The sequence below is a fragment of the Croceibacterium aestuarii genome (assembly GCF_030657335.1).
In the GTDB taxonomy this organism is placed as follows: Bacteria; Pseudomonadota; Alphaproteobacteria; order Sphingomonadales; family Sphingomonadaceae; genus Croceibacterium_B; species Croceibacterium_B aestuarii.
Window position 1 is genome coordinate 1,442,501 of record NZ_CP131039.1, and the last position, 56,214, is coordinate 1,498,714.

Annotated in this window: 49 protein-coding genes, 1 tRNA gene, 2 rRNA genes and 1 pseudogene (2 of these 53 only partly in view); 25 read left to right on the forward strand and 28 right to left on the reverse strand. The window is 65.3% G+C overall.

Translation table 11 applies throughout. The features are described 5' to 3' along the window. The 3 genes from Q7I88_RS07020 to Q7I88_RS07030 all read left to right on the forward strand — a co-directional run. Positions 1–2,291 (forward strand): 23S ribosomal RNA (locus Q7I88_RS07020); it begins 501 nt to the left of the window's first position. 114 nt (positions 2,292–2,405) lie between these two features. After that, positions 2,406–2,520, forward strand: a 5S ribosomal RNA gene (rrf, locus tag Q7I88_RS07025). A 114-nt stretch (positions 2,521–2,634) separates the two neighbouring features. After that, positions 2,635–2,711: transfer RNA gene (locus Q7I88_RS07030), tRNA-Met, on the forward strand. 79 nt (positions 2,712–2,790) lie between these two features. Here the strand turns inward: Q7I88_RS07030 and Q7I88_RS07035 are convergent. From Q7I88_RS07035 to Q7I88_RS07065, 7 genes are all read right to left on the reverse strand, one after another. After that, on the reverse strand, positions 2,791–3,963 hold the full coding sequence (locus Q7I88_RS07035) for an LptF/LptG family permease (protein WP_305098330.1): 1,173 nt from the start codon (positions 3,961–3,963) through the stop codon (positions 2,791–2,793). A 9-nt stretch (positions 3,964–3,972) separates the two neighbouring features. Continuing rightward, positions 3,973–5,133 carry a glycosyltransferase gene (locus Q7I88_RS07040; RefSeq protein WP_305098331.1) on the reverse strand — a complete coding sequence of 387 codons (1,161 nt, stop codon included), beginning with the start codon at positions 5,131–5,133 and terminating at the stop codon, positions 3,973–3,975. A 7-nt stretch (positions 5,134–5,140) separates the two neighbouring features. Next, positions 5,141–5,668, reverse strand: a complete 528-nt coding sequence (locus Q7I88_RS07045) for a DUF2141 domain-containing protein (protein WP_305098332.1) — start codon at positions 5,666–5,668, stop codon at positions 5,141–5,143. Continuing rightward, positions 5,649–6,584 (reverse strand): hypothetical protein, encoded by a 936-nt coding sequence (locus Q7I88_RS07050; RefSeq protein ID WP_305098333.1) that lies wholly within the window; start codon positions 6,582–6,584, stop codon positions 5,649–5,651. Before Q7I88_RS07050 ends, Q7I88_RS07045 begins: the two co-directional genes overlap by 20 nt. Positions 6,585–6,611: 27 nt before the next feature. After that, a complete protein-coding gene (locus Q7I88_RS07055) occupies positions 6,612–7,781 on the reverse strand; it encodes a glycosyltransferase (protein WP_305098334.1) in 1,170 nt (389 codons plus the stop codon). Between the two features lie 46 nt (positions 7,782–7,827). Next, positions 7,828–8,577, reverse strand: a complete 750-nt coding sequence (locus Q7I88_RS07060) for a polysaccharide deacetylase family protein (RefSeq protein ID WP_305098335.1) — start codon at positions 8,575–8,577, stop codon at positions 7,828–7,830. 83 nt (positions 8,578–8,660) lie between these two features. Next, positions 8,661–9,494, reverse strand: coding sequence for a hypothetical protein (locus Q7I88_RS07065; RefSeq protein WP_305098336.1), 834 nt, complete (start codon positions 9,492–9,494; stop codon positions 8,661–8,663). Here Q7I88_RS07065 and Q7I88_RS07070 point away from each other — a divergent pair. From Q7I88_RS07070 to ligD, 8 genes and pseudogenes are all read left to right on the forward strand, one after another. Beyond that, complete coding sequence (locus Q7I88_RS07070; RefSeq protein WP_305098337.1) at positions 9,493–10,512, forward strand: endonuclease/exonuclease/phosphatase family protein; 1,020 nt, start codon at positions 9,493–9,495, stop codon at positions 10,510–10,512. The genes Q7I88_RS07065 and Q7I88_RS07070 overlap by 2 nt on opposite strands. A gap of 26 nt (positions 10,513–10,538) precedes the next feature. Next, positions 10,539–10,996: pseudogene (locus tag Q7I88_RS07075) on the forward strand (YaiI/YqxD family protein). 200 nt (positions 10,997–11,196) lie between these two features. Beyond that, entirely contained in the window at positions 11,197–11,388 is a 192-nt protein-coding gene (locus Q7I88_RS07080; RefSeq protein WP_305098338.1) for a hypothetical protein, read from the forward strand. Next, a complete protein-coding gene (locus Q7I88_RS07085; RefSeq protein ID WP_305098339.1) occupies positions 11,385–11,522 on the forward strand; it encodes a hypothetical protein in 138 nt (45 codons plus the stop codon). The genes Q7I88_RS07080 and Q7I88_RS07085 overlap by 4 nt, the downstream gene beginning before the upstream one ends. 13 nt (positions 11,523–11,535) lie before the next feature. Further along, positions 11,536–11,745 carry a hypothetical protein gene (locus Q7I88_RS07090; protein ID WP_305098340.1) on the forward strand — a complete coding sequence of 70 codons (210 nt, stop codon included), beginning with the start codon at positions 11,536–11,538 and terminating at the stop codon, positions 11,743–11,745. A gap of 66 nt (positions 11,746–11,811) precedes the next feature. Next, a complete protein-coding gene (gene ku, locus Q7I88_RS07095) occupies positions 11,812–12,672 on the forward strand; it encodes a non-homologous end joining protein Ku (RefSeq protein ID WP_305098341.1) in 861 nt (286 codons plus the stop codon). Beyond that, positions 12,672–13,142 carry an MgtC/SapB family protein gene (locus tag Q7I88_RS07100; RefSeq protein WP_305098342.1) on the forward strand — a complete coding sequence of 157 codons (471 nt, stop codon included), beginning with the start codon at positions 12,672–12,674 and terminating at the stop codon, positions 13,140–13,142. The genes ku and Q7I88_RS07100 overlap by 1 nt, the downstream gene beginning before the upstream one ends. After that, positions 13,142–15,658, forward strand: coding sequence for a DNA ligase D (gene ligD, locus Q7I88_RS07105; protein ID WP_305098343.1), 2,517 nt, complete (start codon positions 13,142–13,144; stop codon positions 15,656–15,658). The genes Q7I88_RS07100 and ligD overlap by 1 nt, the downstream gene beginning before the upstream one ends. A gap of 16 nt (positions 15,659–15,674) precedes the next feature. Here the strand turns inward: ligD and Q7I88_RS07110 are convergent, their stop codons facing one another. Then, on the reverse strand, positions 15,675–15,875 hold the full coding sequence (locus Q7I88_RS07110; RefSeq protein ID WP_305098344.1) for a hypothetical protein: 201 nt from the start codon (positions 15,873–15,875) through the stop codon (positions 15,675–15,677). 221 nt (positions 15,876–16,096) lie between these two features. On the opposite strand from Q7I88_RS07110, the gene Q7I88_RS07115 reads away from it, so the two are divergent. Further along, a complete protein-coding gene (locus Q7I88_RS07115) occupies positions 16,097–16,870 on the forward strand; it encodes a Crp/Fnr family transcriptional regulator (RefSeq protein ID WP_305098345.1) in 774 nt (257 codons plus the stop codon). 4 nt (positions 16,871–16,874) lie between these two features. Here the strand turns inward: Q7I88_RS07115 and Q7I88_RS07120 are convergent, their stop codons facing one another. From Q7I88_RS07120 to Q7I88_RS07145, 6 genes are all read right to left on the reverse strand, one after another. After that, positions 16,875–19,103 carry a beta-glucosidase gene (locus Q7I88_RS07120; RefSeq protein ID WP_305098346.1) on the reverse strand — a complete coding sequence of 743 codons (2,229 nt, stop codon included), beginning with the start codon at positions 19,101–19,103 and terminating at the stop codon, positions 16,875–16,877. Between the two features lie 186 nt (positions 19,104–19,289). Continuing rightward, a complete protein-coding gene (locus tag Q7I88_RS07125; protein ID WP_305098347.1) occupies positions 19,290–20,354 on the reverse strand; it encodes an enoyl-CoA hydratase/isomerase family protein in 1,065 nt (354 codons plus the stop codon). Further along, entirely contained in the window at positions 20,351–21,496 is a 1,146-nt protein-coding gene (locus Q7I88_RS07130; RefSeq protein WP_305098348.1) for an acyl-CoA dehydrogenase family protein, read from the reverse strand. The genes Q7I88_RS07125 and Q7I88_RS07130 overlap by 4 nt, the downstream gene beginning before the upstream one ends. A 52-nt stretch (positions 21,497–21,548) precedes the next feature. Beyond that, positions 21,549–21,833, reverse strand: a complete 285-nt coding sequence (locus Q7I88_RS07135) for an I78 family peptidase inhibitor (protein WP_305098349.1) — start codon at positions 21,831–21,833, stop codon at positions 21,549–21,551. After that, complete coding sequence (locus Q7I88_RS07140) at positions 21,833–22,222, reverse strand: Rid family hydrolase (RefSeq protein ID WP_305098350.1); 390 nt, start codon at positions 22,220–22,222, stop codon at positions 21,833–21,835. Before Q7I88_RS07140 ends, Q7I88_RS07135 begins: the two co-directional genes overlap by 1 nt. After that, entirely contained in the window at positions 22,219–22,653 is a 435-nt protein-coding gene (locus Q7I88_RS07145; protein WP_305098351.1) for a hypothetical protein, read from the reverse strand. Before Q7I88_RS07145 ends, Q7I88_RS07140 begins: the two co-directional genes overlap by 4 nt. Positions 22,654–22,728: 75 nt before the next feature. Between Q7I88_RS07145 and Q7I88_RS07150 the strand changes: the two genes are divergently transcribed. Both Q7I88_RS07150 and Q7I88_RS07155 read left to right on the forward strand, forming a co-directional pair. After that, positions 22,729–23,217 carry a MaoC family dehydratase gene (locus Q7I88_RS07150; protein ID WP_439648370.1) on the forward strand — a complete coding sequence of 163 codons (489 nt, stop codon included), beginning with the start codon at positions 22,729–22,731 and terminating at the stop codon, positions 23,215–23,217. A gap of 30 nt (positions 23,218–23,247) precedes the next feature. Then, the gene (locus Q7I88_RS07155) at positions 23,248–24,195 is read left to right on the forward strand and encodes a TauD/TfdA dioxygenase family protein (RefSeq protein ID WP_305098353.1); all 948 of its coding nucleotides are present in this window, start codon (positions 23,248–23,250) and stop codon (positions 24,193–24,195) included. Between the two features lie 122 nt (positions 24,196–24,317). On the opposite strand, the gene Q7I88_RS07160 is transcribed toward Q7I88_RS07155, so the two are convergent. Genes Q7I88_RS07160 through Q7I88_RS07170 form a run of 3 tightly spaced genes read right to left on the reverse strand, consistent with a single transcriptional unit; the run spans position 24,318 to position 29,591 of the window. Further along, positions 24,318–26,108: an acyl-CoA dehydrogenase C-terminal domain-containing protein gene (locus Q7I88_RS07160; protein WP_305098354.1), complete on the reverse strand. Its 1,791-nt coding sequence runs from the start codon at positions 26,106–26,108 to the stop codon at positions 24,318–24,320. A 22-nt stretch (positions 26,109–26,130) separates the two neighbouring features. Further along, positions 26,131–28,458, reverse strand: a complete 2,328-nt coding sequence (locus Q7I88_RS07165; protein ID WP_305098355.1) for a 3-hydroxyacyl-CoA dehydrogenase/enoyl-CoA hydratase family protein — start codon at positions 28,456–28,458, stop codon at positions 26,131–26,133. Next, positions 28,458–29,591 (reverse strand): thiolase family protein, encoded by a 1,134-nt coding sequence (locus Q7I88_RS07170; protein WP_305098356.1) that lies wholly within the window; start codon positions 29,589–29,591, stop codon positions 28,458–28,460. Before Q7I88_RS07170 ends, Q7I88_RS07165 begins: the two co-directional genes overlap by 1 nt. A 154-nt stretch (positions 29,592–29,745) precedes the next feature. Here Q7I88_RS07170 and Q7I88_RS07175 point away from each other — a divergent pair, with 154 nt between their 5' ends. Next, positions 29,746–31,434, forward strand: a complete 1,689-nt coding sequence (locus Q7I88_RS07175) for a long-chain-fatty-acid--CoA ligase (RefSeq protein ID WP_305098357.1) — start codon at positions 29,746–29,748, stop codon at positions 31,432–31,434. Continuing rightward, the gene (locus Q7I88_RS07180) at positions 31,431–31,844 is read left to right on the forward strand and encodes a MerR family transcriptional regulator (RefSeq protein WP_305098358.1); all 414 of its coding nucleotides are present in this window, start codon (positions 31,431–31,433) and stop codon (positions 31,842–31,844) included. The genes Q7I88_RS07175 and Q7I88_RS07180 overlap by 4 nt, the downstream gene beginning before the upstream one ends. Here Q7I88_RS07180 and Q7I88_RS07185 read toward each other — a convergent pair. The 4 genes from Q7I88_RS07185 to Q7I88_RS07200 all read right to left on the reverse strand — a co-directional run bounded on the left by Q7I88_RS07185 (position 31,841) and on the right by Q7I88_RS07200 (position 36,912). Next, entirely contained in the window at positions 31,841–32,296 is a 456-nt protein-coding gene (locus tag Q7I88_RS07185) for a DUF3237 domain-containing protein (protein ID WP_305098359.1), read from the reverse strand. The genes Q7I88_RS07180 and Q7I88_RS07185 overlap by 4 nt on opposite strands. Next, positions 32,293–33,582 (reverse strand): flavin-dependent oxidoreductase, encoded by a 1,290-nt coding sequence (locus Q7I88_RS07190; protein WP_305098360.1) that lies wholly within the window; start codon positions 33,580–33,582, stop codon positions 32,293–32,295. The genes Q7I88_RS07185 and Q7I88_RS07190 overlap by 4 nt, the downstream gene beginning before the upstream one ends. 109 nt (positions 33,583–33,691) lie before the next feature. After that, a complete protein-coding gene (locus Q7I88_RS07195) occupies positions 33,692–34,726 on the reverse strand; it encodes an ACP S-malonyltransferase (protein ID WP_305098361.1) in 1,035 nt (344 codons plus the stop codon). Continuing rightward, positions 34,726–36,912 carry a dehydrogenase E1 component subunit alpha/beta gene (locus Q7I88_RS07200; RefSeq protein ID WP_305098362.1) on the reverse strand — a complete coding sequence of 729 codons (2,187 nt, stop codon included), beginning with the start codon at positions 36,910–36,912 and terminating at the stop codon, positions 34,726–34,728. The genes Q7I88_RS07195 and Q7I88_RS07200 overlap by 1 nt, the downstream gene beginning before the upstream one ends. A 257-nt stretch (positions 36,913–37,169) precedes the next feature. Here Q7I88_RS07200 and Q7I88_RS07205 point away from each other — a divergent pair, with 257 nt between their 5' ends. The 4 genes from Q7I88_RS07205 to Q7I88_RS07220 all read left to right on the forward strand — a co-directional run bounded on the left by Q7I88_RS07205 (position 37,170) and on the right by Q7I88_RS07220 (position 42,050). Beyond that, a complete protein-coding gene (locus Q7I88_RS07205) occupies positions 37,170–38,033 on the forward strand; it encodes a dioxygenase family protein (protein ID WP_305098363.1) in 864 nt (287 codons plus the stop codon). Further along, positions 38,030–39,202 (forward strand): 4-hydroxybenzoate 3-monooxygenase, encoded by a 1,173-nt coding sequence (pobA, locus tag Q7I88_RS07210; protein ID WP_305098364.1) that lies wholly within the window; start codon positions 38,030–38,032, stop codon positions 39,200–39,202. The genes Q7I88_RS07205 and pobA overlap by 4 nt, the downstream gene beginning before the upstream one ends. A 137-nt stretch (positions 39,203–39,339) precedes the next feature. Next, on the forward strand, positions 39,340–40,491 hold the full coding sequence (locus Q7I88_RS07215) for an aldose epimerase family protein (protein WP_305098365.1): 1,152 nt from the start codon (positions 39,340–39,342) through the stop codon (positions 40,489–40,491). After that, positions 40,488–42,050: an alpha-N-arabinofuranosidase gene (locus Q7I88_RS07220; protein WP_305098366.1), complete on the forward strand. Its 1,563-nt coding sequence runs from the start codon at positions 40,488–40,490 to the stop codon at positions 42,048–42,050. The genes Q7I88_RS07215 and Q7I88_RS07220 overlap by 4 nt, the downstream gene beginning before the upstream one ends. A gap of 2 nt (positions 42,051–42,052) precedes the next feature. Here the strand turns inward: Q7I88_RS07220 and Q7I88_RS07225 are convergent, their stop codons facing one another. From Q7I88_RS07225 to Q7I88_RS07235, 3 genes are read right to left on the reverse strand one after another with little or no spacing between them, the layout of a single operon-like run. Beyond that, entirely contained in the window at positions 42,053–42,979 is a 927-nt protein-coding gene (locus Q7I88_RS07225; RefSeq protein ID WP_305098367.1) for a Gfo/Idh/MocA family protein, read from the reverse strand. Further along, positions 42,976–43,959 (reverse strand): AraD1 family protein, encoded by a 984-nt coding sequence (gene araD1 / locus Q7I88_RS07230; RefSeq protein ID WP_439648385.1) that lies wholly within the window; start codon positions 43,957–43,959, stop codon positions 42,976–42,978. Before araD1 ends, Q7I88_RS07225 begins: the two co-directional genes overlap by 4 nt. A gap of 23 nt (positions 43,960–43,982) precedes the next feature. Beyond that, on the reverse strand, positions 43,983–45,050 hold the full coding sequence (locus Q7I88_RS07235) for a glycoside hydrolase family 43 protein (RefSeq protein ID WP_305098369.1): 1,068 nt from the start codon (positions 45,048–45,050) through the stop codon (positions 43,983–43,985). A 107-nt stretch (positions 45,051–45,157) separates the two neighbouring features. Between Q7I88_RS07235 and Q7I88_RS07240 the strand changes: the two genes are divergently transcribed. Beyond that, positions 45,158–45,937, forward strand: a complete 780-nt coding sequence (locus Q7I88_RS07240; protein ID WP_305098370.1) for a FadR/GntR family transcriptional regulator — start codon at positions 45,158–45,160, stop codon at positions 45,935–45,937. Between the two features lie 11 nt (positions 45,938–45,948). Here the strand turns inward: Q7I88_RS07240 and Q7I88_RS07245 are convergent, their stop codons facing one another. Further along, positions 45,949–47,025, reverse strand: a complete 1,077-nt coding sequence (locus Q7I88_RS07245; RefSeq protein WP_305098371.1) for an alpha/beta hydrolase — start codon at positions 47,023–47,025, stop codon at positions 45,949–45,951. A gap of 22 nt (positions 47,026–47,047) precedes the next feature. Beyond that, the gene (locus tag Q7I88_RS07250; protein ID WP_305098372.1) at positions 47,048–48,832 is read right to left on the reverse strand and encodes an IlvD/Edd family dehydratase; all 1,785 of its coding nucleotides are present in this window, start codon (positions 48,830–48,832) and stop codon (positions 47,048–47,050) included. 106 nt (positions 48,833–48,938) lie between these two features. On the opposite strand from Q7I88_RS07250, the gene Q7I88_RS07255 reads away from it, so the two are divergent. The 4 genes from Q7I88_RS07255 to Q7I88_RS07270 all read left to right on the forward strand — a co-directional run bounded on the left by Q7I88_RS07255 (position 48,939) and on the right by Q7I88_RS07270 (position 54,818). Further along, positions 48,939–50,249 (forward strand): sugar MFS transporter, encoded by a 1,311-nt coding sequence (locus Q7I88_RS07255; protein ID WP_439648371.1) that lies wholly within the window; start codon positions 48,939–48,941, stop codon positions 50,247–50,249. A gap of 94 nt (positions 50,250–50,343) precedes the next feature. Continuing rightward, positions 50,344–51,798 (forward strand): sugar porter family MFS transporter, encoded by a 1,455-nt coding sequence (locus Q7I88_RS07260; protein ID WP_305098373.1) that lies wholly within the window; start codon positions 50,344–50,346, stop codon positions 51,796–51,798. A 51-nt stretch (positions 51,799–51,849) separates the two neighbouring features. Next, positions 51,850–53,373, forward strand: coding sequence for a tryptophan halogenase family protein (locus Q7I88_RS07265; RefSeq protein WP_305098374.1), 1,524 nt, complete (start codon positions 51,850–51,852; stop codon positions 53,371–53,373). After that, a complete protein-coding gene (locus Q7I88_RS07270) occupies positions 53,370–54,818 on the forward strand; it encodes a tryptophan 7-halogenase (protein WP_305098375.1) in 1,449 nt (482 codons plus the stop codon). Before Q7I88_RS07265 ends, Q7I88_RS07270 begins: the two co-directional genes overlap by 4 nt. A 314-nt stretch (positions 54,819–55,132) precedes the next feature. Here Q7I88_RS07270 and Q7I88_RS07275 read toward each other — a convergent pair whose 3' ends face one another. Both Q7I88_RS07275 and Q7I88_RS07280 read right to left on the reverse strand, forming a co-directional pair. Beyond that, positions 55,133–56,146: a cupin-like domain-containing protein gene (locus Q7I88_RS07275; protein WP_305098376.1), complete on the reverse strand. Its 1,014-nt coding sequence runs from the start codon at positions 56,144–56,146 to the stop codon at positions 55,133–55,135. Then, positions 56,143–56,214, reverse strand: partial view of a tryptophan halogenase family protein gene (locus Q7I88_RS07280; protein ID WP_305098377.1) — the 3' portion only. 1,464 nt of this gene lie beyond the right edge of the window; only the last 72 of its 1,536 coding nucleotides appear in the window; the start codon falls outside the window, past its right edge; it ends in the stop codon at positions 56,143–56,145. Before Q7I88_RS07280 ends, Q7I88_RS07275 begins: the two co-directional genes overlap by 4 nt.

The window sequence follows — 56,214 nt, forward strand, 5'->3', positions numbered from 1 at the left end:
AAGGTGAAAAGCACCCCGATTAGGGGAGTGAAACAGTACCTGAAACCGAATGCTTACAATCAGTTGGAGCCCCTTTGGGGGGTGACAGCGTACCTCTTGCATAATGGGTCAGTGACTTAATGTACCATGCAAGCTTAAGCCGTTAGGTGTAGGCGCAGCGAAAGCGAGTCTGAATAGGGCGACTGAGTATGATGCATTAGACCCGAACCCCGGCGATCTAGGCATGGCCAGGTTGAAGGTGCGGTAACACGCACTGGAGGACCGAACCGGTGAATGTTGAAAAATTCTCGGATGAGCTGTGTTTAGGGGTGAAAGGCCAATCAAGCCGGGAAATAGCTGGTTCTCCGCGAAAACTATTGAGGTAGTGCGTCGGACGTATGCCGATGGGGGTAGAGCACTGGATGGGCTAGGGGGCCGCGAGGTCTACCAAACCTAACCAAACTCCGAATACCATCGAGTCTTATCCGGCAGACAGACGGCGGGTGCTAAGGTCCGTCGTCAAAAGGGAAACAGCCCTAACCTACAGCTAAGGTCCCCAAGTCATCACTAAGTGGGAAAGCATGTGGGAATCCCAAAACAACCAGGAGGTTGGCTTAGAAGCAGCCATCCTTTAAAGAAAGCGTAACAGCTCACTGGTCTAAATAAGGGTTCCTGCGGCGAAGATGTAACGGGGCTAAAGTGATGCACCGAAGCTTAGGGTTGCAGTTTACTGCAGCGGTAGCGGAGCGTTCCGTAAGCGAGTGAAGCGGGAGGGTAACCGACCGTGGACGTATCGGAAGTGCGAATGCTGACATGAGTAGCGACAAAGAGGGTGAGATGCCCTCTCGCCGAAAGACCAAGGGTTCCTGCGCAACGCTAATCGGCGCAGGGTGAGCCGGCCCCTAAGACGAGCCCGAAGGGGGTAGTCGATGGGAACCACGTTAATATTCGTGGGCCTGGAGATGTGTGACGGATCGTGGAAGTTGTTCGACCTTAACGGATTGGTCGGGCAGCCAAGCGGTTCCAGGAAATAGCCTCTCCGTATAGACCGTACCCGAAACCGACACAGGTGGTCAGGTAGAGTATACCAAGGCGCTTGAGAGAAGTATCCTGAAGGAACTCGGCAAATTGCCTCCGTACCTTCGGAAGAAGGAGGCCCCGTTATTGCGCAAGCAGTAGCGGGGGGCACAGGCCAGGGGGTAGCGACTGTTTAGCAAAAACACAGGACTCTGCTAAGTCGGCTTCAAGACGACGTATAGGGTCTGACGCCTGCCCGGTGCTGGAAGGTTAAGAGGAGGAGTGCAAGCTCCGAATTGAAGCCCCAGTAAACGGCGGCCGTAACTATAACGGTCCTAAGGTAGCGAAATTCCTTGTCGGGTAAGTTCCGACCTGCACGAATGGCGTAACGACTTCCCCACTGTCTCCAGGATATGCTCAGCGAAATTGAAGTTCCCGTGAAGATGCGGGATACCCGCGGTTAGACGGAAAGACCCCGTGCACCTTTACTGCAGCTTTAGAGTGGCATTAGGAAAGAATTGTGTAGAATAGGTGGGAGGCTTTGAAGCACCGGCGCCAGCTGGTGTGGAGCCAACCTGTGAAATACCACCCTGTTGTTTTCTGATGTCTAACCACGCACCGTTATCCGGTGTTGGGACCCTCTATGGCGGGTAGTTTGACTGGGGCGGTCGCCTCCTAAAGAGTAACGGAGGCGCGCGATGGTAGGCTCAGGACGGTTGGAAACCGTCTGCGAGAGTGCAATGGCATAAGCCTGCCTGACTGCGAGACTGACGAGTCGAGCAGAGACGAAAGTCGGTCATAGTGATCCGGTGGTCCCTCGTGGAAGGGCCATCGCTCAACGGATAAAAGGTACGCCGGGGATAACAGGCTGATGATTCCCAAGAGCTCATATCGACGGAATCGTTTGGCACCTCGATGTCGGCTCATCACATCCTGGGGCTGGAGCAGGTCCCAAGGGTTTGGCTGTTCGCCAATTAAAGTGGTACGTGAGCTGGGTTCAGAACGTCGCGAGACAGTTTGGTCCCTATCTGCCGTGGGCGTCGATTGTTGAGAGGAGTTGCCCCTAGTACGAGAGGACCGGGGTGAACATACCTCTGGTGTACCTGTCGTTCCGCCAGGAGCGCAGCAGGGTAGCTATGTATGGACGGGATAACCGCTGAAAGCATCTAAGCGGGAAGCCTCCCTCAAGATAAGCAATCATCGAACCGTGCTAGACCAGCACGTTGATAGGCCGGGTGTGGAAGTGCAGTAATGCATGTAGCTAACCGGTCCTAATAGTTCTGTTCGCGCTTGATGAATTCACATCATCAACGTCAGTCCTGCGTGGACTTGCGTTGTGGAGGATCATCCAGCCAGACGCTCATCGAATACAACAGCATCGATTAAACCGAATTGCGCCGGCTCCATTGCTTGGTGGCCATGGCGTCTGTGACCCACCCGATCCCATCTCGAACTCGGCCGTGAAACCAGACAGCGCCGATGGTACTAGTGCTCAAGCACTGGAAGAGTAGGACGCCGCCAGGCATTGCAGCCGGCGCAGTTCGGTCAAACCCATTCACAAGTCAGAGGGCCTGATTAGGCCCTTGAGAGGGCCCTTGCGGCCCTCTTTGCGTCTCCGTAAGGCGCGAACAACGGTGCCGCGGGGTGGAGCAGTCCGGTAGCTCGTCAGGCTCATAACCTGAAGGTCGTTGGTTCAAATCCAACCCCCGCAACCACCGTCTTCCGTTCTCACTGAACGCGTCAGCGCTGCCGGTTTCCGGTGGCGCTTTTTCTATTTGCGGCGCGGAAGCCGGATCAGTGCGACAGGGCTGGCACGCCATGCGCCGGACGATGTCGACGCCGCGCCCGAGCCAGCATTTGCCGCAGTTTCGAGCTTGGCCAGCGGCGCATGAGGCGCAGAAAGAACTCGTCGAACGCGCCGGCTCCCGCGCGCCGGTTCCACTCCGCGATCCCGGTGACCAAGGCCCCCCATGCAGCGGCAAGGCCCAGTCCCGCGAGTTCGGGCGAGAGCCCGGTCGCGCGATCGACCATCGAAATCGACTTGATGCACAGGACGATCAGCACCAGGCCGAGAAACAGCGACAGCGCCGATACGCTGCGTCGCGGGGGGCGGCCGAGTGAAAGGCCGAGCCACGGTGTCAGCAGGGCCAGCAAGGCCCACAAAATCCGGCCGTATGCTGCTGCGCGCGCTTCTGGCGTTCCTTGCTCAAGGAGAGACGACAGCGAGACCTTCTTGAACGGCACACTGGTAGCGGTGCGTTGTTCAGGGAACGGCTGGCCTTGCTCGAAGAATTCCAGTTTATCGAACTTGGCCACACTTCGGTCCCTGGCATTCACCGATTGGCCGTCGATCAGCCTGACGAAAATGCCTCCTTGGGGCGCAATGGAAACTTGTCCGACTGCTGCCGTGTATGTCGTGCCGTCTCCCACCAAGAAGATGTTCTCCAGCGACGAACCGTCGTCGCTGACGGCTCTGAACGTCATGGCGCGATCGTCGCCGAGCTTGACCATTTCGTTCGGCTGCACGCTGTAGCCGAATTCACCGGCATGCATTCGCCGTCCGATGTCATCGAGCCGTTGTTCGCCACCCGGCATCAGCCATCCCTGGTTGATGAGAATGACCAGCGCGACAACGAGCGAGAGAAGTGCGGGCCAACGCATCCAGCGCAGGGACCCGATGCCCGACGCTTCGATCGCATCGAGCTCGCCGCGCAGAGCTAGCCGGCGCACTGCCAGGGCGTTGGCGAGATAAAGTCCGACGAGCAGACCAAGGCCGGCGTACTCGGGGAGCAAGCCGGCGAGCGTTTCGATGACGATCTCGCCGCGGTGACCGGACAGACGGGTGATATCGAGCAAGCGCGGCAGGTGTTCGAGAATCATCAGCGACATGACAACCCCGAGCACGCTGAAGAGTGTGCCGATGGTCTGTCGCAAGACGTAGCGATCGAGAATGGTGACCGCACTCATTCTCCCGCTTCAGGCCGCCCGTACCCGCTGTGCTTCGATGATCGCGCGATAGGATCCGAACAGTTCGGTGAAGTGATCCTCCATCGTGCGCGATTTTTCGTCTCGAGCGCCTCGAAAGCCCATCTCCGCGAATTCGCGAATGGCCCGTGCGACGTCGCTCCCGGAGCCGGCTTGGAATGTCAGGCCGCCGCCCTCGCGGGCGAAATCGGCCGCGCCGCCGAGGTCGGGAACGATAACCGGGATGCCGCTGGCCCGCGCCTCCGCCGCCACCATGCAAAATGTCTCGGCCTCGCAGCCGTGGATCAGGGCATCGGCGCTGGCCAGGATTGTCGCGAAATGCGCCCTGTTGCGTTCCGGCGGCAGCACGCGGATGTGGGGATTTCCGGCAATGGACTTGAGCAGACTGCCTTTTTCGCGCCCCTCTCCAATTATGACCATCCCAACCGGCCAATGGCGGCCTACTGACGTGACGGCCTCGATCAGCATCGGGATGCGCTTTTCCGCGGCCAATCGGCCTGCGGCGATAAGCAGGATGGCATCGTCTCCGAGCTCACATCGACGCAGCAGTTCCTGGCGCAGGGCCAAGTCGCGCCGCTGCGGCGAGAACAGTCCCGCTTGCACGCCCATGGGCAAGGTTTGCACACCTGCGACCCCGCCTGCGCGGAGTCGCCCGGCGAGCTGCTCGTTGGCGCAGATGATCGTCGCGAATGCCGCCCCCAGCCGGCGCAGGTGACGCCAATAGCCTTCGCAGCGCTTGTCGATCTGGGCACGGGTCATGAACGGGCCGAGGTACCGGTAGGCGTAGGCCGCGAGAGGATCGGCGTGCATGACCAGCGATTTGGGAATATCCGGCCGCCAGGTTGCGACCATCGCCGGGCTTCGCCAGGGGGATGATGCTTCGACCAGATCCGGTGCCCATCGGTCGAGTGCGGAATGGATCGCAGCCTCGTCGTCAAAATAGCCGTACTTGCGATCGACCGGCAGGCGCGGAGCTCGCAGAGTGACAATTCGCGCCGAACCGCCGCGCTCTTCGAGACGATCGTCGTCGCCCGGAACGATTACGGTCATGTCGACCCCGAGTGCGCCGGAAAGGGCCAGCTTCTGTTCGATGTACGTGCGAACTCCGCCGCCTTGCGGCGAGTAGAAAGCGCAGACGTCGGCGATCCGCATCGCCGCCTTAATCCGGCTTTTTCAGCGGGCGCATGGCGAGCCCGTGCGCATAATTGAGCACGATAGTGATCGGCGTGGGACCGGCTCCCGCTCGCGCGCTCGCCCTGGTAGCCTTCGGCTTGCTCCAGCCGAGTTTCGGATTGCCGGCAAAACCCAGTCCGTCGACACGCCAGCCGAACTTGCGATTGCTGTCGCGGTCATGCAGCAGCATCACGCCATAGGTGCCCGGCGCGGGCACGCGGATGCACAGCACGGGTGTTCCGCTCGACGGCGTGGCCACTTCGACCCGGCGAAAGGTCTTGCCCTCCGAAATGAGGATGTTGTCGTCCGCGAGGAAATCCTTGTCGTTGGACGGATAGACTTCGAGCTTGAGATTTCCCGCCCGGTCCTTGAGGCCCGCCACGCTCACCATGAAGGATGGCCCACTCTCGTCAGCGCGGCACTTGCCCTCTGCCTTGCCGAGGTCCGGCGTCGAAGGAATTGTGGCGGCGGCGAGGAAAGGCAGGGCCAGCAAGCTAGCAAGCGGCCTTCGCATTGCGATCTCCATCAAACAGGTCGACCAGCGCAAAAGTCACACCAATCAGAATATGGGTCAGAAGGATCAAACCCGCCATCATCGTCACCAAGGCAGCCATTTCCGCATCCTTGCCGACCACGAGAATTGCGACGCCGGCGAACACGATGTCCTTGTTGGGCACGAAAGGCAGGCGCGAGATGAGGAGGCGTAGGGCGGCCAGCAAGAGCCACCAGGCAAGCGCCACCTCGGGCAGGACAAGATGCCACAGGAGCCCCGACAAGAGCGTGGAGACTACGATGCGCAGAACCTGAACGACGGCCACGAACCACAACTCAGGCCGGCTGAGCGAGAAAATTCTCCCACGCCAGATCATTACCGCGACCGAGGTGCCGATGACGAATGCCAGGGACCAGGCGATGGTCGCGGCGTAGTCATCGAGCGGCAGCAGGCGTAGGAACGGCGAGGCCAAGGCGAGCACCAAGAGCGTGACGATGTTGCCGGTCAACGCCGACAAGACCGCCACGTCCTTGACCGCGCCGAACGGCGAGGCCGCAAGCGCGAGTTTACGCCGCGCCCAGCTGTAAAAGTAAACCTCGCCGAGGTATCCGACGAGAAGTTCGTTGTAGATCAGCTTGCGCAACAGCGCGCCGAACGCGCTGGCTCCGCACTTCCAGAGGCGCCGGAATATGATCCAGTCGCTCAGCGGGCCGGCAAGGTAACTGGCCGCGAACACCGCCCAGAACAGCAGCGAACCTGGCACGATGGCCGTTATGTCGGACAACTTCAGCGACCGCATCTGGTACGCCGCCATGAACAGGACGAAGACCGACAGGGCCATGCTGGCGATACGCGGGATCGTCAGGATTGGTGGGCGGTCGTTCGGCTCCAGGACGATGACGTCCGACGCAGCGAGAGCGTTAATGTGATGGGTCATCTGGTCCCTGCAGAAAGCTGTTGCTTGTCAGACGCCGCGCTCGGCCCAATTCCGCAACCCGCCCTGGCTGGTCGCGAGCGGAGCTGTCCCGTCGGCGGAGGCGATGCGGGCAAATTCGCGAAGGTAGAGGCGGCTGGAGTTCTCGAGCGTGAAGCGCGCGGCGAGGCTTCGCATTTGCGCGACTGGCGCCTTCATCCGCGCGGCCTGGACCATAGCGGCGCCAAGTCGCTCGATGTCGCGGCAGGGAGCAAGGACGCCGAAACGGCCGTGTCCGACGAGCCATTCCATGCTGACGCAGCAGTCGGTGGCGGCGATCGGCAGTCCCGCCGCCAGAGCTTCGATGATGACCGCCGGAACCCCTTCGTAATCCGACGACAGCACAAACACGTCTGCGGCTGCGTAGAGTGCGGAGACGTCATCGACGTGGCCGGGCAGCGAGACCCGGTTGGTAAGGTCGAGCCGCTTTATGCGCGCTTCCAGGCGGCGGCGCTCCGGACCCTCACCGGCGATGATCAATGTGTCGCCGGCGTCGGCGCACCGGGCGAATGCATCGATCAGCAGCGCCTGGTTCTTCTGCGGGCACAGCCGGCCGACCGACAGGAATTGTCGGCCGGGGCGTCTTTCTCCTTTGCTGTGCGTGGTCGCTGCGCGGTCGAATTCCCAACGCGCGAGCGCAGGGTCGGGGATGCAGACCACCTTGCGGCGCGCAACGTCGAACTTTCGTTCGATTTGCTGCTGCATCGGCTCGGCAATCGCTACAAAATGCTCGAGATAGATGCCCTGGAGGCGGAGCCACAGTCCATATGCGGCCCGGCCCGGAGCCGGCATGTCGCTCCGATCGACCTCGTTGCTGACCTTGACCAGCACCGGGGGGCAGCGCGTCCCAAGCAGGACCTTCATGGCTACGCAGACGACCGTGTATGTATTGCCGGGGCAAAAGATCGCGTCGACCTCCTCGGAGAGCAGGAAGCGATAGAGCGACCAGATCATCCAGATCGTCTCCCACCAGTCGGTGGCTATCGGCTCGCTGCGGGTACGATAGTCGAGCTTGGGGGCGCTCATCCTTGCAGCGCCGCGATCCCGCCCTAGGACGACGACCACCTCCTCGCCGTCTTCCCGCCACCTCTCGGCCAGACGCAGAGCAACGCGTTCTACGCCGCCGGGTTCGAAACTATGGATGGGTATGGCGATGCGCATGCCGCTACGACGCCGCGGCCACGGGCAATCCGGAGCTGCGAAAAAGTCAGAATTTTCGAAGGTCGCGGTAGCGTCCAATTGCGCGGTGCCTCGTGAAGCAATCGAGGGTCCGGCCTATGCTGTCCAGAATTGACGCCTTCGTGACGTCGCCGGGATGAACCGCGACGCGCACCGTCTGCAGCGGATGGAGCATCTTTCGCGCCGCGGCGGCGAAAAACAGCGACGATGCGGTCCTGGCCGGCGAACGGCTCGCCCAGGTGATCACCGGCCCCCGCGCCACGGTCCGTTTGGTCGCCGGCTCCCAGACGCGCATATGATCTTCCGCGAGGGCGTAGCCGCTTTGTTCGAGGGCCGTCAGCGCACCGGGGCCATAAAGCCAGGCCGGGGCGATGAATCCTGCCGCCTCGCGGCCGATGATGTCCTCGATCAGCGCTCGGCCGTCGGCCATTCTGCGCGCGGCTTCCGCTTCGTCGAGACCGAGAAATTCGCCCTCGGAGGCGGTCATGTGCCTCGCCTTGAATTTCGCCATCCCGCTGTGTTCGGCCAAGTCGCGGTGGAACCAGCCGTGGACGAACATTTCCACGCCGCGATCGGCCCAGCCCCGGAGCTTGCCGGCAAATTCGGTTCCTGCGGCCAATCGCTGTCCGCCCCAGTGATCCGGGACCACCAGCATCGCAAAGTTCGGCCCCGCGAGTTGCGCCTCGAGCCGATCGGCGAGCTCGTCGATCTGTGCGGCAAAGCGCGGACCCACATCGTGGATCGAGGCAAGTAGAAGCTTCCGTTCGTGATGCGGCATGGAGGGCTTATCCTGGTGCCCGGGTTGCGCGGGCGTTCTGGTTGGCGAGCAAGTCCGGCAAGTGCAAGCACGCTAATCGCGCATCAGAATCTGAAGTTGGTCGCAAGCGCCAGAGATCGTTCGCGTCCGAGACCTCTGGTGTACGAGCTTTCCGCTCGCAAGCTTAGCGAGACTGCCGAGGCGTAGGCTGCCGGCGTGCTGCCGATTTTGAGGGCAAAGCCGGCCTTCTGCCGAGCAACCCCGCTGGCGATGGTGCGTGCAAATTCTTCGATCGAGCCGGGATTCCAGCCGCCGTTGTCGAAGGCACTGAGCGTGAAACGTGCTCCGCCCTCGCTCGCCAGCGACAGGTCCGCTTCGGCCGAACGGCGCGTAGTCTTGCCGACGAACAAAGGCCCGCCGATTGCGCCTTGCTTGAGATAGGTGCCTCGCCCGCCGACGCCCGTGCGCCATCCCGGCGCGAGGTCGAACTCGAGTTGCGCGAGGACCATTGCGCCCCGCCGCCACAGTTCTTCGGTACCCGCCGCAACGCCGTGCTTGCGACCTTCCCTGATGTGCGCGGCATCGAGCCGCAACGCGCCGGTGCCCCAGTCCAGATCGGCGCCGTGCAGGCGGGACCGGGGTTGCGGCGATGTTTCCAAGTCGCGCACGATGTCCACGGTCACCCTTTCCAGGCTCGGCGACGTCCCACCGGTCGCCTCCGCCAGCGCCGGCGCCGCGCTGAGCGCTAGCACGGGCAACCCGATGGCCAGGAAGGGGCGGGAACCGGAAATCATGGGGACGCTCCTCGCAAATTGCCTGTGCGGAGAAGACGCCGGCGTGCCGGGAAAACCGGAGTTCGCGCCGTCACTACGGAACGGGCTGTCGCACGGCGTCTGAGGGGTGATGATACCATTCCGCAGCAATCGAGGCTGGGCCATGGGCGGCCTGTTTGTGGCTCTGGCGGCGGCCCTTCTGCTGGCGCCCGGCGCCAGTGCGATCGATACCCAGCGCCTGCAAATTGCCGATCACGAGCCCAACCCTGCCGCGCAACTCACGGTGCTGACCTACAACGTAAAAGGATTGCCCTGGCCGATCGCCGGCAACCGCACGCCGCAGCTCGACGCCATCGGCGCCACGCTCGGAGAACTGCGGCGCCACGGCAACCAGCCGCATGTCGTGCTGTTGCAGGAAGCGTTCAGCAGCGAGGCGAAGGCCATCGCCACGGCGGCGGGATATCGCCACGTCGCATTCGGTCCGAAAGAGGCGCCCAAGCTCGCCGCGCCGCCTCTCGGGGAGGCCTTTGCGAAGGCCGCGCAATGGACGCGGGGTGAAACAGCCGGATCATTGGCCGACAGCGGTCTGGCCATGCTGTCGGATTATCCAATCGTCAAAGTCGAGCGCGCCGCGTTCCCCCAGGGGGCCTGCGCCGGGCTCGATTGTCTCGCTGCAAAAGGCGTGCTGCTGGCCTGGATCAGGGTACCGGGGATTCCGACTCCGGTCCTGATCGGCGACACGCACCTCAACTCGCGGCATGCAAGCGGGGTCGGTGCCGGCCGTGCCAACAAGGCATACGCCTGGCAAGTCGGCGACCTTGAGAAGCTGGTCGCGAAGGCCGCCACGCCCGGCACACCGATGATCGTGGGCGGGGATTTCAATATTGGCCGGGACAATGCCCGCGTTGCGGCCTTCGACCGAAGTGGGTTGCTTGGCTCCGAACGTCGCGACGACCTTGCATTCATTCACCAGGCCTCGCTCGAGAACCCCGGTGCGGCGGAATTTCCCGCCATCATGGCCGACAACAAGATCAAGCTGTTCAGCCGCGGGGGGCGCGCTGTCCGGGTCGAGCCCCTCGAGGCTTGGGTACCCTTTCCCTCGACATCCGATCCCAGTCCCCTCTCCGACCACCCAGGGCTTATCGTCGAATACCGGCTTATCTCTAAGCCGACTGGTCGGTGAGCTTCGAAGCTGGCAGATGCCGGGCCATGACTTCGATCCGCATTCTTGTCGATGCCGACGCATGTCCGGTGAAGGAAGAAATCTATCGTGTCGCAGAGCGTCGCAGGATTCCGGTCAGCGTAGTCAGCAACAGCTATTTCCGGGTGCCGGTCGGGCCGCTGGTGGAGCGAGTCGTGGTGACGACGGCTTCGATGCAGCGGACGATTGGATTGCCGAACGCGCCGCCCCCCGCACAGTCGTGATCACCGCGGACATCCTTTTGGCCGATCGCTGCCTGAAGGCCGGGGCTACGGTGATCGGCAACAATGGCCGGCCCTTCACCGAGGGCAGCATCGGCGGCGCCATCGCCACCCGGGCCATCATGGCCGATCTGCGCGCCGGAGGAGATGTCGTCGGCGGTCCTGCGCCATTTGCCAAGGCCGACAGGTCGCGCTTTCTGCAAGCGCTGGACGAAGCGCTGGTGAGATTGGAGCGCACTGCTTGACGCCCCGGCAGCGTAGGTCGGGCGCGCGAGCCCTTACAAATCCGTGACCCGTCGCTATATGGGTCACACTGCGGGCATTCGCTAACCTAAGCGCTCGCGGCTGAGAGATACGACGTGCTCCCGCTTACCCTGCAGGAGACGACCGTGCCGCTCCCCCTCACTCTCGACCATTCGATTCCGTCGAAGAGGCCGGTGCTCGTTTGAGCGACCGGACCCTGCTCGCCTATGGGCTGATCGCATTGCTGGTTCTCTGGCTTGGCGCGCTCATCTGGTGGCGACGCTACCATTCCAACCGGCAGACAGAGGTGCGCTCAAAATTGCGACGCCAGAAGCAAAGCGATGCGCGGGCGCTGAAATTTATGGCGGAAGACGACGCCGGCCTGCGACCATGATCGACCTCGTCTTCTTGGTCTACGGCCTGCTGCTCGCGGCAATGGTCGGCGTCGCGGTCTGGCTGGACATACGCCGGCGCAGGCGCCGCCGGCTGGTCGATGCCTCTACCCTGCTGTCCAGATCCACTTCCTGAAAGGAACTTCATCATGACATCCGACGGTCCCAAGCCCTTCCTCATCGTCAAGGACGAGGCGGGACAATTCCGCCTTACCGTGCGCGAGACGCGCTACAACAGCCAGGGCTACCCGTGGGTGGTCAGCAAACCTGTCGAACAGGCGTTCAAGTCCACAGCTGCGGCGCGTGCCTATGCGGTCGAAGAGTTCGGGGGCAAGGCCGGCGAGTTCGCCTTCCGCTGAACTCCGCCAAGGAACCACTGCTCTCTCCGCGCGCTTATTTCAACGCAACGCGGAGAACCTGTTTCGATGGCAGCAAGGGCATACTGGAAAGGTCAGATTCGGCTGGCACTCGTCTCGATCCCGGTGGAAATTTACTCTGCCGCGAAAAGCGGGGCCTCGATCAGCTTCCGGCAGATACACGAACCTTCGGGCAAGCCGATAAACTACGAAAAGGTCGTGCAGGGTATCGGCCCTGTGGATCGCGACGATATCGTCAAGGGGTACGAGATATCCAGGGGCAACTATGTCCTGCTCGACGAGGACGAGATCGAAGCAGTCAAGATCGAGAGCAAGAAGACACTGGAACTCGTGCAGTTCGTCGGCAGCGACGAGATCGACCCCCTCTATTTCGAAAAGCCTTACTACGTCGCACCAGCCGACGACCTCGCCGAGGAAGCCTTCGTCGTGCTGCGCGAAGCGCTGCGCAGTGCGAAGAAGGTCGCGCTCGGACAGCTGTCACTTCGCGGCCGCGAGCAACTCGTCGCGCTGAAACCCTGTGGCAAGGGTATCCTGCTCGAAACCCTGCGGTATGCCGACGAAGTGCGGCAGGGCCAGGCGTTCTTCAAGGAGATAGGCGACGCCAAGCCCGACAAGGCGCTGCTCGAGCTTGCCACCACGCTGATCGATCAAAAAACCGCCCCGTTCGATGCCGGCGAGTTCCATGATCGCTACATCGACGCCCTGCGCAAGCTGGTAGAAAAGAAGGCTAAGGCGAAGGGCAAGAAGGTCCTCGAGGATGTCGAGGAACCGGAGACGCAGTCGGGCGGCAACGTGATCGACCTCATGGCTGCGTTGAAGAAGTCCGTGGGCAACGAGAAGAAGAGCTCTTCCAGCTCGAGCAAGAAGAAGGCTTCGTCCGGATCGTCCCGGGCGAAGAAGCGAGCGTAATGCCGCTCAATCCCCCGATCCTGCTGCACTGGCTGGACGGCGATCTGTTTGCCCGCCTCGGTCTCGCAGCCTTGCTGGGCCTGCTGCTCGGCCTCGACCGCGAGATCAGGGGACATGCCGCGGGGCTGCGCACGCACGGGCTCATCTGTTTCGCCTCTGCGGCCATGACGGTGTCGATCATCGCGCTCTTCCACCAGCTGCACGGCGCGCGGATGGATCCGTTGCGCGTGTTCGAGGCGACCGGGGCCTTTGTCGGCATTCTGGGGGCGGGGTTGATCGTGTTTTCGAAGGGCGAGGTAAAAAACCTGACCACTGCCGCCCATCTGTGGCTGACCGCAGTGGTGGGCATAGCCTGCGGGGCGGGGCAGTGGCCGCTTGTCGCGCTCGCGGCGGTCATCTCGCTGGTTTTACTCACACTCGTAGGCATCGCCGAGAAGCGGCTGTTCCCCGAAGCCGAGGAGAAAAACTGATGGCGAAATCGGCCGATCTTCTTGCCGAATACAACCGCAAACGCGACTTCAAGAAAACGGCCGAGCCGGCTGGGAAGCGGGCAACATCCGAAGGCGGCGATCGTTTCATCGTACAGAAACACGCGGCCACGCGCCTGCACTGGGATTTCCGGCTCGAAGCCGACGGCGTGCTCAAATCGTGGGCCGTGACGAAGGGGCCGAGCCCCGATCCCGACATCAAGCGCCTTGCCGTGCGGACCGAGGATCACCCCCTGTCCTATGCCGAGTTCGAGGGCAGCATCCCCGAAGGAGAATACGGCGGCGGGACGGTGATGCTGTGGGACGATGGCACTTGGGAGCCGGTCGAGGGCAAGAGCTGGAAAGACATCGAAAAAGGGCACCTGCACTTCGTGCTTCACGGGCGGCGCATGAAGGGCGAATGGCTGTTGATAAGGCTGCGGAAGAAACCGGGAGAGAAGCGGGAGAACTGGTTGCTGAGGAAGCTCGACGATCGCTACGCCGAGCCTGGCGACGCCCTGGTCGAGCACGAGCTCACCAGTGTGCTGACCGGCCGCTCGATGGCCGAGATCGCGAGTGACCAGAAGGGCGAATTCTCGCTCAAAGGAAAAAAGGGCGCGGCATTCAAGGAACAGATGGCCAAGGCGGCGAAGCGCAATGCCAGCGTCGGCAAGCCGAAAAGCAAGAGCAGTGCGCCCTTGCCGAAGTTCCATGAGCCGCAGCTCGCCACGTTGGTGGACGACGTGCCGACCGGAAACGGTTGGATGCACGAAATCAAGTTTGACGGCTACCGGGCGCTCGTCGCTTGCAAGGGCGGTGACGTGAAGGTCTACACCCGCAGCGGGAAGGACTGGACGGACAAGTTCGTTCCGCTTGCCGAGCGGTTCAGGGCGCTCGATCTGCCGCCGTGCCTGATCGACGGCGAGATCGTCGCCTACGATGCACAGGGCAATCCGGATTTTTCGAGCCTGCAGGGCGTGCTCAAGCGCGGTCACGGCAGCCAGAAGGACAGCGACCGGCTCTCGTTCCACGCGTTCGACCTGCTGTCGCTCGACGGCGCGGACCTCACGGGACTTTCCAATATCGAGCGCAAGGAGAGGCTCGAGGCGCTACTCGTCGAAGCGGAGCCACCCGTCCACGTCGCCGACCACGTGATCGGCGCGGGCGAGAAGCTCTACCGGGCGATGTGCGATGCCGGGCAGGAAGGGATCATTTCGAAGAAGATCGATGCAAAATACTCCGGGCGGCGGAGCAAGAGCTGGCTCAAGGTGAAATGCACGCGGCGGCAGGAATTCGTGATCATCGGCTGGAAGAAGTCGAGCGCCAAGGGGCGCCCCTTCTCCTCGCTCCTCCTCGCCCAGCACGAAGGCGGCGAACTGGTTTACAAGGGAAATGTCGGGACCGGCTTCACGCAGGAGACCCTGCAGGAGCTGGCGGCGAAGATGGACCGGCTCGAGCGGAAGACGCCGCCGGCAGAGGTCGACAGGGCCTCGTCGCGAGGAGTCACCTGGGTGACTCCCAAGCTGGTCGCGGAGATCGCCTTTTCGGAGTTCACCGCCGAAGGCAACGTGCGCCACGGCAGCTTCATCGGTCTGCGTTCGGACAAGGAGGCGGATGAGGTGACGCCGGAAGAGGCGACCCGGACTCCCACGGACCAGCCTCAGGTCAAGATATCGAGCCGCGAGCGTGTGATCTTCCCCGAAAGCGGCCAGACCAAGGGTCAATTGGCGGATTACTACGTGGCGGTGGCCCCGCTCATGCTGGCATTTTCTGCCGATCGCCCGATCAGCCTGGTGCGCTGTCCGCAGGGACGGGCGAAGAAGTGTTTCTTCCAGAAGCACGACAGCGGCGCTTTCGGGGCGCACGTCCATCATGTGCCCATTCAGGAGAAGAACGGCGGAACCGAGGACTATCTCTATGTCGAAGACGCCGCCGGCCTCCTCGAATGCGTGCAGATGGGCACGATCGAATTCCATGGTTGGGGATCGCGCAGCGGCGATGTCGAAAAGCCCGACCGCATGGTGTTCGATCTCGATCCCGACGAGGGCCTGGATTTCGGCGACGTCAAGCAGGCAGCAGCCGATATTCACCGGCGACTGGCGGAACTGGGTCTCACGAGCTTTGCGATGTTGTCCGGCGGAAAGGGCGTCCATGTCATTGTCCCGCTGACGCCGGGCCATTCCTGGGACGCGCACAAGGACTTTTCGAAGCGCTTCGCCGAAGCCTTGGCGATGGCCGAACCGGACCGCTTCACCGCCACGATGAGCAAGGCGAAGCGCAAGGGCAAGATTTTCATCGACTACCTGCGCAACCAGCGCGGCAGCACGGCGGTAATGCCCTACAGTGCCCGCGCCCGCGCGGGCGCGCCCGTCGCCGCCCCCATCGCCTGGGGCGAGCTGAAGGATATGGAAAGTGCGCACGAGTTCTCGATCGACGACGCCAAGAAGCTGCTCGATCGGGCCAAAAGCAAAGGTCTTGCGGGTTGGGGCTTCGCCGTACAGCGGCTGCCCGATCTCTAGCGCCGGCGCAACGCGATCAGCGCTCGATGCTCCATAGACCCTCGCCGAGGTGGACTATGGCCCCGACGCGCTTCTCTCCCTCCCACAACGTGGCACGGCGATTGGCATTCTCGCGCATGAGGAGGTGAAATACCGGGTCGGGGTCAACGGCGTCGAACTCGATGTTCTTCGCCTCGCCCCGCCCGTCTGCTTCGAAATGTAATCGAAAATTGCGCATGACGACCCCGGTAACAGCAAGGCCGAGTCCCGACTTTGCTCCCTTCGCTTAGGCGCTTGTCCTGCGCCATGCGGCAACAAATGTGCTATTGCGGCTGCGAAAAGCAGTCTATTCGCATCGCCCGCTCGCTCGCGGCAAAATGTAGCGAGCATAAAGGTATAGTCTTCATTTTCGGGTCTGGCTCAGGCGAAAGCCGTGGGGCGTTACTGGCAGGGGGAAATATGGCCACTCGAACGCGCTCGATGCGCGCCCGCTCCACCTACCGAATCGATCCCAATCTGGAGCGATTTCTCGCAACGGTGCGCAAGCGCTTCGAGTTTTCCCGCGAAGAGTTCGCCATGCTGGCGGAAAAGATGACCACCGCGGCCGATTTCGAGGCCGGCGACGTCATGGTCGAGGAAGGAAAGCGCGCAACGCATTCCTCGCTCCTGCTGGAGGGTTATGCCGCGCGCTCGAAGTATACTCCCAACGGCGAGCGCCAGATCATGGAATTCCAGATCCCGGGCGACTTCATCGACCTGCATTCCTATCCGCTCGAATGCCTCGACCATTCGATAACCGCGGTCTCGGACTGTACAATCGTCCAGCTCGATCACAAGGATATCTCCGACCTGATCGAGCGGCATTCAAGGTTTGCGCGTATTTTCTGGTTCGCGACGATGACCGACGCCTCGATCCACCGCGAATGGATACTCAACCTCGGTTCGCGCGGAGGGGTGGAACGGGTCGCGCACCTTCTGTGCGAAATGTACTGCCGTTCAGAGATCGTCGGGCTCACCGACAACCATAGTTTCGAATTTCCCGTGACGCAGGTGCAGATGGGCGAGGCACTCGGCTTCTCGGCCGTCCATGTCGGCCGCTTGCTGCGCGAACTCCATGATCGGAAGCTCGTGACCAAGGATCGAAAGATCGTCCACTTGCACGACTGGCCCGCATTGCAAGAGCTTGCCGGGTTCGACCCCGAGTACCTCTATCTGCAGCCGCGCAAGGGGTGATCCTCTAGGGCTTCCACTGCGGCGGCAAGCGCAGCGCGGGCAGGCTGATATAGGCAGTGTCGGCCATGTCGCGCGAGTTATGGCCCACGCTGACGGTATAATCGCCGTCGCGCCGAAACCATCCGGGACCCTCTCCCGACCGGGAGCCGTCGTCCCACACGGAGAGCAGTCGCGGGTCGACCTTGATGCCGACTATCGTGCTCTCACCCGGATCGAGCGTGACCTTGGCGAAGCCCCCCAGGCGGCGCAGCTCGGGCCATTCGGGGCCGGCGAGGTAGAGCTGGGCGACGTCGGCCCCGCTTCGTTTGCCGGTGTTGGTGATCCTGACCGTGGCCACGATGCTGTTCCCCATCGGCCGCACGGTCAGGTCGCCGTAGGCGAAAGAGGTGTAGGACAGGCCGTAGCCGAACGGAAACAGCGGCTCCAAACCCTTGGCGTCATACCATTTGTAGCCGACGAGAACGCCCTCGTCGTAGGTCGTGGTGCCCTCGTGCGGTTCGTCCGGGTGCGGCAACTGCTCGAGCGAGCGCGGGAAGGTCGCGGGCAGATGGCCCGAGGGGTTGACCGTTCCGGCGAGCACACTGGCGATCGCCGCGCCGCCCATGCGGCCCGGAAACCACGCTTCGACGATGCCTTTCACCTGGTCGGCCCAGGGCATCAACACCGGTCCGGCCGTTTCGAGCACCACGACGGTGTTGGGGTTGGCGCCGGCGACGGTGGAAATCAGCGCGTCCTGTCCTTCGTCGAGGGCGAGGGGCACGTCGATGCTCTCGCTCGCCCACTGTGTGGCAAAGACCAAAGCGATGTCGGCTTCGGCGGCGATCTGCGCCGCTTCGGCCGGGTCCTCGCCCGACGCGTATGCGAAGGTGGCCTCGGGCAGCTGGTCTCGCAGCCCCTGCAGCGGGGCAGAGGGGTTGAACACCACCGGTCCGGGCCAGGTCGCCGGTTCGATACCTGGAACGGCGTTTACGCCGTCGGGGTAGACCTGGCTCGATCCACCGCCCGAAATGACTCCCTTGTCGGCGTGACCGCCAATCACCGCGATGCGCTTGGCCCCGGTGAGCGGCAGCAAGTCCCCTTCGTTCTTGAGCAACACGATCGCGGCCTGCGCGTCGGCCTGGCTGACCGCGCGGTTGGCCTCGAACGGGATCGGACTGCCGTCCTCGACCAGATTGTCCATCAGGCCGTGCGCGAACATCGAGCGCAGGATGCGACCCGCCATGGTATCGATTCGCACCATGTCGAGTTGGCCGCTGTCGAGCGCGGTCTGCAGCTTGTCGGCACCGAACCAGTCGTCGCGCTGCAAGCCGTAACCCGATTCCTGATCGAGGCCCGCACGGGCTGCGGCCACGGTCGAATGGGCGGCGCCCCAGTCTGTCATGACGTAGCCCGGCCAGTCCCAGTCGTCGCGCAGGACCTGGGTCAGCAGCCACGGATTCTCGCAGGCATAGTGCCCGCCGACGAGATTGTACGAGCACATCACCGATCCGGGCCGCCCGCGCTCGATGGCTATCTGAAAGGCGAGGAGGTCGCTCATCCGGAAGGCGCCGTCCTCGAGCTCGAAATTGCCGGTGTTGCGGGCGGTTTCCTGGTCGTTGAGCGCGTAGTGCTTGACGGTGGATATGATCTCGTTCGACTGGATGCCCGCGATGAGCGCGCCGACCATCGAGCCCGCCAGCAGCGGATCTTCTCCGGCGTACTCGAAATTGCGTCCGTTGCGGGGCTCGCGCATCAGATTGACACTGCCGGCGAGCATGACGTTGAAACCGCTTGCCCGCGCCTCCGACCCGATCATCGCCCCGCCGGCATAGGCCAGGGCCGGGTCCCAGGTCGCCGCGGTGGCGAGGCCGGAGGGGAGGGCGGTACGCGGCCTCTTGTCCTTTGCTTCCTGCTGCGAAGCGACGCCGATCCCGGCGTCGGTCTCCCATTGCGGCGGAATGCCGAGACGCGGGATGCCCGGGACGTAGCCGGCCGAGCCGCGGCGCGCTTCGGCCGGCGGCCCGTAGGCTTCGAGTTCGCTGCCGGGAAAACCGCCGAATGCGCTGCCGAAGTATCCCTTGAGAAGGGTCAACTTTTCGGCGGGCGTCATTTGCGCCAGCATCGCCGCGGCGCGCTCGTCGGGCGTGCCGATGGTCTCGGCGGCCATGACGACCGGCTTGTCCTGCGCAATAGCTGGAGGCGTTGCGACTATGACCAGCGCACTCGCGGCAACAATAGACTTGATAACGTTCATTTGCGCCTCTCCATCGAGGCGTTGTGCCCTCTCGGCCGCGGATTGCCAAGCGTTGGGATGCGGCTGTTTCGAACGGCTGGACGAGCGAGACGGCCCTGTTCGAAGAGCACTAATCGCCTGGGAGGAGCGTCATAGGGATCGCCGGCGTGATTGCGATCAGAGCGCCGGCGCGGCTGCGCGCCCGGGTTAAGCGTCGTGCTCTTGCACGCCCGGAGTCCATTCCTCGTCCGGCGGAAGCGGGGCGAAGATTGCGTCGAGCATCTCGGCGGTGACGCCCGCGGGTTCCCGCGGGTTCCAGCGAGGGTCGTTGTCCTTGTCGACCAACACCGCGCGGACACCCTCAATGAAATCGGGGCGCATCATCATGCGCGCGGCGATGCGATATTCGGCGGCCATTTCGGCGGCGAAGTCCGGTTGGGTGAGGCCCTGCGCAAATTGCCGAAGCGCGACCTTTGACGTCGTCGGGCACTTGGCCGCGACTGCCTTGCGCTCCTTCATCGCCCAGTCCGAACCGTCGGCGGCCAACGCGGCGACAATTTCTTCAAGGGTGTCCGAGGCGAACAGCCGGTCTATGCGTTGGGCATTGCCGGCAATGCGCGGGTCGGGCGGGGGCGCCGCAAGCTCGCCGAGGATCGCGGCGACGTCGCCAGGCGCGGCAATGATCTGCGACTTGGCCTCGGCAAGTTTTTCGCTCGGCAGATAGTGCGTCGCGAGTCCGGCCCAGAGACATTCCGCGCCATCCAGCCGAGCGCCGGTGAGCGCGAGGAACGCACCCGTCCGGCCGCGCAGCCGCGGCAGGTACCAGCCCGCGCCGACGTCTGGAAACAGCCCGATTGCGCCTTCGGGCATGGCGAAGAGCGTGTTCTCGGTCGCGACCCGGTATTTCGCCGGCTGGCTGATGCCGACGCCCCCACCCATCGTCACGCCGTCCATGAAGGCGACGATCGGCTTGGGGTAAGTGAACATCAGGTGGTTGAGGCGGTATTCGGCGTGGAAGAACGCGCGCCCAGTCTTGCCGCCATCCTCCAGCGCCGAGCGGCGGACCAGTTGCACGTCGCCCCCGGCGCAAAAGCCGCGGCCTTCGGCGTGGTCGAGCAGGACGGCCTCGATGCCGTCGTCGGTGCGCCAGGCGAGGAGTTTCTCGCTCATCGCTTCGCACATGCCCTGGGTCAGCGCATGGAGCGCCTTGGGGCGGGCGAGCGAGATGTGGCCGACCGCGCCGTGATGGTGGAGATGGACTTGGTCGTTCATTGCCGCAACAGATCCCGGCCGACGATCATGCGCATGATCTGGTTGGTGCCCTCCAGGATCGAATGGACCCGCAGATCGCGCCAGAAGCGCTCGATCGGGTAGTCTCGCAGGTAGCCATACCCGCCGAACAGTTGCAGCGCGTCGTTGACCACGGCCGAGCACTCGTCGGTGGCGAAGCGCTTGGCCATGGCGGCGAAGCGGGTCTTGTCGGGCGCGTTCTCGGTGACCTTGGCGGCGGCGAGGTAGAGCAGCGCGCGGCTCGCCTCGAGCCGGGTGGCCATGTCGGCCAGCGTGAATTGGGTGTTCTGGAACTCGGCGAGCGCCTGGCCGAACTGCTTGCGCTCCTTGGTGTACCTGACCGCCTCGTCGAGGCAGCGCTGCGCGCCGCCGAGCGAGCAGGCGCCGATGTTGAGCCGCCCGCCGTCGAGCCCCATCATGGCGATACGGAAACCTTCGCCTTCCCCGCCGACCATGTTTTCCGCCGGCACGCGGACGTTATCGAGGTTGAGCGCCGCGGTCGGCTGCGAATGCCAGCCGAGCTTCTTCTCCTGCGCGCCGAAGCTGACGCCTGCCATGTTCTTTTCGATGACCATGCACGAGATGCCCTTGGGCCCGTCCTCGCCCGTGCGGACCATGGTCACGTAGACCTCGTTCTCGCCGCCGCCGGAGATGAACTGCTTGGTTCCGCTGACCAGCCAGTCGTCGCCGTCCTTCACCGCCTTCGTCTTCAGCGCCGCCGCGTCCGATCCGCTCGACGGTTCGGTCAGGCAATAGCTGGCGATCTGCTCCATGCCGATCAGGCGGGGCAGGTACTTGTCCTTGACCGCCTGGCTGCCGAAGCGGTCGATCATCCAGCTGGCCATGTTGTGGATCGAGATGAACGCGCTGGTCGAAGGGCAGCCGTAGGCCATCGCCTCCATGATCAGCGCACTTTCGAGCCGGCCGAGGCCGATGCCGCCCGATTCCTCGCTGACGTAGATCGAGCCGAAGCCGAGTTCGGCCGCCTTCCTGATGGTCTCGCGCGGGAAGATGTGCTCCTCGTCCCACTTCGCGGCGTGGGGCGTGATCTCGTCGGCGGTGAAGCGCTGCGCCATTTCCTGGATGGCGAGCTGGTCGTCGGTAAGGGCGAACTGTCCGGTCATGAGGTCCTCTTGCAAAGGCCCATGCCGCGAAGCCGTTTCACATGCAACCGTCTCAGCTGCAGCTAACCTTGGTGATGACCATGTCGTCGTCGTAGCTCACGGTCAGTCGGTCGGGGCGGAAGTCCATCGTCACCGCGGTGCGTGGCGGTACCCAGCGCAGCGTCTTCGCGCCGGTGGCGAGGAGGAGGTTGTGTCCGGTCTCGGTGGTCGCCTTTTGTCCTTCGAAGCGCTGACCCTTGACGAGGTTGCACGTTCCACCGGCGTCGCGCACATCCGTCGTGGTGCAGGCGGACAGCGCTCCGAGGGCCAGGACGGACAAAGGGGCAAGCACTTTCATCAATCGTCTCCAATAACCGCTTCGGCCTCGATTTCGACCTTCCAGCTCGGATGATAAAGTGCCGCAACGGCAACGAGAGTTCCCGTTGGCCGAACATGGCCGAGCGCGCGGGTGAAGGCGGCGGTGATGGCGTCGGCATCCTTTATGTCGCTGGCGAACATGCGCACGCGTACGACATCCTCGATCGTCCCGCCAAGCTCCTCGATATAGCCCTTGATCATTGCGAAACACCTGTCGGCCTGCTTGCCGGCGTCAGGCGATACGGAGCCGTCCTCCTCGACGCCGACGGTGCCGGCGCAGACGATGCGGTTGCCGGTACGCAGGGCGCGGGTGAAGCCGGCCTGCTCCTCGAACGGAGAGAGCGGCGGGATGCGGGTGCGCTTGCTCATTCGCACTTCATATAGTCGAACGGGGTGGTCGATGCACCCTCGCCGAATTCGCGGCGCACTAGCACCTTGCCGTCGTCGCGCAGGTCGAGGATTTCGTCGCGCTTCCAATTCATGCCTTCGCCGGCGAACGAGAAGTTTCCGCGCAGGCGGCCCTGCGTGGCTTCCGTCACTTCATCGAGCGTCCCGACCGATTCGTAAAACTTGAGCGTTTTCGAATCGACTGTCAGCAGTCCCTTGTCGTCGCCCTGGGTGGTGGTGCAATCGTTCGGCGACAGGCCCCAGCGCCCCTGGAACTGCGCGGGGATTTCCGTCGGCAGAGGGGTGGGCGTCGGTGCGGCCGACGGCTGTTCGGCGGGGGTCTCGTCGGTTTGCGAACCGCAAGCGGCGAGAGCTAGGGCAAGGGCAGTAACGGGCAGGGCGAGAATTCGCATTCGGTTGGTCTCCATAAGGGTTTGCCCTTGCAACACGCAAGCGGCTGAACCTTTCCTGTAACGGCGAAAAAACCCGTGTTAGGGACCCGCGCGAAGGAGAACGAAATGGCCGGATTGTGGCTTGAGGAATTCGAGGTCGGACAGGTGTTCGACCACCCGCTGCGGCGCACGCTGACCGAGACCGACAACCTGCTGATCAGCGCGCTGACCCACAACCCGGCGCCGCTGCACCTCGATGCCGAATACATGAAGGGAACCGAATATGGCCGGATCCTGTTCAATTCGTGCTTCACGCTCGCGCTGATGGTGGGGATTAGCGTCAACGACACGACCCAGGGTACGTCGGTCGCTAACCTCGGCTGGGACGAGGTGCGCTTTCCCGCCCCGCTGTTCGTCGGCGACACCGTGCGGATCGAGACCGAAGTGCTCGAGGTGCGCGAAAGCAAGTCGCGGCCCGACCAGGGCATCGTCACCTTCGCCCACCGGGCGTACAATCAGGACGGTGTGCTGTGCGCGCAGTGCAAGCGGGCGAGCTTGCAGCGCAAGCGCCCGGTCGCTATGTAATTAGCAAGCTAATAAACCCGGAGAGGCGCCATGCCGCTGAAAGTCGAACCCATCCTGCCGCGCTTCGGCGCCGTGTGCACCGGTCTCGACCTGACCCGCAAGCTGGCCGCCGACGAGGTGAAGCAGGTCACGGACGCCATGGACACCTGGGGCGTGACGGTCTGGCCCGACACCCGGATGTCGGATGAAGACCACGTCGAGTTCAGCCGCAATTTCGGTTACCTCGAACGCGTCCCGGTGCGCGAGAACATCAGGTACCGCCTGCCGTTCCGCGAGCTGTTCGACGCCAGCAACCTCAATCCCGAAGGCGAGATCACGCAGGACCCGGCGGCAATTCAATACCGCAAGGGCGACCGGCTGTGGCACACCGACAGCGCCTTCATGGAAAAGCGCACCAGCTATTCGCTGCTTCTGGCGCACAGCGTCCCGCCCGAAGGCGGCGAGACCTGGTTCGCCGATACCCGCAGCGCCTACGATGACCTGCCGCAGGACATGAAGGATTTCCTCGAGGACAAAATCGGGATCAATTCGCTGTGGTGGAGCCGCAAGCAGGCCGGGGCGGACATTCCCGACGAGGAAATCGACAGCCGCTTCAAGGCGCGCCACCCGCTGGTCCACGTCCACAAGGGCTCGGGCCGCAAGGCGCTGTTCATTGCCGCGCACACCATGGACATCGAGGGCATGGAGAAGGAGGCGGGGCGCCACCTGATCCGCGACCTTATCGAGCATTGCACCCAGCCGCAGTACACCTTCAGCCACAGCTGGAAGGTCGGCGACATGGTCATTTGGGACAACCTGTGCTCGATGCACCGCGGCGGCGAATACGACTATTCGAAGTACAAGCGCGACATGCGCCGCACCACTGTGCGCGAAGGGACCGAACCGCACACTCAGGACCTCGACGACCAGTTCAGCGTGCTGTTCGCGAACAGCCCGAAGGTGGTCGACATCCAAGGCGCGCGCGTGGCGGGGCGGTAGGGATTCTAGCCCTCTCCCCTTCAGGGGAGAGGAAGGAGCCGCCAAGCGGCGGAAGGAGAGGGGATGTTGCGCAATTCCCCCTCTCCCAACCCTCTCCCCTGAAGGGGAGAGGGCTTTCAGGTTCAAAACGCCTCGGCCGGAAGCTCCATCATGCTCGCCTTGCCGCGCTTGATCGCCAGCACCAGCGCGCTTGCCGGAGGCAGCAGGCGGTCGAAGAAGAACCGCGCGGTGACGATCTTGGCCTTGTAGAAGTCCGCCTCGTCGGTGCCTTCGGCCAGCTTCCGGTGAGCCAGGACGGCCGACTTGCCGAACGTGTAGCCCATCGCCACGAAGCCGAGCAGCCGCAGGTATTCGGTCGCCGCGGCGCCCGCTTCCTCGGGATCGGCGAGGCCCTTCTGGGCGATCGTGCCGGTCGCGAGCTGCAGCGCCTGGAAGGCCTTTTCGAACGCCTCGCCCATCTTGCCGAATTCCTCGTGCGCCTTGAGCTCTTCGATGAACCGGCCCACCGGGTGGAAGAAGCTGCGCAGGTAGCGCCCGTTGTGCGCGCCCATCTTGCGGCCGACGAGGTCGAGCGCCTGGATGCCGTTGGTGCCCTCGTAGATTTGCGCGATGCGCGCGTCGCGAACATATTGTTCGACGCCGCTTTCGCGGATGTAGCCGTGCCCGCCGTAGACCTGCACCGCGAGGTTGGCGCTCTCGAAGCCGAGATCGGTGAACAGCGCCTTCACGACCGGCGTCATCAGCGCGACGAAATCCTCGGCGCGCTGCTTGGCCTCGGGTTCGGTGCCCTTTTCGGCCGTTTCCAGCGCACGGGCGACCCAGCCGCAGACCGCGCGGCTGCCCTCGTTGTAGGCGCGCATGGTCATCAGCATGCGCCGCACGTCGGGATGGACGATGATCGGGTCCGCCGGCTTGTCGGGGTACTTGGCGCCCGAAAGCGAGCGGCCCTGCAGCCGGTCCTTGGCGTACCACACCGCCGACTGATACGCGGCCTCGCCGATGCCCAGGCCCTGGACGCCGACCGCGACGCGTTCGTTGTTCATCATCCGGAACATGGCCTGCATGCCCTTGTTGGGCGTGCCGACGAGCCAGCCGGTGCTGTCGTCGAAGTTGAGCTGGCAGGTGGCCGAGGCCTTGATGCCCATCTTGTGCTCGATCGCGGCGACCGAGACGTTGTTCGGCTTGCTGGGGTTGCCGGCATCGTCGAGCAGCAGCTTGGGGACGAGGAACATCGAGATGCCCTTGATCCCCGGCGGCGCATCGGGAAGCCGCGCGAGCACGAGGTGGATGATGTTTTCGGTCAGATCGTGTTCGCCGGCCGAAATGAAGATCTTCCCGCCGGTGATCTTGTAGCTGCCGTCGTCCTGCGGCACCGCCTTGGTGCGCAGCAGGCCGAGATCGGTGCCGCAGTGCGCCTCGGTCAGGCACATCGTGCCCGACCACACGCCCTCGACCATCTTGGGCAGGTAGGTGTTCTTGAGGTCCTCGCTGGCATAGTCGACCATTGCGGTCGTCGCGCCGTGGGTCAGTCCGGGATAGAGGCCGAACGAGACGTTCGAGGCGCTGATCATTTCCTCGACCAGCTTGTTGACCGTCTCGGGCAGGCCCTGGCCGCCCCACGCCGGATCGGCGGCAAGCGCGCACCAGCCGCCTTCACGGAAGGTGTCGTAGGCCTGCTTGAACCCTTCGGGCGTGCGCACGACGCCGTTTTCGAGATGGCAGCCTTCCTCGTCGCCGCTGCGGTTGAGCGGCAGCAGCACTTCGCGCGCCAGCTTGCCGGCTTCCTCGAGGATCGCATCGAGCAGGTCGGGGGTGAATTCCTCGTTCGCCGCGACCTTGCCGAACGGTTCGTCGGCAAACAGCTCGTGGAGCACGAAGCGCATATCGCGCAGGGGGGGCTCGTAGACTTGCATCGCGTCTCTCCTGGTTCCGCGCTTAATTTCTCAGGGGTTTGCCGGTTTCGAGCATCGTCTCGATCCGGGCCAGCGTGCGCGGATCGTGCAGCCGGGTCATGAATTCCTTGCGTTCGAGCGCGAGCATCTCGTTCTCGCTGATCGGCTGCACCGGGTCTCCGTCACCGCCGGTGAGGACCGTCGCCAGGGCGTCGGAGACGACCACGTCGTAATCGGTCGCAAGGCCGCGATTGTGGAAGTCGCTCACCGCCAGCATCAGCGCCGCCTTGCCGCTCGGTCCGGGCAGACGGAATTCGGGCGGTTCGGGCGCGGTGTAGCCTTCGGCCAGCGCGAGCGCCTTCTGCTTGGCTTCGTAGAGCAGCCGGTCGCGGTTCATCGTCACGCCGTCGGCGGGCCGCAGGAACCCCAGCTCCTTGGCATTGGCGGCCGACTTGGAAACCGTGGCGGTCGAGACGATCTCGAACACCTTGGCCACCGCCGGCATCGGGCCGTTCGGCATCTTGGGCATCTTGCGCCAGCGGTCGAGCATCTCGCCGCAGCCGCCCCAGCCGGGGATCAGACCGACGCCGCATTCGACCAGGCCGACATAGAGCTCGGCATGGGCCTGGATGGCGTCGCAGTGGAGCAGGATTTCGCAGCCGCCGCCGAGCGCCATCCCGGCGGGCGCGCCGACGACCGGGAAGGGGGCGTACTTGAGCGCCTTGTAGGCCATCTGTCCGCCGGCGACGAGCTGCTCGATCTCGGAATAGGCGGCGATGTTGTAAGCGAACAGCGCAAGGCCGAGATTGGCCCCGGCGGAGAAGTGGCTGCCCTCGTTGTAGACGACGAGCGCCTTATGGTCTTTCGCGACAAGATTGGCCGCCTGGCCGATCAGCTTCATCACTTCGCCGTCGAGCGCGTTCATCTTGCCAGTGAACTCGAGGCACACGACCCCGTCGCCGATATCCCACAGGGCGGCGCTGGAGTTCCTGAGCAGCGGCTTGGAAGCGCGCTTGATGTCTTCCAGCAGCAGGACGCCCTCGGCGCGCACGATGTCGTGGTACTCGCCATCGGTGCCGAGGTACTGCCGCTTGCCGTCCTCGATGCGGTAGAAGGTCTTGCCCGCGGCCAGCTTGAGCAGTTCGGGGACGGGCTTCCCGTCCTCCTCCAGCCGCTTGGCGACATAGTCGGCACCGAGCTTGTCGATCCACTCGAAAGGACCGAACTTCCAGTTGTAGCCGAGCTTCATCGCGTCATCGACGCCGACTATCGTATCGGAGATTTCCGGCACCAACAGCGCGGCGTAGGCGACGGTGTTGCCGAGTACCGTCCAGGCGTATTCGCCATACTTGCCCTCGGCCTCGACCAGCATCTTGAGGTCGCCTTTGGCCGCCGGGCCGACCGGCACGGCGGGGCGGGCGGCGGTGTGGTATTCGCCGGTATTGAGGTCGATCGCCTCGAGCGTGCGCTTGCCGCCGTCCTTGTTCATGCGGAAGAACCCGCCCTTGCCCTTGCGGCCGGTGAACCCGTCGGCGATCAGCTTCTCGATCAGCGGCTCGCTGCGGGCGATGGCCTGGTAGGGATCGTCCTTGGGCAGGGTGGACTGCAGGCTCGCCATGAGGTGCGGCTGCAGATCGAGCCCGACGAGGTCGACCAGCCCGAAGATGCCGGTCTTGGGCACGCCCATCGGCTTGCCAGCGATCGCGTCGGCCTCCTCGACCGACACGCCGAGGTCGAAGGCGGCGTTGACGCCGGTCTGGATCCAGTAGGTGCCGATGCGGTTGGCGATGAAGCCGGGGGTATCCTTAGCCCAGACCACACTCTTGCCGAGCGTGCGGTCGACGACAGTCTCGACCCTCTCGACGATCGCGGCGCTGGTGTGCTCGCTCGTCACCAGCTCGATCAGCCGCATGTAGCGCGGCGGGTTGAAGAAGTGGGTGATCAGGAAGGATTTCTTGAAATCGTCCGAGCGGCCTTCGGTGAGCATCGCCAACGGGATCGACGAGGTGTTCGAGCTGACCGGCGCGCCTTTCTTGCGGTGCTCTTCTAGCTTCTCGTAGAGCGAGCGCTTGATGTCGAGGTTCTCGATGATCGCCTCGACGATCCAGTCGCATGTCGCGACCTTGTCGAGATCGTCCTCGATATTGCCGGTCTCGACCAGCTTGGCCGCGCCCCTGCTCATGAACGGGGCGGGCTCGGTCTTGAGCATCTTGGCCACCGCGCCTTCGGCAATGGCGCTGCGGTTGTCGCCTTCCTTGGCGGGGATATCGAGCAGCAGCACGGGCACGCCGGCGTTGGCGATCTGTGCGGCGATGCCCGAGCCCATCACGCCCGAGCCGATGACGCAGACCTTTTGGATCGCCTCGGCCATTACACGGACTCCAGCACGGTCGCGATGCCCTGGCCGCCGCCGATGCACTGGGTGGCGAGGGCATACTTGCCCCCGTCGCGCTTCAGGATTTGCGCCGCCTTGCCGACGATCCGCGCACCGGTCGCACCGAGCGGGTGGCCGATGGCGATGGCCCCGCCGTCGGGATTCACCTTGGCGCCGTCGAGCCCGAGGTCGCTCATGCAAGCCAGCGCCTGCGATGCGAAGGCTTCGTTGAGCTCGATAACGGCGATGTCGTCGAAGCCGATGCCGGCACGCTCGACCGCCTTCTGCGAGGAGATCACGGGACCGAGCCCCATCACTTCGGGCGCGCAACCCGAAATGGCCACCGACTTGACCTTGGCGATCACGTCGAGGCCGTTTTCCTTCGCGAACTCGGCGCTGCACACCAGCAGCGCGGCGCAGCCGTCAGTCAGCGGAGAAGCGGTGCCCGCGGTCACCGTGCCTTGCGCATTGAACGCCGGCTTGAGCCCGGCAAGGCCCTCGGCGGTGGTGTCGGGGCGGATCGTGCCGTCCGTGTCGATCACCGCATCCCCGATCTTGATGGGAATGATTTCCTCGTCGAACTTGCCGGCGGCGGCGGCGGCGGCAGCCTTCTTCTGGCTCTCGACGGCGAAGGCCTCCTGCTTCTCGCGCTCGATCCCGTACATCTTGGCGAGGTTCTCGGCCGTGTCGCCCATCGCGATGTAGGCATCGCTGGACTGGGCCAGCTTCGGATTGGGCATCGGGTTGAAACCGCCCATCGGCACGCGGCTCATCGATTCGACGCCAGCGGCGATGAAGCATTCGCCAGCGCCCAGACAGATCTGTCCGGCGGCATAGTGCAGCGCGCTCATCGAGCTGCCGCAGAAGCGGTTCATCGTGATGCCGCCGATCGAATTGGGCAGGCCGGCGAGCAGAACCACGAGCCGCGCCATATTGAAGCCCTGTTCGCCTTCCGGGAAGGCGCAGCCAAGCGCCAGATCCTCGATCTTGGCGGTATCGACTCCGGTTTTGTCGATCAGTCCTTGGATCACCTGCGCCGCCATGTCGTCGGGCCGGACCTTCGCCAGCGCGCCCTTGTTTGCGGGGTGGAACGGGGAGCGGACGTAACCGGCGATGACGACTTCGGTCATGGAGTGAAAGCCTCTCTGATGGGCGCGGGGAATCGGCCCGCGTCGGGATATTCCCTATAGGTGCGTGAATTGACCTATACGTCAAGCGATTTTTGCGGCACAGTGCGATTCGCGCGACCGGTTGCTGTCGCGTGAGGAGCGATGCGTGACGGCCATGCCGGATAACCGACAGGACGAAGAAAAGTTCACCGCAGCGGGCGAGGACCGGCTCGAATTGCGGCCGCGCGTGCTGCCTGCGCTCCTCGACCGTGCCGCGCGGCTCTATCCGCGGCACACCGCGCTGGATTTCTTCGGCCGCGAATGGACTTATTCCGATCTCTACGACGAGGTTGAACGCGCCGCCGCGGGCCTGGCGCGTCTCGGCTTGACCAAGGGCGATCGCTTCGCCTTGTGCCTGCCCAACACGCACTACTACGTCGTTCTCTATTTCGCCGTGCTTCGGTTGGGCGGAATCGCGGTCAACCTGAACCCGCTCTATTCGGACGAGGAACTGGAGCACCTGCTGCACGACAGCGGCGCCAAGATGATGGCCGTGCCCGACGTGAAGTCGATCAGCGACAAGGCCCTGATGGCGGCGGGCAAGGCCGGGATCGCGCACGTCGTTCTGTGTCCGCTGGCGCAGGCCATGCCGCGCATGACCGGACTCGGATACCGACTGACCCAGATCGGCAAGACGTCGAAGGCGCGCGACGACGCGCTGTTCGTCGAGTGGTCGGACCTTCTGGGTCACGGCATGCAGTACGAGCGCGCCGATCTCGATCCCGACGACGTTGCGGTGCTCCAGTACACGGGCGGGACCACCGGCGTGCCCAAAGGCGCGATGCTTACGCACGCCAGCCTTGCGGCCAACGCACGGCAGATGCTGATCCATGCCGCGCCCGAGCGCGCGGTGCAGGAACGCACGACGGCGGTCCTGCCCATGTTCCATGTCTTCGCGCTGACCACGGTGCTCAACTATTCGATCGAGATTGCCGGCGAGATCGTCTTGCTGCCGCGCTTCGAGATGAAGCGCTTTCTCGCATCGGTGAAGCGCAAGCCGCCCACCCAGTTCTTCGGCGTGCCGACGCTGTGGATCGCGTTGAACGCGCTGCCGGAAGGCGACTTCCCCGATTTCTTCGCCATGCGGTCCTTCGTCTCCGGCGGCGCCCCGCTGCCGCTCGAGGTGCGCGAGGAATTCGAGCGGCGCTCGGGCAAGCGGCTGGTCGAAGGGTACGGGCTGACCGAAGCGAGCCCGATCATCACCTGCAACCCGCTGTTCGAGGGCGTGGTCAAGGCCAACAGCTGCGGCCCGGCGTTTCCGCACACCGTCATCGAGATCCGCGACCTCGACGATCCCCACAGGGTTCTCGCTCAGGGCGAACGCGGCGAGGTCTGCGCGCGGGGGCCGCAGGTGATGAAAGGGTACTGGAAGCGCGACGATGCGACCGAGCGAACGATGGTCGACGGCGCCCTGCGGACCGGCGATGTCGGCTATCTCGACGAGGATGGCTACCTGTTTCTCGTCGACCGCATCAAGGACTTGATCCTGTGCAGCGGCTACAACGTATACCCACGCACCATCGAGGACGCCGCCTACGAATTTCCCGCGGTCGCCGAGGCGATCGCCATCGGCGTGCCCGACCGCTATCGCGGCGAGGCGCCGTGGCTGTTCGTTGCGCCGAAGCCCGGCGAGACGATCGACATGGCCGATTTCAAGGCGTTTCTCGGCAAGCGTCTGAGCAAGATCGAGGAACCCGACCGCATCGAGGTGCGGCCGAGCCTGCCCAAGACGCAGATCGGCAAGCTGTCGAAGAAGGACCTCGTCGCGCAGGAGCACGACCTCATCCGAAGCGGCGCGAAATGAATTCGGACGCCAGCGGAACCCTCGTCGGCTCGCAGGTCGATGATCTGAAGGGCATTCAGGATGTCGCCAGCGAACTCGGCGTCACGCACCGCGCGCTGCGCTTCTACGAGGACAAGGGCCTGATCAGCCCGCAGCGCATCGGATCGACTCGAGTCTACACGAAGCGCGACCTCGGGCGGATGAAGTTGATTCTGCGCGGCAAGCGGCTCGGCTTTTCACTGCGCGAGATCGGCGAGTTTCTCGATCTCTACGACGTCGATCAGGAACAGCACCACCAGATCGAGGCCCTGCTCGAACGCGTTCGCACCCGGCTCGACGACCTGCGTCACCAGCGCAAGGCCATCGACGAGACCATCCGTGAGCTCACCGAAATCGAGAAGGAATCGCTCGCCTACCTCGAACGCGGTTAACCCACGCGGTACACCGACAGGCTGACGGTCGAACCGACCTTGCCGCCCGCGGCGAGGAACAGCGCGCGATTGACCCAGTCGTAAGCCTTATCCCCGCATTCGAGCCGGATTGCCGTGCGCATGTAGTACTCTCTCGGCGGCACGCTCTCTCCCGCGGCGATGCGCGCGGCAACTTCGGGCGCGGCGTCGCGGATGCCCTGGCTGAGCACTTCGATCACCGCGCCATCCGGTGTCTCGATGGCGTAGCGTGCGTCGAGCTGCGCGACGCCGTTAGCCGTGACCGTCTGCCAGTCGGCGCCCACATCGAGGATGCGTCCCTGCAGCAGCGGACCGCTCACCGTCCCGCCGATGATCGGAATGATGCGCCGGATGCCGCTCGGGGCCTGCCCCATTTCGTGCGGCGGCGAGAGTTCCACCACCAGGTCGCAGGCATGTTCCAGCCGCGGGGTCATGCCGCGACTTGTGCCACCGTTGCGCCTGCGGGAATCGTTCGCGGAGCGGCGTTCAGTCGTTCCTGTGCGAACCCCGCCGCCTGCTGGTAGGCGAGCATGAAGGCGGCGCGCTCTTCGGCGGGGATCACCGCGTCGATATCGTCGAATTCGCCGCCGCAGCGATCCTCGACCATGTTGAGCAGGCCGAACGGTCCCGCACCGCGATTGCGCAGGGCGATCTGCCCGATCGGGCCGCAATATTGCTCGTCGTAGGCGGCAAGGCTTGCGGCGGTCGCGCCGTGGTCGAGCATGATCCGGCCGATATTGCGCGCGTCGACGATGGCCTGCGAGGCGCCGTTGGAACCGGTGGGATACATCGGATGCGCGGCATCGCCCATCAGCGCCACGGGGCCGTCGACCCAGGTCGGCAGCGGATCGCGGTCGATCATCGGGTTTTCGTAAGCGACCTCGGATCTGGCAAGCAGCGCGGGAAGGTCGAGCCACTCATAGACGAAATCGTCGAATTCGTGCGCGAACTCCTCGAGCCCGACCGGACGGAACCAGCCCGACTTGGCCCAGTCGTGGTTGGTATCGTAGGTCTTCTCCGCGACCCAGTTGATGTCGGCCAGGCCGTTCTCGTCGGGCTGCGAGATCGGATAGAACACCACGCGGTGGCGGCTCGTGCCAAGACCCACGAACGAGGATCCGGTGCGGATCGGTTTTCCCCGCGAGGTGCCGCGCCACATGATCGTTCCGCCCCAGTGGATCGGCGGCTGGTCTGGATGCATCTGCGCGCGGACCGCGGAATGGATGCCGTCGGCGCCGAACAGCAGCGTTCCGGTGAATTCCTGCGTTCCTGCGGGAGTGGCGACCAGCGCGGTGACCGAGCCGCCCGCTTCCTTGCGATAGCCGGTGACCTTGTGGTCGAGCCTGAGGGCCTCCGGCCCGAGCCGCTCGACGACCTTCTGTGCCAGCATCAGGTGCAGGCGGCCGCGGTGCACCGCGTACTGGTGCCACTTGTAGCCCGCCGCCTTGCCGCGCGGCTCGGAATAGATCTGCTTGCCGTTGAGCCCGACGAGCGCCCACTCGCGCGCGGGAATTCCCACGTCGCCGAGTTCGTCCTCACCGATCCCGAGGTCGTGCAGTTCGCGCACGGCATTGGGCTGGAGGTTGATCCCGACGCCGAGCGGCCGGAGTTCGCGCACGCTTTCGAACACCGTGCACGGCACGCCGATCTGGTCGAGAGTAAGCGCCAGCGCGAGGCCGCCGATGCCGCCGCCTGCAATCAAAACACCTCGCTGCGACATTCCGTTATCCCGTGCTGCGCCGAACCGAGATCGCGCGCCTTTCGGCGCGCGAGCCGGGGGCCTCTAGGCAAAGCCGCCGTTCGAGGCAATGCGACCGTCTCGGGTGAAACTAGCTCGCGGTAACGACGGCGCGCTGGTCGGGCATTCCCATGGCGGCGAGCAGCGGGGCATCGGCCTGCCGCGCGCGGAAATCGGCCTTGCTGCCCATGCTCCGCCAACCGGCGAGAATCAGCGACTGCGCGACCGCGCCGCCGAGCGTCGTGCCGGGGCCGAGCACGATGAAGAGGTCGGGTGCGAACTCGCGCGCCGCGACCGTGACGGCATGGGTGAAATCGTAGCTTTCGGTCACCTGCTGGCCGAGCGTGTAGTCGTAGAGCGCGGCGACATCGCTCGCGCCGGGCCACCAGATCTTGCCGCGGCCGTCGATCAGCGGAAGGTGCGGCTGGCCGAACAGGTCGCTGGGCAGCGCTTCGCGCCCGGCTTCGGCAACCGGTGCCTGCATTGGTGTATGGAAGGCGGCGTGATTGCCGAGCCGCAGCGGGAAACGCTCCTGCACTCGCGGAACCGCCTGCTCGAACGCTTCGAGCCCGGCGGCATTGCCGGCCAGCACCAGCATCCCGCCGAGATCGATCGAGAGGTACAGCTGCGTGTCCGGTTCGGCGCCGATGCGCGAGACGAGGTCCAGAAGTTCGCGCTTGCGCTCGGGGCGGGGCACCCAGTCCTCGTCCAGCCACGGATAGACCGTCTGGCCGCCGATCAGTGCCTGCTGCATCAGCGTGCCCATGGTGTTGGCGATGCGAAAGCCCGCTTCCGCGTCCAGCGCGCCGCCGCAGGCCAGCGCGGTGTACCAACCCATCGAATTGCCGGTGACCGCGACGATGTCGATGGCGCCGCGATCGATCGAGAGGAAGTCGCCCAGCGAAGCGGCGTAGATCAGGCCCGAGGCGTTGTCGCCGCGGGTGTGCTTGGCGAGCGAGAACCGCTCCGCCATGTCGAGTTCGCTCAGCGTCTCCTGCCCCGCTTCGGCGCGCATGACATCGAAACGCGCGAGCAGCGCCGGATCGGGGAAGTGCCGGCCGAGATAGCCGAGTTCGCCGGCGTTGTAGGTCCCGCGACCGGGGCAGATCACGACCGCGGTCGGCATCACTGGGCTCCCACGAGATCGAGCGCCGCGGCGACAATGCTATCGCGCGAGGGCATGGTCGCCGCGTAGGCGGGGCCGGTCGGGATGAAACTGTCCTCCGCGGTCAAGCGCGCGTGGGGCAAGTCTGCGTTTTCTGCGACCAGCGCCATCAGCGCCTCGGCCACGCCGCCGCTACGCCGCGTCTCGTCGACGATCAGCGCGGCGCCGCATCCCTCGAGCGCGGCGGCGATGCCCTCGACCGGCAGCGGCGAGAGCCAGCGGATATCGATCACGCGCGCGTCCACGCCTTTCTCGGCCAGAATCGCCTGCGCCTGGGTGGAAAGATAGGTGCCGTTACCAAAGGTAAGTATCGCCAGATCCTCGCCCGTGCCGTGCACGCCGACTTCGCCCAGCGCGATGCGCCGCCCCGGTTCGGGATAGGTGCGCATCCAGCCGCCGTCGCCGGCCTCGTGCAGGTCGCGCATCGGATAGAGCGCGATCGGCTCGAGGAACACCGCCAGCCGCTGCTCCTCGCGCGCCAGCCGCACGCATTCGCGCAGCATCATCGCCGCGTCGGCGCCGTTCGAGGGGCAGGCGAGGACGAGGCCGGGGATGTCGCGTAGCACGGCGACCGAGTTGTCGTTGTGGAAGTGCCCGCCGAAGCCCTTCTGGTAGCCGAGCCCGGAAATGCGCACGACCATGGGATTGGCGAACTGCCCGTTCGAGAAGAACGGCAGCGTCGCCGCCTCGCCGCGCAGCTGGTCCTCGGCGTTGTGCAGGTAGGCGAGGAACTGGATCTCGGGGATCGGGATAAAACCGTTCTGCGCCATGCCAATGGCGAGGCCGAGGATCGACTGTTCGTCGAGCAGGGTGTCGATCACGCGGGGCGCACCGAAGCGGGCAGAAAGCCGCTGGGTCACGCCGTAGTTGCCGCCCTTCCTGGCGATGTCCTCGCCCATCATCACGATCTCGCCATGCTCGAGCATGAGATCGGTCAGCGCCATGTTGATGAGTTTGCCCATCGGCTGGGGCTTTTCCATCAGTGCCATGTCGGAACCGAAGGTCGCGGCGCGGCTGTCGGCGTCGGGGCCGTTGCTCGGGCTGGGCCGGCGCGGCGGCGGGATCAGGCTGGCCATGACCTGCTGCGCGGTTTCGAGGCGGGGGCGGGTCACGACTCGGGCGGAAACGCGCGCCACCCGCTCGGTGGTGTCCCGGTAGATGTCGAGCGCTTCATTCGCGGCCAAGGCGCCCGCTTCATCGAGCTGCCGGACCATGTGAAGCAGCGGATCCTGCGCCTCCTCGGCTTCGACCTCGGCCTTCGAGAGATAGGCCATCGCCACATCGGCTCCGGCGTGGCCATAGAGCCGGATCGTGCGAACATGCAGGAAGGCCGGCTTGCGGCGAGTGCGAACGTAATGTGCGGCCTCCTTCGCGACGCGGTAGGTCTCGTAGATGTCGAGTCCGTCGCACTCGAAGTATTTGATTCCGGGGCGACATTCGAAGTTTGCCTTGACCCATCCGCGCGGCGTCTTGGTCGAGATGCCGATGCCGTTGTCCTCGCACACGAACAGCAGTGGCAACGGCACCGACTGGTAGCTCGTCCATCCCGCGGTGTTGAATGCGCCCTGCGCGGTCGAATGGTTCACCGAGGCATCGCCGAACGAGCAGGTGACGATGGCGTCGTCGGCAAGCTGTTTGAACTCGGGCGGACGCCGTCTGGCGAGCCCGATCGAATAGGCCGCACCGACAGCCTTGGGCAGGTGGCTGGCGATAGTCGAGGTCTGGGGCGGAATGTTGAGCGCCTTAGATCCGAGCACCTTGTGCCGCCCGCCCGAGATCGGGTCCTCGCTCGAGCAGGCGAAGGACAGGAGCATATCCCACAGGATCGTCTGTCCCGGCACCTGCTCGGCGCGCTGGATCTGGAAGGCGGCGTCGCGGTAATGCAGGAAGGCCATGTCGGAGGGGCGCAGTGCTGCGGCCACCGCGGCCATGCCCTCGTGGCCCGAGGAGCCGATGGTGTAATAGCCTTGTCCCGCCGCCTGCATCGCGCGGCTTTCCCGGTCGAGTGCGCGGGTCAGGCAGGCCGAGCGGAAGATCGACACGGCGAGGTCGTCCGACAGGGGGCCTGCCGGCGCACCGCCCGCTGGATAGTCGCCATAGGCGACGCGGCGGAGGAAGTTGTCGTGTACGATACTGGCGCGGTCCATTCCGGGAGCCTCGAGTGAAAGTACCGGCGATCGTCGCTCAGCTTGCGGTGCCCTCTAGCAGCCGAACCGGCGGATGGAAAAGTAGTTGCATAAGAAACTCGGCCAATCGGACTTGCCGGAATCGACATGCCGCGCGAAGGTGTGGAACGTGCAATGGAAACGGTGATGGCGAAATCGGACCGTTTGCCGCGCAAGGTTCGAACAAGCTGCTTCAAGCAGCAGTGTTGGGAGGGGCCGCCGAGGGAGGAGATGCTGCCATGAACGCCGTGACGCCCGAACAGATTACGCGCTCGGCGCTCGCCAGTTTCGCCGGCGCGCCCGACGAACGGACACGCGAAGTGAGCCAGGCGATCGTCAAGCACCTGCATGCCTTCGTTGCCGAGGTCGACCCCTCGCCCGAGGAATGGATGGGGGCGCTCGAATTCCTCACCCGGGTCGGTCAGAAGTGCACGCCGGCGCGGCAGGAGTTCATTCTGCTGTCCGACGTGCTCGGCGTGTCGATGCTCGTCGATACCCTGCAGCAGCCAGGCGACGACGGTGTAACCGAGAGCACGGTACTCGGACCGTTCTATGTCGAGGAGCCCCCGGTGGCCGAGCAAGGCGCGAACATCGCCCGCGGCGAGGACGGCATACCGCTTTGGATCGATGTGCAGGTCACCGACAATGCGGGAGATCCTTTGCCGGGTGCCGTCGTCGACATCTGGGAGGGCGGCGCAGACGGGCTCTACGACGTCCAGCGCGATCTGCCCGATGGTGAATACGACCTGCGCGGCCGCTTTCGCGCCGATGGGGAAGGGCGAGTCAAATGCTGGGCCGTCGTGCCGGTTTCGTACCAGGTCCCGGCAGACGGTCCCGTGGGCGACCTGCTGGCCGCGACCGGGCGCCATCCCTGGCGGCCCGGGCACGTCCACTTCAAGATCGCGGCCGAGGGCTTTGCGCCGCTCGTCACCCATCTGTTCCCGAGCGGCGACCCATACCTCGAAAGCGATGCGGTCTTCGGTGTGAAGCCGTCGCTCGTGATAGATCTTGCCGAGCACGGCACTGGCGAAGCACCTGAAGGACGACAAATGGACCGAACTTGGAAGAGCCTGTCATACACGTTCGCGTTGAGCCGCGCATGAAGACGCAGGTTTGCATCATCGGCGCAGGTCCCGCCGGCCTGCTACTGGGGCATCTCTTGCGTGCCGAGGGTATCGAATGCGTCGTGCTCGAGCGGCGCTCGCCCGATTACGTCCTTTCGCGCATCCGGGCGGGCGTGCTGGAGGAAATCACCGTCTCGCTAATGGAGCGCCTGGGGCTCGACGCGCGGCTCAAGGCAGAAGGGCTGCCGCACGAAGGGTTCAACCTCGCCGATGGCGAGCGGCTCATCCGCATCGACATTGCCGAACTGACCGGCGGCAAGAAGGTCGTGGTCTACGGCCAGACCGAGCTGACCAGGGATCTGATGGAAGCTCGGGAAGAACGCGGTCTCGAGGTGATCTACGAGGCCGACGACGTAACGCTTCACGACGTCGAAGGCGAGACGCCTTACGTCACCTACAGCCGGGACGGCAAAGCGCAGCGCATCGACTGCCGGATCGTCGCCGGGTGCGACGGATTCCACGGTCCGAGCCGAGCGGCGATCCCGGCGGGCGTGGGCAAGGAGTATCTGCGCGAATATCCGTTCGGCTGGCTTGGCATCCTTGCCGACGTGCCGCCCTGCAATCACGAGCTGATCTACGCCAATCACGAGCGCGGCTTCGCACTCGCCAGCATGCGCAGCGAGACGCGCAGCCGCTATTACGTCGACGTGCCGCTGACCGAAAAGGTCGAGGACTGGCCCGACGAACGGGTTTGGGATGAACTGGCAATCCGATTGGGGCCGCAAGCCGCCGCTCACATCGTTCGCGGCCCGGCGCTGGAGAAGAGCATCGCCCCTCTGCGCAGCTTCGTCTTCGCGCCGATGCGTCACGGCAGCCTGCTGCTGTGCGGCGACAGTGCCCACATCGTCCCGCCGACCGGCGCCAAGGGCCTCAACCTGGCCGCCAGCGATGTCCACTACGCTGCCGAAGCGCTGGTGAAATTCTTCAGGGCCAATGACGGCGATGCTATCTCCGGTTATTCGGACAAGGCGCTGGCGCGGGTGTGGAAGTCGGAACGTTTCAGCTGGTCGTTGACCCGCCTGATGCACCGTTTCCCCGAGGACGGACCCTTCGAACGCGCCATGCAGGTCGCCGAGCTCGACTACATCGCCTCGAGCCGCGCGGCGCAGACGAGCATTGCCGAGAACTACGTCGGCTTGCCGGTCTAGGCCTGCCTCGCTCGCCGAAGAACAAGGAGCGCCGCGAAACGGCAGCCGATAGCGCTACCATCGCTCTACGAATTCGGGTTTTCCAAAGCCGAATAGTCTGACAAATAGACATTCGAGATGGGACCGAGGAGGGGTCGATGAAGACTGTACTGGCTATCGTTTCGCTGCTGGCCATCGGCGCTGCGCCGGGCTCGGCGTTGGCAGCCGATGCGGCGCGCGAAGCGGCCGGAACTACCGCCGAGGGCAAGACCATCGAGGCAGTGACCCTGTCGAACGCCAGGGGGGTTTCCGCGAGAATCCTCACCTACGGCGCAACGCTGCAGGCGCTCACTGCGCCCGATCGCAACGGCGTCCCGTCCGATATCATCATCGGCTACGACAATGCCGCCGACTACGAATCCAAGCCGAACTATTTCGGCGTGACCGTGGGGCGCTATGCCAACCGGATCGGCGGCGGCCGCTTCGCCATCGGCGGCAAGACCTACCAGCTCACCCAGAACGACGGCGAGAACTCGCTGCACGGCGGCACGCAGGGCTTCGACAAGCGGCTGTGGAAGATCGTTTCGGTATCGAGCGGTCCGGTGGCGAAGGCGGTCCTGTCGCTGACCAGCCCCGACGGCGACCAGGGTTACCCCGGCAAGCTCGAGGTGACCGTCACTTACACGCTCGATAACGGAGGCGATCTCGGCATCCTCTACGAAGCGAAGACCGACGCGCCGACGATCGTCAACATGACCAACCACGCCCTGTTCAACCTCGCCGGGCGTGAGGCGCACGACGATGCGATGCACCACTGGCTGATGCTGCCGGCCTCGCACTACACTCCGGTGAGCGAGACCCTGATCCCAACCGGCGAACTGAGGCCGGTGGCCGGCACCGTGTTCGACTTTCGCCAGCCGCGCCTGATCGCCGACGGCCTGCGCGACGGGACCGATCCGCAGATCGTCATCGGCCGCGGCTACGATCACAACTGGGCGCTCGACAAGGGGCGGACGGCGAAGCCCGAACTCTCCGCCCGGCTCTCCGATCCGGGCTCGGGCCGGGTCCTCGATGTCCTGTCGACCGAGCCGGGGCTGCAGTTCTACACCGGCAATTTCCTGGTCGGCACGGTGACCGGCAAGGGCGGCAAGGTCTACCGCATGGGTGACGGCATCGCGCTCGAGCCGCAGCTCTTTCCCGACACGCCCAACAAGCCGGCCTTCGGTTCGGCGCTCGTCACTCCGGACAAGCCCTATCGCCATCAGATGATCTACCGGGTCTACACCGCCCCCACGGGTGACGGACAATGAGCCTGCGCAGCCTCTCGCTCGCAGTGCTGTTCGCCGCGGCGGTCCCGGCTGCGGCCACGGCGCAGGACGTGACCGTCTCGATTGCCGCGGACGAACCCGGCCCGAAAATCGATCGCAACATCTTCGGCCAGTTTGCCGAGCATCTCGGCACCGGCATCTACGGGGGTGTCTGGGTCGGCAAGGATTCGGGCATTCCCAACGTCCGCGGAATCCGCAGCGACGTCGTCGCCGCGCTCAAGGCGATCAAGGTCCCCAATATCCGTTATCCCGGCGGGTGCTTTGCCGACGAGTATCACTGGCGCGACGGCGTCGGTCCGGTCCGCCGCTCGACCGTGAACGCCAACTGGGGCGGCGCGATCGAGCCCAACACCTTCGGAACCGACGAATACTTCGACTTCGTCGACCAGGTCGGCGCCGACGCGAACATTTCGGTCAACGTCGGTTCGGGTACGGTCAAGGAGGCGGCGGACTGGATGGCCTATATGACCGCCGATCAACGCAGCAGCGCCGGGCAGGACCGCGCAGCCAACGGCCATCCCGCCCAGTACAAGGTCAAGATCCTCGGCCTCGGCAACGAGACCTGGGGCTGCGGCGGCAACATGCGGCCCGAATATTACGTCGACCTGCTCAAGCGCCACGCCCGCTTCGATCGCAACTACAACGCGGCGCAGACCGGCGACGACGCGATGATGCGGGTTGCGGTAGGCCCGACCGACGACGACACGCGCTACACCGAGACGGTGATGAAAGCCTGGTCGGAGCGCGACTGGACATGGTCGATCGAAGGCCTTTCGCTGCACAGCTACACCGTGCCGCAATGGCCGCCCTCGCTGCCGAGCGTCGGCTTCGGCGAGGGCGACTATGCCCAGATCCTCAAGACCACGCTGGAGATGGACCAGCGGATCGCGCGGCATTCGGCCATCATGGACAAGTACGATCCCAAGAAGGAGGTCGCGCTCGTCGTCGACGAATGGGGGGTCTGGCTCAAGGAGGATCCGGGCACGCCCGAAGGCTTCCTGCAGCAGCAGAATTCGATGCGCGATGCGATCCTCGCCGCGCTCAACTTCAATATTTTCGCGCGTCATGCCGACCGGGTGCGCGCGGCCAATATCGCGCAGATGGTCAACGTGCTGCAGGCCGTGCTGCTGACCAAGGGTCCGCAGATGGTCCGCACGCCGACCTACTGGGTGCACCAGATGTACGTGCCGATGCAAAACGCGACGTTCGTCCCGGTCAAGTTCGCCCAGGGGGAGTACCGTTACGGGGACCTGACCCTTCCGGGCGTCGATGCAAGCGCGTTCCGCGACAAGGCAGGGCGGCTCCATGTCGCGCTGGTCAACCTCGATCCGCATGTCGCCAAGTCGGTCGAACTGACGGCTCCGAGCGAGCAGTTCGGCAGCGCAAAAGCGACGGTGCTCACTGCCCCGGCGGTCAATTCGGTCAACACATTCGACAAGCCGGATACGGTCGAGCCCAGGCCGATCGAGGCAAAGGTTCGCGGCGGCAAGGTGACGGTGGAAATGCCGCCGATGGCGGTTGCCGTCTTCGATCTCGGCTGAGCCTATTCGTGAAAGTCGGCGACGCGGGTGATCTGCCCGCGTCGCAGGGCCTCGGCGACCAGCCGCAGCGGCTCTGCGTCGACCTCGCTCGTGCCTGTCCCGATTAGCTCGGCGAAGCGGCGGTAGATTCTCGCGTACTCCCGGTCCGGCCCGTCGCGCCGTTCCCCCGGCAACTGCCACGCGCTGCCGCCCTTCGAAAGCAGCAGCTCGCCCTGCGCGGTTTCGATGCGGATGTCCCAGGTCTGCGGGCCCGTCTGCAGGAAATCGAGATCGACACGCACGGGCACGCCGGCTGAGTCTCGCAGCTCGAGCCGCGCCGCAATCGGGGCCTCGCAATTGGCCGGCACATCCAGCGAAGCGCTCGCCACCTCGAGTTGACGCGGGAGGATCGCGGTCGCGATCGACAGCGCATTGATGCCCGGGTCGAACACCCCGAACCCGCCCGCCTGGAAGATCCAGGGCTGGCCGGGGTGCCAGACGCGGACATCCTCGCGCCAGGTGATTGTGACTGAGCGGATCGCCTTGCCTTCGAGCCAGCGCCTGGCCGGCCCGACCCCGGCGGCAAAGCGCGAATGCCAGGCGGCAAAGACCGTCGCGCCGCCAGCCATTGCCAGCAAGTCGGCGACATCGGCAGGATCGCGTCCCGGCGGCTTTTCGAGCAAGAGATGCTTTCCCGCGCCCAGCGCCGAGCGGGCAAGGTCGTGGCGAACCTGCGGCGGGGTGCACAGCGCGACCGCATCGAAGTGCGCCGCGCTCGCCAGCAGGCTCTCGAGCGAGCTGAAATGCGGCGTGTCCGCAAGGCCCTCGCTCGCTGGATCGACCGTCGCGGCCAGGGCAAAGTCGGGATTGCCGGCAATCGCCGGGAGGTGCTGGTCGTGAGCGATCTTGCCCAGCCCGACCAGCGCCAGGTGGATCGGCGCATCGCTCATAGCGGGACGACCCGGATGGGCGCGCTTTCGACCGGCAGCTTCCTGAGCGGATTGCGCAGCGGCAGCGTGAAGGGCGGCGCCTCGATCTCGAACACGTCGCCGTCCTGCGTTGCGAAGCCGTCGGCAAAAGACGCGGTCGAGGTGCCGAAAAAGTGCACGTGGACATCACCGGGGCGGCGGAACAGCGGATACTTGAAGTGATGGTGCTCGAGGTTGGCGAGCGCGTGGCTCATGTTGTCCTCGCCGGTAAGGAAGGGCTTCTCCCACGCCACCGCACCCGCGCGGCGGATGCGGCAGGTGCCGCGAATATCAGCGGGCAGCATGCCGGTCAGCAGTTCGGGCCCCAGCGCGGCCTGGCGCAGCTTGGAATGGGCGAGCCACAGGTAGTTGTGCTTCTCGGTCACGTGGTCCGAGTATTCGTTGGCGAGGCAGAACCCGAGCCGGAACGGCGTGCCATCGGGCCCGATCAGGTAGAGCCCGGCGATCTCGGGCTCGTCGCCGCCGTCCTGGGCATAGCCGGGCATGTCGAGCGGCATTTCCGGCCCGACCAGATGCTCGCCGTTCCCCTTGAAGAACCATTCCGGCTGCTGGCCGATTGCGCCCTCCGCCGGCTTTCCGCCTTGCAGTCCTTCGAGGAAAATGCGCATCGAATCGGTCAGCGTCTCGCCCGCATCGGCGGCCCTGTGCATCCGGTCGCGGCCCTCGGCCGAGCCGAGGTGCGTCAGCCCGGTGCCGGCAAGCAAGAGGTGGGCCGGATCGGGATGGTCGAGCGGGGCGAGCAGCCGGCCCGCCTCGAGTTCTTCTGCCACGTCGACCTGCTCTCCGCGGCCGCAGTCGGCAATTTCCTCGGCCAGCGAGTGGCCGCGGTCGATCGCGCGCAGCGCGAGCGTGCGGGTATCGTTCACGCCTTCCACCACGCGAATGTCGCCGTCCTCGCCGGCCAGGACCTCGCGCTTACCGCCGGGCGCAATACGTTGCAGCAGCTTCAAACCAGTGCTCCTCGTCACTCTTCGGCCGGCAGGAGTATGCCCGCGGCGGTCTGGTCGACGTGCCGGATGGTGCCGTCGGGGTTGAAATACATCCGCTCGACCGAGACCGCGCGGCGCCCGATTGCGCCGGTCTGGTCGCCAACGGCGAGCGTACCGATGTGGTAGAACAGGTACCACTGGCCCTTGAATTCGACGATCCCGGGATGGATCGTGAAGCTGTTCGGGGCCGATCCCATGAGCTCGCCGCGCCAGGTCCACGGACCCTCGATGCTCGGCGCGGTGGCATAGGAAATCCGCTCGTCCGGGCTGATCGCCTTGTCCATCGAGGCATAGGCCAGGTAGTAGATGTCGCCGCGCTTGAAGATCCACGGCCCTTCCTCGAAGTCGGGCAGGTCGATCTTGCGGATCGGCCCGTCGAAACTGATCATGTCGGGGGCGAGCCTCGCAATCTTGCATTCGGCGTTGCCCCAGATCAGCCAACTGGTCCCGTCTTCCTCGGTCCAGATCGTCGGGTCGATGTCGTCCCACCAGTGCGGGCCGTCGGTGTCCTCGTTCTTCACCAGAGCGCTGCCGCGCGCGTCGACGAAGGGCCCCAGCGGGTTGTCGGCCACCGCGACGCCGATTGACTTGCCGTGCGAGGTCGCCGGGTCGTGCTCGACCGCGGTGTAGAACCAGAAGCGGCCGTCCTTCTCGTGGACCTGGCTGGCCCAGGCGTCCTTCTGCACCCAGTTGAAGTCGGTCGGTTTCATGATCGGGCCGTGCGCGGTCCAGTGGATCATGTCCTTGGTCGAATAGGCCAGCCATTCGGTGATGTTGAACATCTCGTCGCCGCGCGCCTCGTCATGCCCGACGTAGAGGTAGAGCGTGTCGCCGACGACAAGCGGAGCCGGATCGGCGGTATAGCGATCGCGCACGATGGGGTTGCCCCGATAGGTGAAGCTGTCGCCGGCCGCAGTCGGCAACTCGGCCCCGGCGCAGCTCGCAAGCGCTCCAGCGAGGAGAATGCAGGATAGCGCCTTCATTCGCGCCGTGCGCAGCGAACGGCCGATCCGTGCGGGTCCGCGCGATACACCGGGAGTCATGCTTCTCTCCTCGACCATGACAAAGGGTGGTTCGGTTGATTTTTTCGGCCCGATCCCGAATAGCCCCGTCGAGGGGGCACTGCCGTCCCCGCGGGAGACCGGACGCGATGGCCAGACGCAAACCGGGATCGCAGGCATCGCCCGGCACGCCCTCGCGCGCGCTGATCGCGGGTCCGCGCGACACCGGCCGTCGCCTGCGCGGTGCAGTGGCGCAGCATCTCGGCTCGGCAATCGTCTCGGGCCGTATCTCCCCGGGCAGCTTGCTGACCGGCGAAGTGGCCAATGCCGAGGCGCTCAATGTATCGCGTAGCGCCTACCGCGAAGCGGTTCAGGTGCTCACCGCCAAAGGGCTGGTAGAAAGCAGGCCGAGGGCGGGCACGCGCGTGCTCCCGCGCAGCCGCTGGAACCTGCTCGATCCGATGGTTCTTGCCTGGGCCTTTACCGGCGAACCGGAAGCCGACTTCGTGCACGACCTGTTCGAATTGCGCGCAGTCGTCGAGCCGGCCATCGCCCGTTTCGCGGCCGAGCGGCGCAGCGCGGAGGAACTGGCGCGCCTGCAAGAGGCGCTCGATGGAATGCAGCGACATACGCTCGCCACAGAGGCTGGCCGCGCCGCCGACCGGGACTTTCACGAAGCCCTGCTGGAGGCTGCGCACAACGAAGTGATGATGTCGCTCGCCGCCAGCATCAGCGCCGCCGTGCAGTGGACCACGACCTACAAGTTGCGCGGGCGCTCGCTGCCGCGCGACCCCGTCCCCGACCACGCGCGCGTCTGCGAAGCCGTCGCCGAGCGCGACGCCGATGCCGCCGCCGCGGCGATGCAGGTGCTCGTCGACCTTGCCCACCAGGACACGCGCGAGGCCATTGCCAGCGCCGGGCAGGGCTGAACGCTGCCGTCTCACTGCTGCATTTCGAACGCCAGCGACTTGCCGAAGAACGGCAGGACATGGTCCTGCATCCGGAAGGCGACCCGATTGGTGTGATTACCGTGGTAGATCTCGAAATCGTTGGCGATGCCCTGCGCCAGCAGCGCCTCGTGCATCAGGCGGGTATCGGTCAGCAATCCGTCCTCGTCGCCGACATCCATGGCGATCGCCCGGTACTTGCGGACCTTGAAGACGTACTGATCGAGAAACGCCAGCGGGGCGTTGGCGTCGAACTTGGCCAGGACGTCGGGCCGCGGCTTGCCGTCGGCATCGACCGGCAGGTCGAGGTAGAGCGGCGGCTTGTTCGGGTTGGGCGCAAAAGCGGCCGAAATGGCCAGCGGCCCGCGCAGCCCGAACGGCAGTGCTTCGCTTTCCTCGACCGAGCCGATCGCCTCGAGCTGACGAACCTGCTCGCCGGTCATGCCGCGAACGCCGAGCGGCGACTGGCAGCACGGCGACATCAGGTAGAGCGCGCCGTACATGTCGGCCCGCTTGATGCCGATCCGCGAGGCGCCGTAACCGCCCATCGAGTGGCCGACCAGCCCGCGGCTCGCCGGCTGGGCGAGGGTGCGATAGTGGCTGTCGACATAATCGATCAGCTCGCCGGCGATCCAGTTCTCGAAATTTCCGGTGGTCACCGAATTGGCGTAGAAGGCGCCGTTGTACTCGTTCTTGCTCGAAGGGAAGACCAGGATCATCTCCGGCGTGCCCTTGGCAAAGGCGCCCTCGGCGACCTGCGGCACGTGAATTTCCCCCAGCCATTGCTCCGCGCCGATCGAGTAGCCGTGCAGCGCGTAGACCACCGGATAGCGCCGGCCGGGCTCCTTGTCGTAACTCGGCGGCAGGACCACGAAGACATCGCGCTCGGCCGATGTGCCGAGCAGGTTGCCGGCGATCTCGTCGGAATGGACCTTCAGGTGTTCGACGCGCGCCTTGGCCGCGCCCTCGACCACCGCGGGAACTTCGGTCGTGACCTGGGCCGCGGCCGGCATGGCCCCCAGCGCCAGCGCGCAAGCCGCGGCCAACCCCGGCAATGTCAGTTTCCTCATCGGTGGACTCCCTCTCTCGGATCTAGTGATTGTCGCGCGGCACGCCGTAGGTCTGTGCGATCCGCTGGTACTTCTCCGCCCCTTCGAGGATCGCCCCGCTGTCGAGCTGGCCGACCAGGGCACGCTGGATTTCCTGCCACGGCGTCTGCGAGGCCGGATAGGCATAGCCTCCCCGGGCCATGAGCGCCTCGCGTCGCGCCGCCAGCTCTTCCTCGGGTATCAGCAGGTTCACTTCGCCCTTGCCGAGATCGATCCGCAGCCGGTCGCCCGTCTCGACCAGCGCGAGCCCGCCGTTGGCGGCCGCTTCGGGCGAGGCGTTGAGGATCGAGGGGCTGGCCGAGGTGCCCGATTGCCGCCCGTCGCCGATGCACGGCAGCGCGTGGACGCCCTCGGTCAGCAGGTAGTCCGGGGCGCGCATGTTGACGACTTCGGCCGCGCCCGGATAGCCGACCGGCCCCGTGCCGCGCATGATCAGCATCGTCTGCGAAGTGATGCCGAGCGCCGGATCGTCGATCCGGCGGTGGTAGTCCTCGGGTCCGTCGAACACGACCACAGGGCCCTCGAAGGCCTCGGGATCGTCCGGGTTCGACAGGTAGCGCTGGCGGAACTCCTCGCCGATCACGCTGGTCTTCATGATCGCCGCATCGAACAGGTTGCCGCGCAGCACGATGAAACCGGCCTTTTCGACCAGCGGGTCGTCGAACGGCCGGATGACCTCTGTGTCGCCAACGCGGGCGTCGCGGCAGTTCTCGCCGATCGTGCGTCCGTTCACCGTGGCCGCGTCTTCGTGGATTAGGCCCTGGCCGATCAGCTGCCCGACCACCGCCGGGACACCGCCGGCGCGGAAGAAATCCTCGCCCAGGTAGTCGCCCGCCGGCTGCAGGTTGACCAGCAGCGGGACGTCGTGGCCGTGCTCCTCCCAGTCGCCGAGCGACAGCGCGACGCCGAGGTGGCGGGCCAGGGCGATCAGGTGGACCGGGGCGTTGGTCGATCCGCCGAGCGCGGAGTTGACCGCGATGGCGTTGAGGAAGCTCTCGCGCGTCATCACGTCCGACGGCTTGAGATCCTCGGCGACCATTTCGACGATGCGCTTGCCGGTCAGATAGGCCGCCTCCTGCCGGTCGCGATGCGGCGCCGGGATCGCCGCCGTTCCCGGCAGCATCATGCCGAGCACCTCGGCCAGCGAGTTCATCGTCGTCGCGGTGCCCATGGTGTTGCAGTAGCCGGTCGAGGGCGCCGAGCTGGCGACCAGCCGGATGAATCCCTCGTCGTCGATCTTGCCCTCGGCGAGCAGTTCGCGCGCCTTCCACACGATCGTGCCCGAGCCGGTCCGCTTGCCCTGGTGCCAGCCGTTGAGCATCGGCCCGACCGACAGCGCGATCGCCGGGATGTTCACCGTCGCCGCGGCCATCAGGCAGGCCGGTGTCGTCTTGTCGCACCCGGTGGTCAGCACCACGCCGTCGAGCGGGTAGCCGTAGATCAGTTCGACCAGCGCGACATAGGCGAGGTTGCGGTCGAGCGCGGCGGTCGGGCGCTTGCCGGTTTCCTGGATCGGGTGGACCGGGAATTCGAGCGCGATCCCGCCCGCCTCGCGAATGCCTTCGCGGGTCCGCTCGGCGAGGACCAGGTGGTGCCTGTTGCACGGGCTCAGGTCGCTGCCGGTCTGGGCGATGCCGATGATCGGCTTGCCGCTGCGCAATTCGGCCAGGCTCAGGCCGAAATTGAGGTAGCGCTCGAGATAGAGCGCGGTCATGTCGATGTTGTCGGGATTGTCGAACCACGCGCGGCTTCGCAACTTTTGCACCATTCCAGCTCCTGCGCGCGCTTGACGCTTCCGATGGGCTCAAATAGTCCGACAAATAGGGAATGCGCAAGCGGCCGCTCGCTTGCCGGGATTGCAGGGGAGGGTGGATATGGCTCTGGCGCCGGATGGAAGTGCTGCCGTGATCTCGGCCGATGGCGGCAAGCCGATGAGCTACCGGCCGGCGCTGGCCCTGCTCGCCTCGCTGTTCTTCATGTGGGGCTTCATCACCGTCATCAACAACACGCTGCTGCCGCACCTGCGCAGCGTGTTCGAGCTCAACTATACCCAGACCACGGTCATCGAATCCGTCTGGTTCATCGCCTACGGCGTGATGGGCATGCCCTCGGCGTTCCTGATCGAGCGGACCGGATACAAGAAGGCGATCATCATCGGCCTCGCTGCCATGGCCGTCGGTGCGCTGTGCATGGTGCCGGCGGCCCGGCTGCCGTCCTACGGCGTGACGCTGGCGGCGCTGTTCGTCATCGCCAGCGGCATCACCTTGCTGCAGGTCGCGGCCAATCCCTACGTTGCCGTCATCGGCCCGGCGGAAAGCTCCGAATCGCGCTTGACGCTGGTCCAGGCGTTCAACTCGATGGGCACCTTCTTCGCCCCTTATTTCGGCGGCTACCTGATCCTCAGCCGGACCATCGGCGGGACCTCGCTCGAGGGCACCGAGCTGACCGCTGCGCAGCGGCTGGCGGATGCCGAGGCGACCCAGCTGCCCTATGTCCTGGTGGCGATCGTACTGGCGGTCATCGCGGTCATTATCTGGCGCTCGCCGCTCCCCGCGCTCGGTTCGGCCACGAGCCGCGTCGCGCAGGAGGAGCGCAAGAAGCTATCGCTGTGGAGCCACCGTCATCTCGTGCTCGGCGTGCCGGCGATCTTCATCTACCTGATCGCCGAGATCGGCGTCGCCAACCTGTTCATCACCTTCGCCATCCTGCCCGACATCGCCGCGATCACCCCGGCGACGGCGGCCAACTACCTGGTGCTGATGTGGGGCGGGATGATGGTCGGCCGCTTCGCCGGCAGCTTCCTGATGCGCCGGTTCCCTGCCGACAAGACGTTGGCCGCCTTCGCGCTGTTCGCCATGGCGGTGATGATCGGCGCGGCGACGCTGCACGGCCCGGTTGCCATGTGGTGCCTGATCCTCGTCGGGCTCGGGCATTCGATCATGTTCCCGACCATCTTCGCGATGGCCATCAAGGGGCTCGGCCCGCTCACCGAAGAGGCCTCGGGCCTGCTCATCACCGCCATCGCCGGCGGTGCGCTGGTCGTGGTGCAGGGCTGGCTGGCCGACACCTACGGATTGCAGAACAGCTTCTGGCTGACGGTGGCCTGCGAGCTTTACGTCCTGTTCTACGCGCTCTGGGGCTCGAAGGTGCGCAACCCGCTCCCGCCGGTGGTCGAGGCCGGATAGCCCTCGCTGCGAAACCTCTTGTCGAATGGGGCGCTGCCCGGTTAGGTAGCGCTAACATTAATCGCGCAAAAGCCGCGAACGAGGAGGGGATTCGATGGAAACGACACGCACCAGCGTCAACATGGCGCTCATTGCAGCAATCGTCGCGGTGGCGACGATAGGCGGCTTGCTCTTCGGGTATGACAGCGGCGCGGTGAACGGCACCCAGGAAGGGCTGCGGCAGACGTTCGACCTCTCTCCGGCGGCGCTGGGGTTCACGGTCGGGTCGCTGCTGATCGGCTGCGCGGTCGGCGCCTTCTTCGCCGGGCGGCTGGCGGACGTGATCGGCCGCCGCAAGGTGATGATCATTGCCGCCCTGCTGTTCGTCCTCGGCGCGCTGGTGCAGGGCCTGACCGGAGTGCACGAGCTCTTCGTGCTGGCGCGTTTTTCCGGCGGCATGGCCGTCGGCGCCGCCAGCGTGCTCTCGCCGCTCTACATCTCCGAAGTCGCCCCGGCCAACATCCGCGGCCGGCTGACGACGGTGCAGCAGGTGATGATCATCTCCGGCCTGACCGCCGCCTTCGTGGTCAACTATTTCCTCGCCCAGTCGGCAGGGAGCTCGCTCGGCGAGATCGGCGGAACCGTGGCTTGGCGCTGGATGTACCTGGCGCAGTCGGTCCCCGCGATCGTCTTCCTCGTCGCCCTGTTCTTCATTCCCGAAAGCCCGCGCTACCTCGTCAGCCGCGGCCACGACGAGCAGGCCCGCGGCGTGCTGACGCGGCTGTTCGGGCCCGACGAAGCGGCGCGCAAGCTCGGCGAAATCCGCGCCAGCTTCTCCGCCGACCACCGCCCGCGGCTGTCCGACGTGACCCTGCCGGGCAAGATCTTCCGCCCGATCGTGTGGGCCGGGATCATGCTGGCGACCTTCCAGCAGTTCGTCGGCATCAACATCATCTTCTATTACGGCGAAACGCTGTGGAAGCTGGCCGGCGTGTCGGAGGAGGTGGCGCTGGAGCGCAACATCGTCTCGGGCCTGGTCTCGATCGCCGCGGTCTTCGCCGCGATCATGGTCATCGACAAGATCGGCCGCAAGCCGCTGCTCATGATCGGCTCGGTCGGCATGGCGGTGACGCTGGGCGCGATGACCTGGGCGTTCTCCGGGGCGAGCGAGGATGCGGCGGGCAACCTCATGCTCGATCCCAGCGTCGGCTGGGTCGCGCTGGTCGCGGCCAACCTCTACGTGATCTTCTTCAACTTCAGCTGGGGCCCGGTGATGTGGGTCATGCTGGGCGAGATGTTCCCCAACCAGATCCGCGGTTCGGCGCTGGCCGTCGCCGGCGTGGCGCAGTGGGGCGCGAACTACGCGGTGGTACAGAGCTTCCCGTGGATGGCCGACAATTTCGGGCTGGCCTCGACGTACGCCTTCTACACCGTCAGCGCGGTGATCAGCTTCTTCCTGGTCAAGTCCTTCGTCAACGAGACCAAGGGCAAGGAGCTGGAGGAAATGGAAGGCTGGGAAGCTCCCTCGGCCGCCGGGGATGCAATTGTCCCGGCCGTCCGCGAAGGCTGAGCCGATGGCGCGGGGCTGGCCCGCGCCGCGCCATCGACCTATCCTGCATCGGTGAGCAATCCCGACCGCAAGCCCGTTCGCGTCGTCGTCCTCGGCGGCGGTACCGCCGGATGGATGAGCGCGGCCGGGCTGGCCGGGCTGCTCGGCCCGCTGGTCGAAGTGACGCTGGTCGAGAGCGAGGATATCGGCATCGTCGGCGTCGGCGAAGCCACCTTGCCGCACATCCGCGGCTACGTGGAACGGCTCGGCATCGACGAGGCCGCGTTCATGCAGGCGACCCATGCGACCTACAAGCTGGGCATAGACTTCCGCGATTTCGGGCGGATCGGCGAAAGCTACGTCCACCCTTTCGGCACCTTCGGCGAGGAAGTCGCCGGCGTCCCCTTCCACCACTACTGGCTCGAAATGCAGCGCCAGGGCCGGGCGGACGAGATCGGCAGCTACTCGCTGGCCGTCACGGCGGCGCTGGAGAACAAGTTCCGCCCGCCGACCACCGATGCCAGCCTGACCTCGACCTACGGCTACGCCTACCAGTTCGACGCCACGCTGTTCGGGCCCTTCCTGCGCGAGCACGCGAGGAAGCTCGGCGTTGCGCGGATCGAGGGCAAGGTGGTCGAAGTGAAGCAGGACGGCGAGAGCGGCGACGTCACCGCGCTGGTGCTCGAAAATGGGCAGCAAATCGCCGGCGACCTGTTCGTCGACTGCTCGGGCTTCCGCGCGCTGATGATCGGCGGCACGCTGGAGGAGGAATGGGAAGACTGGTCGCAGTGGCTGCCGTGCGACCGGGCCGCGGCGATGCCGTGCGAGCACGTTCGCGAGGAAATCCATCCCTACACGACCGCCATCGCCATGCCGGCAGGCTGGCGCTGGCGCATCCCGCTGCAGCACCGGATCGGCAACGGGTACGTCTTTTCAAGTTCCTTCCTGTCCGAGGACGAGGCCTGTGCGGTCATCGCCGGGGCGGCGGAAGGAACCCGGCTGGCCGACCCGCGGGTGCTGCGCTTCCGCGCCGGGCGGCGCAGGGCGAGCTGGAACCGCAACGTCATTGCCGTGGGCCTCTCCAGCGGCTTCCTCGAACCGCTCGAATCGACTTCGATCTATCTGGCGCAGATGGCGGTGACCTACCTCCTCGAACTGTTCCCCGAAGGCGGCCGGATCGATCCGCGCGATCGCGACGAATTCAACCGCCTGGTCGACATGGAATACGACCGGGTGCGCGACTTCCTGATCCTCCACTACCATGCCACGACGCGCGACGATTCCGAGTTCTGGAACCACGTGCGCACGATGCGGGTGCCGGATTCGCTGCAGGAGAAGATGACTCTCTGGCGCGAGACCGGGCGGGTCGAGAAATACTCCGACGGACTGTTCTACGACGCCTCGTGGATCGCGGTCTATCTCGGCCAGGGATTGCTGCCCGAGTGCCACGATCCGCGCACGCGTCTGCCCGACCCGGACCGGATCGCGCGTGCGCTGGGTTCGCTGCAGCAGGCGATCCGCGACGAGACCGCGGCGATGCCGGGCCACCGCGACTTCCTGATGTCGCGTGCCGAGCGGCTGGCGGCAGCGCCATGAGCGAGCCGCGCGAACTTCCGGCCCGGATCGTCGTCGCGGGCGACGGTCCGCTTGGCGTACTTGCCGCGATCGGCCTGCGCCGGGCCTTGCCGACCACCGAGCTGCTGGTCCTCGCCCTTCCGCCCGATCCCGGCGCGTTCGCCGAGCGTATCGGCACCGCCTTGCCCTTCACCAACCGCCTCCACGACCGCCTGCAGGTCGGCGAGGACGATCTTGTGCGCAAGGCCGGGGCGAGCCACCGGCTGGTCATGCGCTATTTCGGCGGCGGCGGGCCGGGACAGCAGGGTGCCGCCGGTTACGGGGCGGCGGTCGACCCGGCGATGGCCACGGCTTTCGCCAGGGAATGGGGCGGCGGTCCGCGCAACGCCGGGACCGCCGCGCCGCCGCGTTCGCTCGGCGAGGTTCTCGCTGCGGCAGGCCGCTTCGCGCCGCCGCAGGGCGAAGCGGAGTCTCCGCTGGCGGACCTCGATTACGCCCTGCGCTGGAACGTGCCGGCATACCGCGAACTGCTGGTCGGGATCGCCGCGCAGCTCGGGGTTCAGCACGCCCGGGTCGATATTCGCGGCTTCAGGCCGGACGGCGAAGGCGGTATCGCTGCCTTGGTCGCAGAAGGCGTGGGCGAGATCCCCGGCGATCTGTTCGTCGACTGCACCGGTTCGCGCGCGCTCCTTCATTCGCATCTGCCCGAAGCGCGGCAGATCGACTGGCACGCCATGCACCCCGTGCGGCGGATCGCGATGGCGGAAGCAGGGCGGCCGGTCCTGGCCTTGGAGGACCGTGCTGCGTTTACCCCGCTGGGCTGGCGGTGGGATCTCGCCGGGCGGGACGGTCTGCAGACGATCCTCGGCATTGCCGGAGAGGCGGGCGACGAGGCGATTTCCGCCGCGCTGGGCGAGCCCCCCGCCGCGATCGTTCCCTTTTCGCCGGGGCGGGCCGAAGCGCCGTGGCTCGGCAACGTCGTGGCCCTCGGCGATGCCGCGGCCCGGATCGAGCCGCTCGGCGGCATTGCCCAGGACCTGGCCCACCGCCAGCTTGCTCTGCTCCTCGAGCTTCTCCCCGGACGCACCGTCGATGCTGCGGAGCGTGCCGAATTCAACCGCCGCGCCGCACTGATGGCGGACCGCGCCGCCGACTGGGTCGCGGTGCACTATGCGGCGCCCGCTGCCGGGGAGCTGTTCCCGCATCTGTGGCGCTCGCCCGAGCTCGAGCGCGCTCTCGACCAGTACGTGCGCCGCGGCCGGACCCCGTTCGCCGAGGAAGCGCCCATGCTGGTGCAAGAGTGGGGCGCGCTGCTCCAGGCGCTCGGCGTGCCCTCGGGAGAGAGCCCGCTGACCGCTGCGGCAGCCGGAGATGAAAACGATGGCGGACGGCACTTTGCCGCCCGGGCAGAGGCGGCGCTCGCCGCCGCGCCGCCCTATGCGGAGTGGGTGCAGGAGCTGCTTTGAGGCCCTTGCACCGGCGCGGGTCGAGCGCGGCGGACAAAGCACTTTCCTACACGGCGGCAATCTGCCTAAGTCCCGCGTATGCGCGTCGCCCTGCCTCTTTTGCCGCCACACTCGGCTAAATGTGTTCAGGGGGCGGCATCGCAGTTCGCGCGATTTTTTTTCGCACTCCGCTATGAGTAACCCTGCGGATAGGCGATGATTACAAGCTCAAGGCATTGAAAGTATTGTATTTGCAGGATTCCGGACAAGGTTACACCAGTAAACTGGCGTAACCCTGCGCTGCCCCGCCGGCGGAGGCAGAGTGCCGATTTGGCCTAGCCGGCAATTTGCCGCAGCATGGCCCTCATCTGCGCAAAGAGGCCCTCGCTCGCGGGCGAGAGGATGCCCTTGGCGTGAGCGGGCAGGTGCGCGGCGGGATCGCCGTTGCTCTCGAACACGTAGTGGTCGAGCATCATGCGCCAGACGTCCCGGTCTTGCGGCGGCAGGTGGCGGAACGCGTAGATCGCGTGGAGCAGCGCGTCGTAAGGCGGCGCGATGCCCGGCGGGCTGTCGTTCCACCAGTAGTTGACGAGGATCGAGACGGGCTCGAGCGATTCCACCCCGTGCCACCAGGTGTAGGGAATGTAGAGCGCGTCGCCCGGCTCCAGAGTCGTCTGCTGTGCATGCTCCCAGGCCTCGGCGAAGCGCGGATAGCGCGCCAGATCGGGGGCGTGCGGATCGACCATGCTCACCGGTGTGCCCGCCGGGGTCAGCTCGAAGGGACCGGCATAGAGATTGGCAAGCTGCTCGGGCGGGAACAGCGTGAAGCGCCGCCGCCCGGCCACGCAGCAGGCCACGTTCTCCTTCACGTCGTAATGCGGCGCGACGCGGATGCGATTGCCGATCCAGATGCGCGCGGCCACCTCGGGCAGCAGGGCGAGCCGGTTCGCCTCGGCAAACGCGGGCAGCACGTCGGGTATGACCTCGGACTGCACCGCGAACGCGGGCGGATCGCTGATCTCCTTCGCGGCGAGCAGGTCGCGCAGGAAATCCTCGAGGCGGCCCTTGCCTTGGCGGAAATTGAAGCCGGTCAGGTCGCTGTTGTAGAAGAAGCGGCCGTCCTCCTCCGGCGGTGCGGCGATCGCCACGACCGGCCGGCGCGGAGCGCATTCCACGAGGTATTCGGCGATCGCCTCGTCGCCCTCTCGGGCGGCTGCGACCGCCGGCCAGTCGCAGACCAGACCGCGCATGACCACCGGCTTGCGGGCCGCGCGAATCTGCGCGTGGAACCGTGTGGCATCGACGCCCGGCACTTCCTCGACCGCGGGCGGCTGGGGCAGTGCGGTCATGCGATGCGCCGCTCATCCGCCGGTATCGCCGAACCGTTTGCGGCGAGGAACTGGTCCTGGGTCGGCAT

Bases quoted from the DNA above. Each gene is read 5' to 3' on its own strand.
- Q7I88_RS07035 (WP_305098330.1), bottom strand. From the start codon at position 3,963: ATGAGTGCGGTCACCATTCTCGATCGCTACGTCTTGCGACAGACCATC.
- Q7I88_RS07040 (WP_305098331.1), bottom strand. From the start codon at position 5,133: ATGCGGATCGCCGACGTCTGCGCTTTCTACTCGCCGCAAGGCGGCGGA.
- Q7I88_RS07045 (WP_305098332.1), bottom strand. From the start codon at position 5,668: ATGCGAAGGCCGCTTGCTAGCTTGCTGGCCCTGCCTTTCCTCGCCGCC.
- Q7I88_RS07050 (WP_305098333.1), bottom strand. From the start codon at position 6,584: ATGACCCATCACATTAACGCTCTCGCTGCGTCGGACGTCATCGTCCTG.
- Q7I88_RS07055 (WP_305098334.1), bottom strand. From the start codon at position 7,781: ATGCGCATCGCCATACCCATCCATAGTTTCGAACCCGGCGGCGTAGAA.
- Q7I88_RS07060 (WP_305098335.1), bottom strand. From the start codon at position 8,577: ATGCCGCATCACGAACGGAAGCTTCTACTTGCCTCGATCCACGATGTG.
- Q7I88_RS07070 (WP_305098337.1), top strand. From the start codon at position 9,493: ATGGGCGGCCTGTTTGTGGCTCTGGCGGCGGCCCTTCTGCTGGCGCCC.
- Q7I88_RS07065 (WP_305098336.1), bottom strand. From the start codon at position 9,494: ATGGCCCAGCCTCGATTGCTGCGGAATGGTATCATCACCCCTCAGACG.
- Q7I88_RS07085 (WP_305098339.1), top strand. From the start codon at position 11,385: ATGATCGACCTCGTCTTCTTGGTCTACGGCCTGCTGCTCGCGGCAATG.
- Q7I88_RS07090 (WP_305098340.1), top strand. From the start codon at position 11,536: ATGACATCCGACGGTCCCAAGCCCTTCCTCATCGTCAAGGACGAGGCG.
- ku (WP_305098341.1), top strand. From the start codon at position 11,812: ATGGCAGCAAGGGCATACTGGAAAGGTCAGATTCGGCTGGCACTCGTC.
- Q7I88_RS07100 (WP_305098342.1), top strand. From the start codon at position 12,672: ATGCCGCTCAATCCCCCGATCCTGCTGCACTGGCTGGACGGCGATCTG.
- ligD (WP_305098343.1), top strand. From the start codon at position 13,142: ATGGCGAAATCGGCCGATCTTCTTGCCGAATACAACCGCAAACGCGAC.
- Q7I88_RS07110 (WP_305098344.1), bottom strand. From the start codon at position 15,875: ATGCGCAATTTTCGATTACATTTCGAAGCAGACGGGCGGGGCGAGGCG.
- Q7I88_RS07115 (WP_305098345.1), top strand. From the start codon at position 16,097: ATGGCCACTCGAACGCGCTCGATGCGCGCCCGCTCCACCTACCGAATC.
- Q7I88_RS07120 (WP_305098346.1), bottom strand. From the start codon at position 19,103: ATGAACGTTATCAAGTCTATTGTTGCCGCGAGTGCGCTGGTCATAGTC.
- Q7I88_RS07125 (WP_305098347.1), bottom strand. From the start codon at position 20,354: ATGAACGACCAAGTCCATCTCCACCATCACGGCGCGGTCGGCCACATC.
- Q7I88_RS07130 (WP_305098348.1), bottom strand. From the start codon at position 21,496: ATGACCGGACAGTTCGCCCTTACCGACGACCAGCTCGCCATCCAGGAA.
- Q7I88_RS07135 (WP_305098349.1), bottom strand. From the start codon at position 21,833: ATGAAAGTGCTTGCCCCTTTGTCCGTCCTGGCCCTCGGAGCGCTGTCC.
- Q7I88_RS07140 (WP_305098350.1), bottom strand. From the start codon at position 22,222: ATGAGCAAGCGCACCCGCATCCCGCCGCTCTCTCCGTTCGAGGAGCAG.
- Q7I88_RS07145 (WP_305098351.1), bottom strand. From the start codon at position 22,653: ATGCGAATTCTCGCCCTGCCCGTTACTGCCCTTGCCCTAGCTCTCGCC.
- Q7I88_RS07155 (WP_305098353.1), top strand. From the start codon at position 23,248: ATGCCGCTGAAAGTCGAACCCATCCTGCCGCGCTTCGGCGCCGTGTGC.
- Q7I88_RS07160 (WP_305098354.1), bottom strand. From the start codon at position 26,108: ATGCAAGTCTACGAGCCCCCCCTGCGCGATATGCGCTTCGTGCTCCAC.
- Q7I88_RS07165 (WP_305098355.1), bottom strand. From the start codon at position 28,458: ATGGCCGAGGCGATCCAAAAGGTCTGCGTCATCGGCTCGGGCGTGATG.
- Q7I88_RS07170 (WP_305098356.1), bottom strand. From the start codon at position 29,591: ATGACCGAAGTCGTCATCGCCGGTTACGTCCGCTCCCCGTTCCACCCC.
- Q7I88_RS07175 (WP_305098357.1), top strand. From the start codon at position 29,746: ATGCCGGATAACCGACAGGACGAAGAAAAGTTCACCGCAGCGGGCGAG.
- Q7I88_RS07180 (WP_305098358.1), top strand. From the start codon at position 31,431: ATGAATTCGGACGCCAGCGGAACCCTCGTCGGCTCGCAGGTCGATGAT.
- Q7I88_RS07185 (WP_305098359.1), bottom strand. From the start codon at position 32,296: ATGACCCCGCGGCTGGAACATGCCTGCGACCTGGTGGTGGAACTCTCG.
- Q7I88_RS07190 (WP_305098360.1), bottom strand. From the start codon at position 33,582: ATGTCGCAGCGAGGTGTTTTGATTGCAGGCGGCGGCATCGGCGGCCTC.
- Q7I88_RS07195 (WP_305098361.1), bottom strand. From the start codon at position 34,726: ATGCCGACCGCGGTCGTGATCTGCCCCGGTCGCGGGACCTACAACGCC.
- Q7I88_RS07200 (WP_305098362.1), bottom strand. From the start codon at position 36,912: ATGGACCGCGCCAGTATCGTACACGACAACTTCCTCCGCCGCGTCGCC.
- Q7I88_RS07205 (WP_305098363.1), top strand. From the start codon at position 37,170: ATGAACGCCGTGACGCCCGAACAGATTACGCGCTCGGCGCTCGCCAGT.
- pobA (WP_305098364.1), top strand. From the start codon at position 38,030: ATGAAGACGCAGGTTTGCATCATCGGCGCAGGTCCCGCCGGCCTGCTA.
- Q7I88_RS07215 (WP_305098365.1), top strand. From the start codon at position 39,340: ATGAAGACTGTACTGGCTATCGTTTCGCTGCTGGCCATCGGCGCTGCG.
- Q7I88_RS07220 (WP_305098366.1), top strand. From the start codon at position 40,488: ATGAGCCTGCGCAGCCTCTCGCTCGCAGTGCTGTTCGCCGCGGCGGTC.
- Q7I88_RS07225 (WP_305098367.1), bottom strand. From the start codon at position 42,979: ATGAGCGATGCGCCGATCCACCTGGCGCTGGTCGGGCTGGGCAAGATC.
- Q7I88_RS07235 (WP_305098369.1), bottom strand. From the start codon at position 45,050: ATGACTCCCGGTGTATCGCGCGGACCCGCACGGATCGGCCGTTCGCTG.
- Q7I88_RS07240 (WP_305098370.1), top strand. From the start codon at position 45,158: ATGGCCAGACGCAAACCGGGATCGCAGGCATCGCCCGGCACGCCCTCG.
- Q7I88_RS07245 (WP_305098371.1), bottom strand. From the start codon at position 47,025: ATGAGGAAACTGACATTGCCGGGGTTGGCCGCGGCTTGCGCGCTGGCG.
- Q7I88_RS07250 (WP_305098372.1), bottom strand. From the start codon at position 48,832: ATGGTGCAAAAGTTGCGAAGCCGCGCGTGGTTCGACAATCCCGACAAC.
- Q7I88_RS07255 (WP_439648371.1), top strand. From the start codon at position 48,939: ATGGCTCTGGCGCCGGATGGAAGTGCTGCCGTGATCTCGGCCGATGGC.
- Q7I88_RS07260 (WP_305098373.1), top strand. From the start codon at position 50,344: ATGGAAACGACACGCACCAGCGTCAACATGGCGCTCATTGCAGCAATC.
- Q7I88_RS07270 (WP_305098375.1), top strand. From the start codon at position 53,370: ATGAGCGAGCCGCGCGAACTTCCGGCCCGGATCGTCGTCGCGGGCGAC.
- Q7I88_RS07275 (WP_305098376.1), bottom strand. From the start codon at position 56,146: ATGACCGCACTGCCCCAGCCGCCCGCGGTCGAGGAAGTGCCGGGCGTC.